The sequence below is a fragment of the Rhabdonatronobacter sediminivivens genome (genome assembly GCF_013415485.1).
Lineage (GTDB): Bacteria > Pseudomonadota > Alphaproteobacteria > Rhodobacterales > Rhodobacteraceae > Rhabdonatronobacter > Rhabdonatronobacter sediminivivens.
In genome coordinates this window covers 1-57,113 of sequence record NZ_JACBXS010000009.1, presented here as the reverse complement: position 1 = coordinate 57,113, position 57,113 = coordinate 1, and the positions used below count along the sequence as shown (strand labels likewise).

47 protein-coding genes, 1 tRNA gene and 1 other annotated feature (1 of these 49 running past the window's edge) are annotated in these 57,113 nt (G+C 67.4%); of the genes, 22 read left to right on the top strand and 26 right to left on the bottom strand.

Annotated features, from left to right (window positions below; translation table 11 throughout):
* Positions 1–1,841, bottom strand: the 5' portion of a protein-coding gene (locus tag HUK65_RS06190; RefSeq protein ID WP_179905282.1) for a response regulator. It extends 406 nt beyond the left edge of the window; the window shows 1,841 of its 2,247 coding nt (coding positions 1–1,841); the start codon lies at positions 1,839–1,841; the stop codon falls past the left edge of the window.
* Positions 1,842–1,925: 84 nt separating this feature from the next.
* The gene (locus HUK65_RS06185; protein WP_179905281.1) at positions 1,926–2,891 is read right to left on the bottom strand and encodes a Gfo/Idh/MocA family protein; all 966 of its coding nucleotides are present in this window, start codon (positions 2,889–2,891) and stop codon (positions 1,926–1,928) included.
* 88 nt (positions 2,892–2,979) lie between these two features.
* On the opposite strand from HUK65_RS06185, the gene HUK65_RS06180 reads away from it, so the two are divergent.
* From HUK65_RS06180 to HUK65_RS06165, 4 genes are all read left to right on the top strand, one after another.
* Positions 2,980–4,422, top strand: coding sequence for an amidase (locus HUK65_RS06180; protein WP_179905280.1), 1,443 nt, complete (start codon positions 2,980–2,982; stop codon positions 4,420–4,422).
* Between the two features lie 153 nt (positions 4,423–4,575).
* Complete coding sequence (gene ihfB / locus HUK65_RS06175) at positions 4,576–4,863, top strand: integration host factor subunit beta (RefSeq protein ID WP_179905279.1); 288 nt, start codon at positions 4,576–4,578, stop codon at positions 4,861–4,863.
* A gap of 7 nt (positions 4,864–4,870) precedes the next feature.
* The gene (locus HUK65_RS06170) at positions 4,871–5,266 is read left to right on the top strand and encodes a lipopolysaccharide assembly protein LapA domain-containing protein (RefSeq protein WP_179905278.1); all 396 of its coding nucleotides are present in this window, start codon (positions 4,871–4,873) and stop codon (positions 5,264–5,266) included.
* 24 nt (positions 5,267–5,290) lie between these two features.
* Positions 5,291–5,965 carry a phosphoribosylanthranilate isomerase gene (locus tag HUK65_RS06165; protein WP_179905277.1) on the top strand — a complete coding sequence of 225 codons (675 nt, stop codon included), beginning with the start codon at positions 5,291–5,293 and terminating at the stop codon, positions 5,963–5,965.
* Between the two features lie 16 nt (positions 5,966–5,981).
* Here the strand turns inward: HUK65_RS06165 and HUK65_RS06160 are convergent, their stop codons facing one another.
* On the bottom strand, positions 5,982–6,758 hold the full coding sequence (locus HUK65_RS06160; protein ID WP_179905276.1) for a DUF4394 domain-containing protein: 777 nt from the start codon (positions 6,756–6,758) through the stop codon (positions 5,982–5,984).
* Between the two features lie 279 nt (positions 6,759–7,037).
* On the opposite strand from HUK65_RS06160, the gene HUK65_RS06155 reads away from it, so the two are divergent.
* The gene (locus tag HUK65_RS06155) at positions 7,038–8,405 is read left to right on the top strand and encodes a class II 3-deoxy-7-phosphoheptulonate synthase (protein ID WP_179905275.1); all 1,368 of its coding nucleotides are present in this window, start codon (positions 7,038–7,040) and stop codon (positions 8,403–8,405) included.
* A gap of 93 nt (positions 8,406–8,498) precedes the next feature.
* On the opposite strand, the gene HUK65_RS06150 is transcribed toward HUK65_RS06155, so the two are convergent.
* Positions 8,499–9,179, bottom strand: a complete 681-nt coding sequence (locus HUK65_RS06150) for a GntR family transcriptional regulator (RefSeq protein WP_179905274.1) — start codon at positions 9,177–9,179, stop codon at positions 8,499–8,501.
* Positions 9,176–9,904 (bottom strand): M48 family metallopeptidase, encoded by a 729-nt coding sequence (locus HUK65_RS06145; protein WP_179905273.1) that lies wholly within the window; start codon positions 9,902–9,904, stop codon positions 9,176–9,178. Before HUK65_RS06145 ends, HUK65_RS06150 begins: the two co-directional genes overlap by 4 nt.
* Before the next feature lie 173 nt (positions 9,905–10,077).
* Here HUK65_RS06145 and HUK65_RS06140 point away from each other — a divergent pair, with 173 nt between their 5' ends.
* The 9 genes from HUK65_RS06140 to HUK65_RS06100 all read left to right on the top strand — a co-directional run bounded on the left by HUK65_RS06140 (position 10,078) and on the right by HUK65_RS06100 (position 19,282).
* The gene (locus tag HUK65_RS06140; RefSeq protein ID WP_179905272.1) at positions 10,078–10,392 is read left to right on the top strand and encodes an FYDLN acid domain-containing protein; all 315 of its coding nucleotides are present in this window, start codon (positions 10,078–10,080) and stop codon (positions 10,390–10,392) included.
* Between the two features lie 103 nt (positions 10,393–10,495).
* A tRNA-Ala gene (locus tag HUK65_RS06135) sits at positions 10,496–10,571 on the top strand.
* Positions 10,572–11,008: 437 nt separating this feature from the next.
* Positions 11,009–12,574: an ABC transporter substrate-binding protein gene (locus HUK65_RS06130; protein ID WP_179905271.1), complete on the top strand. Its 1,566-nt coding sequence runs from the start codon at positions 11,009–11,011 to the stop codon at positions 12,572–12,574.
* A gap of 91 nt (positions 12,575–12,665) precedes the next feature.
* Positions 12,666–13,637 carry an ABC transporter permease gene (locus HUK65_RS06125; protein WP_179905270.1) on the top strand — a complete coding sequence of 324 codons (972 nt, stop codon included), beginning with the start codon at positions 12,666–12,668 and terminating at the stop codon, positions 13,635–13,637.
* Positions 13,638–13,650: 13 nt separating this feature from the next.
* Positions 13,651–14,601 carry an ABC transporter permease gene (locus tag HUK65_RS06120; RefSeq protein ID WP_179905269.1) on the top strand — a complete coding sequence of 317 codons (951 nt, stop codon included), beginning with the start codon at positions 13,651–13,653 and terminating at the stop codon, positions 14,599–14,601.
* Between the two features lie 5 nt (positions 14,602–14,606).
* Positions 14,607–15,800: an amidohydrolase family protein gene (locus HUK65_RS06115; RefSeq protein WP_179905268.1), complete on the top strand. Its 1,194-nt coding sequence runs from the start codon at positions 14,607–14,609 to the stop codon at positions 15,798–15,800.
* Positions 15,797–17,281 carry a chlorohydrolase family protein gene (locus tag HUK65_RS06110; RefSeq protein ID WP_179905267.1) on the top strand — a complete coding sequence of 495 codons (1,485 nt, stop codon included), beginning with the start codon at positions 15,797–15,799 and terminating at the stop codon, positions 17,279–17,281. The genes HUK65_RS06115 and HUK65_RS06110 overlap by 4 nt, the downstream gene beginning before the upstream one ends.
* Positions 17,274–18,293 carry an ABC transporter ATP-binding protein gene (locus HUK65_RS06105; protein WP_179905266.1) on the top strand — a complete coding sequence of 340 codons (1,020 nt, stop codon included), beginning with the start codon at positions 17,274–17,276 and terminating at the stop codon, positions 18,291–18,293. Before HUK65_RS06110 ends, HUK65_RS06105 begins: the two co-directional genes overlap by 8 nt.
* Positions 18,290–19,282 carry an ABC transporter ATP-binding protein gene (locus tag HUK65_RS06100; protein ID WP_179905265.1) on the top strand — a complete coding sequence of 331 codons (993 nt, stop codon included), beginning with the start codon at positions 18,290–18,292 and terminating at the stop codon, positions 19,280–19,282. The genes HUK65_RS06105 and HUK65_RS06100 overlap by 4 nt, the downstream gene beginning before the upstream one ends.
* 230 nt (positions 19,283–19,512) lie before the next feature.
* On the opposite strand, the gene HUK65_RS06095 is transcribed toward HUK65_RS06100, so the two are convergent.
* Complete coding sequence (locus HUK65_RS06095) at positions 19,513–20,250, bottom strand: aspartate/glutamate racemase family protein (protein WP_179905264.1); 738 nt, start codon at positions 20,248–20,250, stop codon at positions 19,513–19,515.
* Positions 20,247–20,882 (bottom strand): flavin reductase family protein, encoded by a 636-nt coding sequence (locus tag HUK65_RS06090; RefSeq protein ID WP_179905263.1) that lies wholly within the window; start codon positions 20,880–20,882, stop codon positions 20,247–20,249. Before HUK65_RS06090 ends, HUK65_RS06095 begins: the two co-directional genes overlap by 4 nt.
* Before the next feature lie 163 nt (positions 20,883–21,045).
* Between HUK65_RS06090 and HUK65_RS06085 the strand changes: the two genes are divergently transcribed.
* A complete protein-coding gene (locus HUK65_RS06085) occupies positions 21,046–21,726 on the top strand; it encodes a GntR family transcriptional regulator (protein WP_179905262.1) in 681 nt (226 codons plus the stop codon).
* A gap of 54 nt (positions 21,727–21,780) precedes the next feature.
* Here HUK65_RS06085 and HUK65_RS06080 read toward each other — a convergent pair whose 3' ends face one another.
* From HUK65_RS06080 to HUK65_RS06070, 3 genes are all read right to left on the bottom strand, one after another.
* Positions 21,781–22,635, bottom strand: a complete 855-nt coding sequence (locus HUK65_RS06080) for a universal stress protein (protein ID WP_179905261.1) — start codon at positions 22,633–22,635, stop codon at positions 21,781–21,783.
* Positions 22,636–22,648: 13 nt separating this feature from the next.
* Complete coding sequence (locus HUK65_RS06075) at positions 22,649–24,139, bottom strand: SulP family inorganic anion transporter (protein ID WP_179905260.1); 1,491 nt, start codon at positions 24,137–24,139, stop codon at positions 22,649–22,651.
* A gap of 60 nt (positions 24,140–24,199) precedes the next feature.
* Positions 24,200–24,257: a sequence feature (sul1 is cis-regulatory element that is thought to sense ions involved in sulfur or methionine metabolism; They are found in Alphaproteobacteria), on the bottom strand.
* A gap of 127 nt (positions 24,258–24,384) precedes the next feature.
* Entirely contained in the window at positions 24,385–29,622 is a 5,238-nt protein-coding gene (locus HUK65_RS06070; RefSeq protein WP_179905259.1) for a dockerin type I domain-containing protein, read from the bottom strand.
* Between the two features lie 476 nt (positions 29,623–30,098).
* On the opposite strand from HUK65_RS06070, the gene HUK65_RS06065 reads away from it, so the two are divergent.
* Genes HUK65_RS06065 through HUK65_RS06045 form a run of 5 tightly spaced genes read left to right on the top strand, consistent with a single transcriptional unit; the run spans position 30,099 to position 33,301 of the window.
* On the top strand, positions 30,099–30,806 hold the full coding sequence (locus HUK65_RS06065; protein WP_179905258.1) for a hypothetical protein: 708 nt from the start codon (positions 30,099–30,101) through the stop codon (positions 30,804–30,806).
* Positions 30,790–31,245, top strand: coding sequence for a carboxypeptidase regulatory-like domain-containing protein (locus HUK65_RS06060; RefSeq protein ID WP_179905257.1), 456 nt, complete (start codon positions 30,790–30,792; stop codon positions 31,243–31,245). The genes HUK65_RS06065 and HUK65_RS06060 overlap by 17 nt, the downstream gene beginning before the upstream one ends.
* Entirely contained in the window at positions 31,232–31,855 is a 624-nt protein-coding gene (gene cbiM, locus HUK65_RS06055) for a cobalt transporter CbiM (protein ID WP_179905256.1), read from the top strand. The genes HUK65_RS06060 and cbiM overlap by 14 nt, the downstream gene beginning before the upstream one ends.
* Positions 31,848–32,564 (top strand): CbiQ family ECF transporter T component, encoded by a 717-nt coding sequence (locus HUK65_RS06050; RefSeq protein WP_179905255.1) that lies wholly within the window; start codon positions 31,848–31,850, stop codon positions 32,562–32,564. The genes cbiM and HUK65_RS06050 overlap by 8 nt, the downstream gene beginning before the upstream one ends.
* Positions 32,561–33,301, top strand: a complete 741-nt coding sequence (locus tag HUK65_RS06045; protein ID WP_179905254.1) for an energy-coupling factor ABC transporter ATP-binding protein — start codon at positions 32,561–32,563, stop codon at positions 33,299–33,301. The genes HUK65_RS06050 and HUK65_RS06045 overlap by 4 nt, the downstream gene beginning before the upstream one ends.
* On the opposite strand, the gene nikR is transcribed toward HUK65_RS06045, so the two are convergent.
* The 14 genes from nikR to HUK65_RS05975 form a co-directional block, all read right to left on the bottom strand.
* Complete coding sequence (nikR, locus tag HUK65_RS06040) at positions 33,292–33,762, bottom strand: nickel-responsive transcriptional regulator NikR (protein ID WP_179905253.1); 471 nt, start codon at positions 33,760–33,762, stop codon at positions 33,292–33,294. The two genes, HUK65_RS06045 and nikR, sit on opposite strands and share 10 nt — an antisense overlap.
* A 122-nt stretch (positions 33,763–33,884) precedes the next feature.
* Entirely contained in the window at positions 33,885–35,606 is a 1,722-nt protein-coding gene (locus HUK65_RS19090; RefSeq protein WP_179905252.1) for a dockerin type I domain-containing protein, read from the bottom strand.
* Entirely contained in the window at positions 35,555–36,022 is a 468-nt protein-coding gene (locus HUK65_RS06030) for a hypothetical protein (protein ID WP_179905251.1), read from the bottom strand. The genes HUK65_RS19090 and HUK65_RS06030 overlap by 52 nt, the downstream gene beginning before the upstream one ends.
* Before the next feature lie 156 nt (positions 36,023–36,178).
* Positions 36,179–38,359: a dockerin type I domain-containing protein gene (locus HUK65_RS06025; protein ID WP_179905250.1), complete on the bottom strand. Its 2,181-nt coding sequence runs from the start codon at positions 38,357–38,359 to the stop codon at positions 36,179–36,181.
* 163 nt (positions 38,360–38,522) lie between these two features.
* Positions 38,523–40,724 carry a dockerin type I domain-containing protein gene (locus HUK65_RS06020; protein WP_179905249.1) on the bottom strand — a complete coding sequence of 734 codons (2,202 nt, stop codon included), beginning with the start codon at positions 40,722–40,724 and terminating at the stop codon, positions 38,523–38,525.
* Positions 40,725–40,938: 214 nt separating this feature from the next.
* Positions 40,939–43,041, bottom strand: coding sequence for a dockerin type I domain-containing protein (locus HUK65_RS06015; RefSeq protein ID WP_179905248.1), 2,103 nt, complete (start codon positions 43,039–43,041; stop codon positions 40,939–40,941).
* An 84-nt stretch (positions 43,042–43,125) separates the two neighbouring features.
* Entirely contained in the window at positions 43,126–45,318 is a 2,193-nt protein-coding gene (locus tag HUK65_RS06010; protein ID WP_179905247.1) for a dockerin type I domain-containing protein, read from the bottom strand.
* Positions 45,319–45,448: 130 nt separating this feature from the next.
* The gene (locus HUK65_RS06005; protein WP_179905246.1) at positions 45,449–47,713 is read right to left on the bottom strand and encodes a dockerin type I domain-containing protein; all 2,265 of its coding nucleotides are present in this window, start codon (positions 47,711–47,713) and stop codon (positions 45,449–45,451) included.
* Positions 47,714–47,875: 162 nt separating this feature from the next.
* A complete protein-coding gene (locus HUK65_RS06000) occupies positions 47,876–48,835 on the bottom strand; it encodes a methyltetrahydrofolate cobalamin methyltransferase (protein WP_179905245.1) in 960 nt (319 codons plus the stop codon).
* Positions 48,836–48,848: 13 nt separating this feature from the next.
* The gene (locus tag HUK65_RS05995; RefSeq protein WP_179905244.1) at positions 48,849–49,775 is read right to left on the bottom strand and encodes a methylenetetrahydrofolate reductase; all 927 of its coding nucleotides are present in this window, start codon (positions 49,773–49,775) and stop codon (positions 48,849–48,851) included.
* Positions 49,776–49,795: 20 nt separating this feature from the next.
* Positions 49,796–50,092: a virulence factor gene (locus tag HUK65_RS05990; RefSeq protein WP_179905243.1), complete on the bottom strand. Its 297-nt coding sequence runs from the start codon at positions 50,090–50,092 to the stop codon at positions 49,796–49,798.
* Positions 50,093–50,196: 104 nt separating this feature from the next.
* A complete protein-coding gene (locus HUK65_RS05985) occupies positions 50,197–50,865 on the bottom strand; it encodes an orotate phosphoribosyltransferase (protein ID WP_179905242.1) in 669 nt (222 codons plus the stop codon).
* Between the two features lie 104 nt (positions 50,866–50,969).
* Positions 50,970–52,031, bottom strand: coding sequence for a dihydroorotase (gene pyrC, locus HUK65_RS05980; RefSeq protein WP_179905241.1), 1,062 nt, complete (start codon positions 52,029–52,031; stop codon positions 50,970–50,972).
* Positions 52,032–52,092: 61 nt separating this feature from the next.
* Positions 52,093–53,028: a phosphoadenosine phosphosulfate reductase gene (locus HUK65_RS05975; protein WP_179905240.1), complete on the bottom strand. Its 936-nt coding sequence runs from the start codon at positions 53,026–53,028 to the stop codon at positions 52,093–52,095.
* A gap of 330 nt (positions 53,029–53,358) precedes the next feature.
* On the opposite strand from HUK65_RS05975, the gene HUK65_RS05970 reads away from it, so the two are divergent.
* The gene (locus HUK65_RS05970) at positions 53,359–54,303 is read left to right on the top strand and encodes a hypothetical protein (RefSeq protein ID WP_179905239.1); all 945 of its coding nucleotides are present in this window, start codon (positions 53,359–53,361) and stop codon (positions 54,301–54,303) included.
* 178 nt (positions 54,304–54,481) lie between these two features.
* Here the strand turns inward: HUK65_RS05970 and HUK65_RS18990 are convergent, their stop codons facing one another.
* Positions 54,482–54,610 carry a hypothetical protein gene (locus HUK65_RS18990; protein ID WP_268839286.1) on the bottom strand — a complete coding sequence of 43 codons (129 nt, stop codon included), beginning with the start codon at positions 54,608–54,610 and terminating at the stop codon, positions 54,482–54,484.
* Positions 54,611–54,718: 108 nt separating this feature from the next.
* Positions 54,719–55,369 carry a 5'-methylthioadenosine/S-adenosylhomocysteine nucleosidase gene (locus tag HUK65_RS05965; protein ID WP_179905238.1) on the bottom strand — a complete coding sequence of 217 codons (651 nt, stop codon included), beginning with the start codon at positions 55,367–55,369 and terminating at the stop codon, positions 54,719–54,721.
* A gap of 180 nt (positions 55,370–55,549) precedes the next feature.
* On the opposite strand from HUK65_RS05965, the gene HUK65_RS05960 reads away from it, so the two are divergent.
* Positions 55,550–56,920, top strand: coding sequence for an MATE family efflux transporter (locus HUK65_RS05960; protein WP_179905237.1), 1,371 nt, complete (start codon positions 55,550–55,552; stop codon positions 56,918–56,920).
* The last annotated feature ends 193 nt before the right edge of the window (positions 56,921–57,113 follow it).

The following is a 57,113-nucleotide window of genomic DNA, read 5'->3' as shown; positions in this document are numbered from 1 at the left end:
CGTGCCGGAGGGGTGGCGGCGGGCGGCTTTGGCTTGCGCCGCCGGGCGGGTGCGGTTCCTGTCGCCTTGGCGCGCGTCTTTGCGGGGGGCGCGGGGGCCGCCGTCACGCTGCGCAAAGTCTCGATCAATTCCCGCCGGAGAACCGGCTTGCGGATCACCGCAGCAAACAGCTCGGCGCGGGTGGGCGCATCGATTGCCGCGGGGTCAGTACAGAGCAGCAGCGCCGGCGCATCGCAGTTCTGCGCGCGCAGGCTTCGGGTCAGGTCGATGCCACTGGTATCGGCCAGATCCTGCGCGGTCAGGATCAGGTCAAACCGTGTGCCACCGGCCAGCGCGGCCTCTGCCTCGGCCCCGGTGCGGCAGACGGTGACATCCCGGGCATGCTGCGACAGCTGGCGCTCCAGCACCGTTCGGTTGATCTGCTGATCCTCGACCAGCAGGATATGGCCCAGTTTCAGCGGCTTCAGATCGGCCAGGGGGGTGTCATCGACCGTTGGCAGCACCACCCGAAAGCCGAAGCAGGAGCCCTTGCCGGGGGTCGAGTCCACCCACATCTCGCCCTCCATCAGCGTGATCAGGCGTCTGGTGATCGCCAGGCCCAGGCCGGTGCCCTCGAACCGGCGGTTGCTGGCGTCATCCACCTGGTTGAACTCTCCAAAGATTGCGGCATGGTGTTCGGGCGCGATGCCGATGCCGGTGTCTTCGACGGTGATGTGCAGCTGCATCGCGCCGTCATCGGTGGCCATGCCGACGACGCGGATCAGCACATGGCCCTGTTCCGTGAACTTGACCGCATTGCCCAGCAGATTGGTCAGCACCTGCCGCATCCGCCCCGGATCGGCCAGGAAACAGGTGGGCAGGAACAGGTCATAATCCAGGATCAGGTCGATCCCGCGGCGCCGCGCATCGGGCTGCAGCATGGTCAGCACATCATGGATGCAGCGTTCCAGGTCAAACTGCTCAGGCGCCAGGCTCAGTTTGCCGGCATCGATCTTGGAATAGTCCAGCACGTCATTGATGATCGCCAGCAGCGCCTCGCCCGAGGAGCGGATGGTTTCGGCATAAAGCTTCTGATCCTCGCCCAGTTCGGTCCCGCAGAGCAGATCGGCCATGCCCACCACACCATTCATGGGGGTGCGGATTTCATGGCTCATGTTCGCCAGAAAGGCGGATTTGGCGCGGTTGGCAACCTCGGCCCGGTGGCGGGCCTCCTGCAGTTCGGCCTCATGCTGCAGGGTGGTGGTGATGTTGCGGCCCAGGGTGACGATATCGCCGTTGCGCGCGCGCCGTTCGATCAGCCGCACGCTGATGCCGCGGGTGAAATGCAGAATGGTTTCCGGAATGGGATCGGCGTCCCAGCGCGCCTCCATCATGGCGATCCAGGCGTCGGGGTCTTCGGAGCCGATATCAACCACGCCTTCGGTGGCGCAGGCCTGCAGGATGCGGCGGATGCTGACGCCGGGGGCGATCGCATCGATCCGTTCAAACGGGCGCAGATAGGCCCGGTTGGCCACCACCAGCCGCTGGTCGGCGCTGAAGATGGCGAAACCGTCCCCGATGGCATCGATCCCGCTGCGCAGCCGTTCCTCAACCAGGTCGATGGTTTCGGTGGCGGCTTCCAGCGACTGGCAGACGGCGGCCTTTTCCTGTTCCAGCCGGTCGGCCAGCATCCGCGCGTGATCGATGGCCGAGCGCTGGGCGATGACCTGATCCGACAATTCATGCGCGTGGCGTTCCAGCATGGTGTTGATCGCGCGCAGCTCTGCCTCCTTGCGGATCAGGCGCTTTTCGGCGCGCAGGCGCGCGCGGCGTTCGATCAGCAATCTGTCCGCAATCCCCATTGAAGGGCGATCCCCTGTCCGGTCCGGTCGGTGGGCCGGAGTATGCGGCAGAAGGATGAATCGCTGTTTAAGGCGCGCGCCGTGCTATCCGCCCGCCGCAAGGATTGCATCGATCATGGCCTGGTTCCCGCGTGAAAACTCCAGCGGGCAGTTGAACGGGGTTTCCCCGGCGATGGCGGCGCCAAAGGCTTCGATCATCAGGGCATACTGGTCGATGGTGTTGAACCGCATGACATGGTCCACCCCGTCGGCACTGTGCCAGGTGACGCGGGTGTCACCAAAGACCCGGCCGTTGAACGGCGCCGAAAGCGCGATCCAGCCATCAGTGCCGTGAAACACCATGTGCTGGCGGCGGTGCTGGCGCATCCCGCAGTAAAAGGACAGGGTGAAGCCCGGAAAATCCGCCCAGACCCGGGCAAAGACATCGACCCCGCCGTCAAGGCGCAGATCGGCGCGCAGGCGTTCGGGCTCGGCCCCGGTGGCAAGGCGGGTGGTGATGCAGGGATAGACGCCGACATCGCGCAGCCCCCCGCCGCCCATGGCCGCGTGCGCGCGGATGTTGCCCGGGTCGGTATTGTGATAGGTGAAGCAGCCCTCGACATGTTCCAGCCGGCCGATGGCGCCGTCCTCCAGCAGGCGGCGGACATGGGCCCATTGGGGGTGATGGGTGACCATGAAGGCCTCGGCCAGTTGCAACCCGCTGGCATCGCGCGCGTCGATCAGCCGGTCGATCTGCGCAGCCTCCAGTGCGATGGGCTTTTCGCACAGGACATGCTTGCCCGCGGCGATGGCGCGCAGCGTCCAGTCCACATGCAGGTGGTTGGGCAGGGGGATGTAGACGGCATCCACCTGCGGGTCGGCCAGAAGGGCGTCATAATCGTCATGCACCCGAAGCCCCGGCACCAGCGCCTGAAACGGCGCGGCGCGGGCAGGGGTCGATGTGGCCAGTGCGACCAGCCTGGCGCCCCGCGCGGCGTGGATGGCGGGGGCCAGGTCCGTGCGGGCGATCCGCGCCGCCCCCAGGATGCCCCAGCGGATCAGGTCGGACATGCTGCACCTCCCCCCTTGTGATGCGTGGTCTTGCCGGGCCGGGGCGTCCGGCGCATAGTGCCGCCGTTGCAGCATGGGAGGGGTGGCAATGCAAGAGGTTCTGGCCGGGGATGCCCTGGAGCAGGCGGCCCTGATCGCCGGTGAACGGATCAGCGCCGAGGCGTTGATGCAGGCGACGCTGGAGCGTATCGGGGCGCTGAACCCGAGGGTGAATGCCATTGTGTCCCTGCGCCCGGCCGAGGACCTGCTGGCCGAGGCCCGCGCCGCCGATGCCGCCCTGCGCGCAGGCCAGCGCAAGGGCTGGATGCATGGTCTGCCGCTGGCGATCAAGGATCTGGAGGATGCGGCGGGGCTGCCCACGTCCAAGGGCTCGCCGCTGCTGGCGGGGCAGGTGGCGGCGGCGGACAGCCTGATGGTGGCGCGGATGCGCGCTGCGGGTGCCATCATCATCGGCAAGACCAACACGCCGGAATTCGGCCTGGGCAGCCACACGTTCAACCCGGTTCACGGCGCCACCGGCAATGCCTGGGATCCAGCGCGCAGCGCGGGCGGGTCTTCGGGCGGAGCGGCGGTGGCGCTGGCGCTGGGGATGCTGCCGGTGGCCGACGGGTCCGACATGATGGGCAGCCTGCGCAACCCCGCCGGGTGGAACCATGTCTATGGCATGCGCCCCAGCTGGGGTCGCGTCCCCGATGGCCCGGGCGAGGAAAGCTTCCTGCATCCGCTCTCGACCAACGGCCCCATGGCGCGCAGCCCGCGCGATCTGGCCGCCCTGCTTGAGGTCCAGTCCGGCCCGCACCCGGCCATGCCCTATGGCCTGCCGAAAGAGCGGTTTCTGAACCGCATCGCCACCCCCGTGGCCGGGCGCCGGATTGCCTGGCTGGGGGACTGGGGCGGCGCCTATCCGATGGATCCCGGCATCCTGGACACCTGCGCCGCCGCGATGGAGCTTTGGCCGCAGACGGGCGTGCGGGTGGACGCCGTGGCCCCGCCCTTTGACCCGGCGCTGCTGTGGCGGTCCTGGTGCGTGCTGCGCGGCTTTGCCGTGGCCGGGCGGCTGGGGCCGCTTTACGATGCCCCCGAAAAACGCGCCCAACTCAAGCCCGCCGCCATCTGGGAGGTCGAATCCGGCCGCAGCTACAGCACCGAGGACATCCGCGCCGCCGGGCTGATCCGGTCGCATTGGTATGCCCGCGCGGCCGAGCTGTTGTCCGACTATGACGCTTTTGCGCTGCCCTCGGCGCAGCTCTGGCCCTTTGACAGGGGTGTGGTCCACCCGCAGGCCATCGGCGCGCGGGCCACGGACACCTATCACCGCTGGATGGAGGTGGTGGTGCCCGCCAGCCTGATCGGTCTGCCGGCGATCAGCCTGCCGGCGGGGTTCGGCGCGCAGGGGCTGCCGATCGGGGTGCAGATCGTCGGACGGCATGGCGATGACGCGGGCCTGCTGCAACTGGCCCAGGCCTGGCACCCCATGCGCCCCGCCGCCGATGCCGTGCCCGCGCTGCTGCAGCCTCTGGCCGGGGGATAGTCGGGGGGCTAGTCGGGGCTTGAGCGTTCCCGTTGCGCCGCGGTTGCAGGTGCCTGGCCGCGGGCAAGACGGTTTCCTGTTTGTGCCGACAGAAAATCCGCCTATAGTCGCGCCGGACGCAAATACATAAGAAACGTCACGGGGGGCCGCGGAATGATCCGTTCCGAACTGATCCAGAAGATCGCCGAAGAAAACCCGCATCTGTTCCAGCGCGACGTGGAGCGGATCGTCAACACCATATTCGAGGAAATCACCGAAGCCCTGGCACGGGGGCAGCGCGTGGAGTTGCGTGGGTTCGGTGCGTTTTCGGTCAAGCACCGGGACGCGCGCATCGGTCGCAATCCGCGCACCGGGGAATCGGTGGACGTTGAAGCCAAGACCGTGCCATTCTTCAAGACCGGCAAGCTGCTGCGCAACCGGTTGAACGGCAAGGAGGACTGAGCCGCCCATGATGTACATCCGTTACGCGTTCCTGGGGCTGATGCTTGCCGTCTTCGTGACGGTGGCGCTGGCCAACCGTGACATGACCACGCTTGAATTGCTGCCGGAAACGCTGGCCGCCTTTTTCGGCTTCAACATGGCTCTGACGCTGCCGCTGTTCGTGGTGATCGGTGCCTCACTGGTGGTGGGTCTGTTGCTCGGCTTTGTCTGGGAATGGTTGCGCGAACGCGGCTACCGGGCCGAGGCCGCGCGGGCGCGCAATGAATGCGACGCACTGCGCAGCGAACTGGGCCGGGTGCGCAAGGCCGCACCGGAAACCCAGAAGGACGATGTTCTGGCCATTGTCGAATCCGGTGAGGCCAAGGCACGCCAGACCAGTGTTCCAGCCATCGAGGCTCGCTGAACCAGCGGGGTAGGGGCGCCAGCCATGCGGGTAAAGATCTGCGGCCTGACCAGTGCGGAACAGGTTCACACTGCCGTGGCGGCGGGGGCGGATTACGTGGGCTTCGTGTTCTTCCCGCGCTCACCCCGCGCCCTGTCGATCCGTGCCGCCCGCGCGGCGGCACTGGCCGCACCCCCGGGGGTGGCCAAGGTGGCGCTGACAGTCGATGCCGAAGACGCGTTGCTCGATGCCATCCTGGCCGAGGTTCCGATCGACATCCTGCAATTGCACGGCGCCGAGACACCGGCCCGGGTGCAGGCCGTCAAGGCGCAGAGCGGTCTTGCCGTGATGAAGGCCGTGGGTCTGGCCGAGGCCGCGGACCTGGCTGAACTGGACCGCCAGATGCGGGTGGCCGATCAGGTGCTGGTGGATGCCAAGCCCCCGCGCGGGGCCGCACGCCCGGGCGGCAACGCCGTGGCCTTTGACTGGCGCCTGATCGCCGGGCGGCGCTGGCCGGTGCCCTGGCTTCTGGCGGGCGGACTGACGCCCGAAAATGTGGCCGAGGCGATCCGCCTGACCGGTGCGCGGCAGGTCGATGTGTCCTCGGGGGTGGAAGACGCGCCGGGCCACAAGGACCCGGCGCGCATCACTGCATTCATCGAGGCTGCGCACCGCGCGACCCGTGCCGGGGTGCCGCCGTCGTTGTCGGCGTCCCCCTGAGCGGCGCGGGCGCGGCTCAGTCGTCGGAGCCGGGCATCACGGCGATGTCACGCAGGGCAATATCCAGGGCTTCGATCTCCCAGGAATCCAGAATGCTTGCCGCCTCCAGATCCACCGTGTGGAACATCCCGTTCGCATAAAGCCACGCGGTATCGTTGCCGTCGCTGTCAGTCACCACATCAAAGCCGATGGGGCCGTCGAACATCACGCCCAGATCGCCCGTGACCTCCATCACGCCGTCATTCGGCGCGGTCTGACGCAGCAGGGCGCCGCGCGACACGTCGATGTTGAACATGCGCGTCTCCTCGGCGCCGTCCACAACATTCGTATAGGCTGTGCCGCCGACCATCGGCGCGCCATCGGTGCCGTCATCGAAGTGCAACTCGCCGTCCACGGTCACCTCGCCGCTGGACAGGTTGACGCGGTGGTTGACCGTCCCTGCCATGAAGCGCAGCGCGTCCGGAACGGGGTTGATGTCGACGATCACCGGCGTATCCGCGTCGAACTCAAGCGGGGTGTCCATTGTCACCACTTCCTCGACCATGCCCGTCTGCACGTCGATGTTGACCACCGTGAAATCCTCGGTCACGGCGATGATCCGGCCGGTTGCCGGACGATAGTCCAGCCCCAGGAGGCGACCGTCCACATCGATGTCGCGCATGCCCACCACTTGCGCTGCTGTCAGGTCGATTTCGACCAGGGTGCGGTCACCGGCAAGGCCGAATGCGGTATCGGACAGTGCGGGACCGGCGATCAGTGCGGCAATGGCGCCAGGCAGAGCATACGTTCTCATGGTTCTTCCCTGTACTTTGGACAGCCCCTGGCGGCGCAGGAGCTTGAAGAACGTGTCCCGGAGCGACAAGGTTGCAGACGCGCCATGACTTGTCCGTGATCACGGGACCGGCGCGGGGACGCAGGAGTGCGGCCAGCAACAAACGGGCGTGCGGGCGGCAAAGCAGTTTGCACCGGCACGCCTGACCCGATATAGCAGGGTCCGCAGAGCGCGCGCCGGATGGCGTGCGGGCGATGCGATCGCAATCACCGCAAGCGAACAGAAGTGCCGGAGAATGACATGACCAGCGACTGGACGAAATCTGAGTGGAGAGCCAAGCCACGGGTCCAGATGCCGGAGTATCCGGACGCGGCCGCGCTGGCGGCGGTAGAGGCGCAGCTGTCGAAATACCCGCCGCTGGTCTTTGCCGGCGAGGTCCGCGCCCTGAAGCGCAAGCTGGGCGCCGCCGCGCGGGGCGAGGCGTTCCTGCTGCAGGGCGGCGATTGCGCCGAAAGCTTTGCCGAGTTCGATGCCGACAGCATCCGGGACACGTTCAAGGTGCTGTTGCAGATGGCGGTGGTGCTGACCTTTGGCGCGCGGGTGCCGGTGGTCAAGGTGGGGCGGATGGCCGGGCAGTTCGCCAAGCCGCGCTCGGCGCCCATGGAGGCCGTGGGCGGGCAGGAACTGCCCAGCTATCGCGGTGATATCATCAACGGCTTTGACTTCACGCCCGCGGCCCGTGTGCCGGACCCGGCGCGGATGCTGCAGGCCTACACGCAGGCGGCGGCCTCGCTCAACCTCTTGCGGGCGTTTTCCACCGGCGGCTTTGCCGATGTGCACCGCGTCCATTCCTGGACCCTGGGCTTCACCGAGGGCGAGAAGGCCGAGCGCTATCGCGAGCTGTCCAACCGGATCTCGGACGCGCTGGATTTCATGGCCGCCGCCGGGATCACCGGCCAGACCAGCCATGAAATCCGCACCGTGGATTTCTACACCAGCCATGAGGCCCTGCTGCTGGAATATGAAGAGGCCCTGTGCCGGATCGATTCCACCAGCGGCCTGCCGGTGGCCGGGTCCGGGCATATGCTGTGGATCGGCGACCGGACGCGGCAGCCGGACGGGGCGCATGTGTCCTTCGCGCGCGGAGTCCAGAACCCGGTGGGGCTGAAATGCGGCCCCTCGATGGAGGTCAGCGACCTCAAGCGCTTGCTGGAGCGGCTGAACCCCGGCAACGAGGCCGGGCGGCTGACGCTGATCGCGCGCTTCGGCGCGGGCAAGGTGGGCGATCACCTGCCGCGCCTGATCCGGGCTGTGCAGGAGGAAGGCGCGGATGTGCTGTGGGTCTGCGACCCCATGCATGGCAACACCATCAAATCGGCCAGCGGCTACAAGACCCGGCCCTTTGATTCGGTCCTGCGCGAGGTGCGCGAGTTCTTTGCCATCCACAATGCCGAGGGCACCATCCCCGGCGGCGTGCATTTCGAGATGACGGGCAAGGATGTGACCGAATGCACAGGCGGGGTGCGGGCGATCACGGATGAGGACCTGTCGGACCGCTATCACACGGCCTGCGACCCGCGCCTGAACGCCAGCCAGTCGCTGGAACTGGCGTTTCTGGTGGCCGAGGAGCTTTCGGGGCGGCGCGCCCAGATGGCTGCGGCGGTCTGAGGCGGCCAGTGTTGCAGGGCGCGCCCGTCGCGCCCCGCCCACCCACCCTGCGCGCCGGGCGCGCCCGCGCCCTTGCCCGGCGTGGGGGGCGCCTCATTCGGTCGCGGTCATGCTGAGCATGTGCCGCAGCCCCTGGGTCACATCGGTGCGCAGGGCCAGACGCAGGGCGGGTTCGTCCCCGGCCTTGAGCGCGGCGATGATCATGCGGTGATGCGGCGGCGCGCCGTTGCGGCGCAGCCGCGCATAAAGCGCGCGCATGGTCGGGCCCAGTTGCAGCCAGACGGTTTCGACCATTGCCAGCATCGCGGGGCTTTGGGCGCGCAGGTAGAAGGCGCGGTGGAATTCCAGGTTGGTGCGGATATAGGCCACCGGGTCCCGGCGCATGGCCGCTTCAAGGTTGGCGGCGTTGATGCTTTCCATCCGCTCGATCAGCGCGATATGGACGCGCGGGAGCGCACGGCTGGCCAGTTCGGGTTCCAGCAGCGCGCGGATGGCGGCCAGTTCCTCGATCCGTTCGCCGCTGAGCGCAGGGGTGGTCACCCGCCCCGAGGCCGAGAGCGTCAGCGCCCCTTCGGCGACCAGACGGCGCAGGGCCTCGCGCGCGGGGGTCATGGAAACACCGAATGTCTTGCCGATGCCGCGCAGGGTCAGGGCCTTGCCCGGCATCAGTTCGCCATGCATGACCTGGGCGCGCAGGCTGCGATAGACCCGGTCATGGGCAACGACGGCCAGTGACGGATCGGTGCTGCGCGGGTTGCGGCTGGGCGGGATCATGCGCGGGCCTGTGCCGCGTCAGGGGGCGTGAAGTCGAAGCGGTGCAGGCCGTGACCGTTCCGGCGCAGCCAGTCCCGGGGGTGCTGATAGCCGGGGTAAAGCCGTTCCACATGGGCCCAGAAGGCGCGGGAGTGGTTCATCTCGGCCAGATGGGCCACTTCATGGGCGGCAACGTAATCCAGCACCGCGGGCGGGGCCATGACCAGCCGCCAGGAAAACATCAACCGCGCCGCGCTGCTGCATGATCCCCAGCGCGAGCGGGTGTCGCGCAGGACAATGGCGCCGTGGGGGCGGCCCAGCCTGGTGGCATGGCGCGCGCAGGCGGCGGCCAGGTCTGCCTGCGCCTGCATCTTCAGCCAGGCCGCCAGCCGTGGTCCGCTGCGCCGCCCCGAAGGGTCGGCGGGCAGGATCAGGGCATCGGCAGCCGCCTCGATGCCGCGCTGCGGGCCGGTTGTCAGCGTCAGCAACTGCCCCCGCACCGGCAGCCGTGCCCCCGGCGCCACCTGCACCCGCTCTGGCAGGCGCGCCAGCGTGCTGCGCAGCCAGGGCTCCTTTTCGCGCAGGAACGCCAGCGCGATCGCATCGTCAAGCCGGGTCGGGATGGACAGGGTCACGTGGCCTTCGGGGTGCGACACCCGCAGCGACATGCGCCGCGCCTGTGCGCGCCGCCGGACATCGACCTCCAGCGGCGGATCGCCCGGAAGAACTGCGCGTGTCAGCACCATCGCCCCTGTGCTCCGTGTTGCGTGCCCCACCATATCGTGATTGTCCTGCGGCGCAAAAGCCGCATTCTGCGCGGCAGGGGCCCGTGCAGGTGGGAAAAACAGGTTTACACGCTGAATCACATGTGGCACGGCAGCGCAATTCGCACATGGCGTCCAGAATCAAGGGGGTTACCATGCCCAAGGAAGAATGGGGTGTGAAGCGTGTCTGCCCGGTGACCGGCAAACGCTTCTATGACCTGAACCGCACTCCGATCGTCAGCCCCTATACGGGCGAAACGGTCACGATCGATGCATCCGGCGGCAAGACCATGGCCGGGCCGGCGGTCACGCCGCCAAAGGCCAAGACCAAGGAGGCCGTCAGCGATGACGACATTCTGGTCGATGATGATGATACGGTGGATGTGGATGACGATCTGCTGGATGATGATGAAGATGACTCGGTCGCCTTCGATGATCTGGCCGATGTCGCCAGCGACAATGACGACTGAAGCATCGGTCTGATCTGCCGGGAAATCCTCGGGAAGTGCATTTTTGGGCTTGCGATGCCCGCGGGCTTTTCGTAGAGAGCGGCATCGGCAGAGACCGCAAAGTGGGGCCATAGCTCAGTTGGGAGAGCGCTTGAATGGCATTCAAGAGGTCGGCGGTTCGATTCCGCCTGGCTCCACCAAATAAAACAAAGGCTTAGCAGAAAAACAGCCCCGCCAGTGCGGGGCTTTTTCATGCCCGGAAGGGGTCAGGGCAGTGCTCTGCGCCCCCTTTGCGCGACCCCGTGCAGGCCGCCTGGATGTCAGGTCAGAGTGCCCGGAGAAGTCCGGCGGCGCGGGTGGTCCTTGCCCCCAGGGCAGCGGTTTCGGGCGGTCATCTGATCTTTGGCATGATGGGTGCTGCTGAACGGCGCGCCATTTGCGCAAATTCCTGGCAGAATCGATCTGGACTCCCTCTGTTGCAGGTTTCGCCAACAAAATCGTTGACAATAATTTTGTTGATTGTCACCGTTCATATGTCGGGATCACCGGCGCAGGTGCGTGGCAGGAACCGCCAGGCGCGTCGCAACCACCGGGCCAGATGCCATCAGGTCCGGCCGCAACAGGAAAGGTATGGGTTATGAAAACCTTGAAAAAATCACTGCTAGGCGGGGTCGCGCTGGGGCTCCTGGCGACCTCGGCTTCGGCTGAAGTGCTGCGCTGGGGCGCGGCGCGGGATATCGTATCGCTGGATTCGTATTCCTATGGTGATTCCTTCACCATCGGCTTTCTGGATCACGTCTATGACGGTCTGGTGCGCTACGACCCCGATTTCAACATCGTGCCTGCGCTGGCCACGGACTGGGAAATCGTGGATGACACCACCTGGCGCTTTACCCTGCGTGAGGGCGTGACCTTCCACAATGGCGCGCCCTTCACCGCCGAGGATGTCGCCGCGTCGCTGGCCCGGGTCAGCCACCCCAATTCCCCTCTGCGCGGCAACCTGCCGGCGTTCCAGTCGGCCGAGGTGATCGACGATCACACCATCGAAATGACCGTTGACGCCGGCTATCCGCTGCTGCTGAACGATCTGACCAACATCCATATCTTCAACGCCCAATGGCTGATCGACAATGACGCGATGGAGCCCACCGATGTCGGCGCCGGGGTCGAAGGGTATCCGACCTTCAACGCCAATGGCACCGGCCCGTTCAGCGTGGTCGAATGGGTGCCCGACAGCAATGTGACGCTGGTGGTCAACGAGGACTGGTGGGATGAGGCGCAGCACAATCTGACCGGGATCGAATTCACGCCCATCAGCTCGGCCGCGACGCGGGTGGCGGCGCTTCTGTCCGGCAGCATCGATTTCACCGAAAACGCCCCGCTGCAGGATCTGATGCGGCTGGAGGCTGCGCCAGGGGTAAACCCGGTGGTCACGCAGGATCTGCGCACGGTGATGTTCGGCTTCAACCGGCGCGAGACGCTGTCGAACGGGCAGGAGAACATGTTCAACGACCTGCGCGTGCGCCAGGCCTTTGCCCATTCCATCGATGCCGAATCCATCCGTGACGTGATCATGCAAGGCAATTCGCGGGTCACCGGCGCGCTGGTTGCCCCCGACATCCCCGGCTATACCGAAGAGATGGATCAGCCCTACGCCTTTGATCCTGACGCCGCCGCCGCCCTGCTGGAGGAGGCCGGCGCCACGGGCTTCAGCTTCACCCTCAACTGCATGAACAACGGTTATGTGAACGAGGAAGAGCTGTGCAACGCGTTGATCCCCATGCTCAACCGCGCCGGGTTCGATGCTTCGCTGGATATTGCCGAACGCGCCCAGCAGACGCCGAAACGGACATCGGGTTCGGCGGATGTCTGGAGCTTCGGCTGGGCGAACCTGCCGATGCTGGACAGCTATTCGATCCTGATCCAGGTGCTGCACAGCAACGAAGGCAACTCCGGGGTGTTCAACTGGGGTGCCTGGTCCTATCCTGAGATCGACGCGCTGATCCAGTCGGCCGCGACCGAGCTGGACTATGACACGCGGATCGGCATGCAGACCGAGGCGCTGCAGATTGCCAGGGATGAGCTGATCTTTGCGCCGCTGCATGAACAGCCCATGGCCTGGGCGGCGTCGGACCGGGTGGTCGATGTGCTGCAGCAAGGCGACAACAAGCCGCGCCACTGGATGACCCGCGTGGCCGAGTAAACAGGCCAAGCCGCCGCGGCCTGCCCGCGGCGGCCCGCCGATATCCTGCCCGGGTTCTGGCCGGGCAGGCCCCCCCAGCCGGAGCCACCCCATGCTTGCCTTTCTGATCAAACGCATCGGCAGCGCCATCCTGGTGATGCTGGCCGTGGCCTTCCTGGCCTTTCTGATCTTCGCGGTCGCGGGCGACCCTGTCGAAATGATGGTCAACGAACAGGCCACCCAGGCCGACCGGGACGCGCTGCGCGAACGCCTGGGTCTGGATCAGCCCTTTCTGGTTCAGTATTTCACCTTTGTGATCAATGCCGCGCAGGGTGAATTCGGCATTTCCTACCAGACCCAGCGCGATGTGATGTCGCTGATCGCCAGCCGCCTTCCGGCCACGCTGGAGCTGGTGTTCATTGCCTCCATGCTGTCGCTGATCGTGGGCATCCCGCTGGGGGTGATCACCGCCATTCACCGGGGCAAGTGGTTTTCCGAAGGGCTGCAGTTTCTCAGTATCTTTGGCGTGTCGCTGCCCAGTTTCGTGATCGCCATCCTGCTGATCCTGGTGTTTTCGGTCTGGCTGGGCTGGGCGCCGGGTTTCGGGCGGGGGGAGACCGTGGCCCTTGGCTGGTGGACCACCGGGTTGCTGACGCCTTCGGGGCGCAATGCCATCATCCTGCCCGCCATCGCGCTGGCGCTCTATGAAATCACGCTGGTGATGCGGATCGTGCGGGCCGAGATGCTGGAGGTGTTGCGCTCGGATTTCGTGAAATTTGCCCGCGCCCGGGGTGTGCCGCGCCGGATCATCCATTACCGCCACGCGCTGCGCAACTGCCTGATGCCGGTGGCCACGCTCACGGCGATGAATTTCGGCACGCTGATCGCCTTTGCGCTGGTCACCGAAACGGTATTCCAGTGGCCGGGCATGGGGCTGCTGTTCATCCAGGCGGTGCTGAACCTCGATTTCCCCATCATGGCCGCGTATCTGGTCATCATCTCTGCCATTTTCGTCACCCTGAACACGCTGGTCGATATCATCTATGCGGTGATCGACCCGCGCCTGCGTCAGGAAAAGGTCTGAAGGAGGCTGCACGATGACCCTGCAAGCGGATCAACAGACCCCTGTGGCAAAGCCCTCGCAGCTGGCGCGGATGCGCGACAGCGATCTGTGGCATTCCTTCGTCACGCATCGGGGCGCGGTGGTGGGGGCCTGCCTGCTGGTGTTCCTGATCGTCACGGCCTTTGCTGCGCCGCTGATCGCGCCACAAAACGTCTATGACTCGGCCGAGCTGCAACTGATGAACGCCCGCATCCCGCCAATCTGGCAGGAGGGCGGGCGCTGGCCGTTCGTTCTGGGCACGGACATTCAGGGGCGCGATGTGCTCTCAGGCATCCTCTATGGCTCGCGCACGTCGATCCTGATCGCGGTCTTCGCGGTGGTGTTCTCGCTGGCAATCGGGGTGATCGTGGGGCTGGCGGCGGGGTTCTTCGGCGGGATCATCGACAATGTGCTGATGCGCTTCGCCGATGTGCTGCTGTCCATTCCCACGATCCTGCTGGCCATCCTGGCCAGTGCGGTGGCCATGGGCATGTTGCCGCCGGAATGGCGGGCATTGGGGGCCGCCGGGGTGATTGTCTTTGCCATCACGCTCAGCAACTGGGTCCAGTATGCGCGGATCGTGCGCGCGCAGACCAGCGTGGAGCGGCGCAAGGAATATGTCGAAGCCGCGCGCCTGTTGCGGGTCAGCCCGCGCCGGATCATGCTGCGCCATATCCTGCCCAATACCATGACCCCGGTTCTGGTGGCGGCCACGCTCAGCTTCGGCATGGCCATCCTGGCCGAGGCCACCCTGTCCTTTCTGGGCGTGGGGATGCCCGCCAGCCTGCCCAGCCTGGGCACGCTGATCCGCATCGGCAACAACTACCTGTTCTCCGGGCAGTGGTGGATCGTGCTGTTCCCGGTGCTGCAACTGTCGCTGCTGGTGGTCTCCATCAATCTGGTAGGTGACTGGCTGCGCGATGCCCTGAACCCGAAACTGAGGTGATACCCTTGAGTGATCTTCTGCTGCGCAACCTGCGCCCCATGGGCGGCCCCGCCTGCGATCTGCTGATCCGCGGCGGCACCATCGCCGAACTGGCCCCGGGGCTGGACGCCCCCGGCGTGCCGGTCGAGGATGCCCGCGGCGCCATCGCCTGGCCCGGGTTCATCGAGGCCCATACCCATCTGGACAAGACCGTCTGGGGCATGGACTGGTATGCCGACCGCAAGGGCGGGCCGCTGCAGAACCTGATCGACAACGAACGCAATGACCGCAACCGGATCGGGCTGGAGGTGCACCGCCAGTCCATGCGCCATGCGCTGCATCTGGTGGCCAGCGGGACCAGGATCATCCGCAGCCATGTGGATGTGGACACCGACCATGGGCGCAGCCTGTTCGACGGGCTGCAGGCCACCCGCGCGGCGCTGGCGGGGATGATCGAGATCGAAATCGTGGCCTTTCCGCAATCGGGGCTGATGGTGCGCCCCGGCACGCTGGACCTGATGGACACGGTGCTGGCGTCCGGCGCCGATATCGTCGGCGGGCTGGACCCCTGCGCCATCGACCGGGACCCGAAGGGGCAACTGGATGCGCTGTTTGCGCTGGCCGAAAAACACGGCAAGCCCATCGATATCCACCTGCACGAACCCGGTGAGATGGGCGCGTTTTCCATGGAGATGATCCTGGAGCGCACCCGCGCCCATGCCATGCAGGGGCAGGTGGCGATCAGCCATGCCTTCTGCCTGGGCAGCCTGCCTGAAAGCCGCGCAGCCGCGCTGATGGCCGATCTGGCCCGCGAAGGGGTGGCGGTGATGACCACGGGCTCACCCTCGGCCAGTGTGCCGGCGCTGCGGGCGCTGCGCGCGGCGGGCGTGCGGGTTGGCGCGGGCTGTGACGGTATCCGCGATACCTGGGGGCCGTGGGGCCTGCCCGACATGCTGCACCGCGCGCAGATCCTGGGCATGAAAAACGGCTTTCGCACCGATGCCGAACTGGAGGTGCTGCTGGATGTGATCGGCCCGGGCGGGGCAGGGGCCATCGGGCGCAAGGGGCATGGGCTGGACCCCGGCGCGCCCGGCGATCTGGTGTTGCTGGCGGGCTCCTGCCCGGCCGAGGCGCTGACCCTTTGCGCCCCGCGCCCGCTGGTGGTCAAGGGCGGCGCCGTGGTGGCGCGGAACGGCGCGCCGTTGCGGGACATCCCATGACCGATGGGCTGGACATCCTGCGCCTGGGCGCCCGCCCCGAAGGCCCCACCGCGCTGACCGCCGACTGGGTGCTGGCCTGGCGCAACGGCGGCCACTGCCTGCTGCGCGGCGCCGAGGTGGTGATCGACGGCGCCCGCATCATCAACGCCGTCCCCGCCGGGCGGGGCGAGGCCATGCGCCGCATCGACTTCGGCCACGCGCTGATCAGCCCCGGGTTCATCGACCTTGATGCGCTGTCGGACCTCGACACCACCATCCTGGGTGTGGACAACCACCCCGCCTGGGCCAAGGGCCGCGTCTGGCCCGAAAGCTATGTCCAGCGCGGCCCCTATGAGATGTATTCGCCCGAGGAACTGGCCTTTCAGAAGCGCTTCGCCTTTGCCGAACTCTTGCGCAACGGGATCACCACGGCCGCGCCGATCGCCTCGCTCTTTTACCGCGAATGGGGGGAAACGGTGGCCGAATTCGACGCCGCCGCCGAAGCTGCGGCCGAGCTGGGCCTGCGTGTCTATCTTGGCCCGGCCTATCGCGCCGGGGGCATGGTCCTGACCGCCCCGGGCCGGATGGAGCCACGCTTTGACGCGGCGCGCGGCATGGACGGGCTGGCCGATGCGGTGCGTTTTGTGGAAACCCATGACATGACCCATGGCGGGCTGATCCGGGGTCTGCTGGCGCCGGACCGGGTGGAAACCTGCACCGCCGCGCTGCTTCAGCGCACCATGACCGAGGCCGAGCGACTGGACTGCCCCGTCCGCCTGCACTGCGCGCAAGGGGCGATGGAGGTGGACACCGTGCAGGCGCTGCACGGCACCACCGCGCCGCGCTGGCTGGCCGAACTGGGTGTGCTCTCGCCGCGCCTGCTGGCGCCGCACGCCACCAGGGCCGATGCGGGCGATCTGGCGCTCTATGCCGAACATGGGGTGCATATCGTGCATTGTCCGCTGGTCTCGGCGCGGGGCGGGGGCACGCTGGATGTGCGGGCCGCGCGCGCGCAGGGGATCAACGTGGCCATGGGCACCGATACCGCACCGCCGGACATGCTGCTGAACCTTGCCGTGGGGCAGATGGTGGGGCGGATCGTCACCGGCGACCCCGGCGCGCTGAGCGCTGCAGAGATGTTCGATCTGGCCACCACCAGCGGCGCCCGCGCGCTGGGGCGCAATGACCTGGGACGGCTGGAACCCGGCGCCTGCGCCGATATCGCCGTGTTCGATCTGGATCAGGGCATCACCCCGACCATCGACCCGGTGCAATCGCTGGTGCTGGGCGCCAGCGGGCGCGTCACCCGCGCGGTGTTCGTGGACGGGCGCCTGTCCATGCGCGACGGCGCCGTGGCGGGGCTTGATGACACCGCCCGCGCACAGGCGCAGGGTCAATTCGACCGGCTGGTCGCCCGCTACCCGGACCGGACCTGGGACCACCCGCCGGTGACCGACATCTTTCCGCCCAGCTTTCCCATGGAGGACCTGCGCGATGCCTGACACTGCCCCTGCCGAAGCCGTGGCCACCGCGTCACCGACCGCTGAGCCGGTCCTGAGCGTGCGCAACCTCAGCGTCTCCTTTCCCGGGCGGCGCGGGGTGCTCAAGGCGCTTGATGACATCAGCTTCGATCTGGCCCCGGGTGAGATCCTGGGCATGGTCGGCGAATCCGGGGCGGGCAAGTCCATGACCGGCCTGGCCGTCCAGCGCCTGCTGGAACCCCCGGGCCATATCTCGGGCGGCGAGGTGCATTTGCTGGGGGCGCGCATTGACCAACTGCCGGAATCGCAGATGGAACGCCTGCGCGGCAAGCAGATCGGCGCCATCTTCCAGGATCCGCTGACCAGCCTCAACCCGCTGTTCACCGTGGGCCACCAGATCGCCGAAACCATCCGCGTGCATCTGGGCGCCTCCCGGCGCGAGGCAATGGACCAGGCGCGCGACCTTTTGCGCCGGGTCGGCATCCCATCGCCCGATGAACGAGTGAACCACTACCCGCACCAGTTTTCCGGCGGGATGCGCCAGCGGGTGGTGATCGCATTGGCGTTGGCGGCGCAGCCGCGGCTGATCATCGCCGATGAGCCGACCACCGCGCTGGATGTGTCGATCCAGGCGCAGATCATGTCACTCCTGCGCCGCCTGTGCGATGAAACCGGCGTGGCGATGCTGCTGGTGACCCATGACATGGGCGTGATCGCCCAGACCGCCGACCGGATCGCAGTGATGTATGCGGGGCGGCTGATCGAACTTGCCCCGGTGCAGGAGGTCCTGCGCCAGCCCCGCCACCCCTATACCCGCGGGCTGATCGGGGCGATCCCGGCGCTGCGCAAGCGGGTTCCGCGCCTGACCCAGATCGATGGTTCCATGCCGCGGCTGGATGCAATCCCGCCGGGCTGCGCCTTCAACCCCCGCTGCCCCGATGCCGGTCCGCGCTGCCGGGTTGACCGCCCCGAACTGACCGCCACCCCCACGGGCATCGTCGCCTGCTGGATGAATGCCGGAGGTGTGACATGAAACAGGCGCTTGTGGTGCGCAATCTCTCGCGCGTGTTCGATGTCTCGGCCCCGCTGCTCAACCGGATCATCGAACGCAAGCCGCGGACGCTCCTGCGCGCGGTGGATGATATCAGCTTTTCGGTGCCTCTGGGGGGGTGCCTGTCATTGGTGGGCGAATCCGGCTGCGGCAAATCCACGGTCGCGCGGCTGGTGACCGGGCTTTACCGTCCCAGCGCCGGGCAGATCGACTTCAGCCTGGGCGACAGCGGCCATCGGATCCAGGCGCATATGATCTTTCAGGACCCCTATGCCAGCCTGAACCCGCGCTGGCGGGTGCGCGACATCATCGCCGAACCGATCCGCGAGCTGGGCCTGCGCGCGGGCGAGGCCGCGACCCGCGCCCGGGTGGACGAGCTGCTGGGGATCGTCGGCCTGTCGCCCCGCGATGCCGAGAAATTCCCGCATGAGTTCTCGGGCGGGCAGCGCCAGCGCATCTCCATCGCGCGTGCCCTGGCCGGAGAGCCGAAGTTCCTGGTCTGCGATGAACCGACATCCGCGCTGGATGTGTCGGTGCAGGCGCAGATACTGAACCTCATGCGCAGTCTGCAGGATGAGTTCGGCCTGACCTATCTGTTCATCAGCCATGACCTGAGCGTGGTGCGCCACATGTCCGACCGGATCGCCGTCATGTATCTGGGCCGGATTGTGGAAGAGGCCGACACCGAGGCCCTGTTCGACCACCCCCTGCACCCGTATACGCAACTGCTGCTGGAAACGATCCCCGATATCGAGGCCCCGCGCCCCGAGGTTGCCCCCGCCACGGGCGAGGTGCCCAGCCCCCTCAACCCGCCGCCAGGCTGCACCTTTCATCCCCGCTGCCCCCAGGCCGATGACCGCTGCCGGGCCGAGGTGCCGCAGGTGCTCGAGGCCGGCGAAGGCCGCCGCGTGGCCTGCCACCGCGTGGCCGAAATGCTGGAGCGCAACGGCATTCCCGCCCTGTCGGCCTGATCCGTGCGGTGTGGCCGCCGTGCCCGCGCGCCCGCTCGGCGCCATACCGGCAGACATCGCACCGCTGCATCGACAGGTCTGGCCACCTCTCCCTGCAAACATGTTGTGTGGCGCCAACCCCTATCCTGACTGCTGCGCCTGCGCAGCAGTCAGCGCCCGCCGCAGGCGCGCAGGGTGGGCGGGTGGGCGCGGCTCGGGGGCGCTTCTGCATCGGCTTGGGGAATGGGGGCTCAGCCGCTTTCGGAAACCCGCGCTGGTGCCATATCTGCGGATTTCAGGCGTGGATACGCATAGGCGCCGGTCTTGGCGGTGCGGAAGCCGCCACCGACCAGGGCCTCGGCCAGCTTGACCGCCGCCTGCACCCCGTCGATCACCCGGATCTGCAGGCTCTCTTCCAGCGCGCGGCAGAAATCCGACATGCCCGCACAGCCCAGCACTACGGCATCCACCTTGTCCTGATCCCGGGCGCGGGTGACTTCCTCTTTCAGTCGCGCGCGGGACAGGGCGGCATCGGCCTCGAAGGCCAGCACCGGCAGGTCCACGGCGCGCACCCGGCGGCAGGCCCGCCCGGCGCCATAGTCTTCCACCAGATCCTCGATGATAGGCACCGACCGGTCCAGCGAGGTCACGACGCTGAACCGTTTGGAGATCATCATGGCCACCTGCACCGAGGCCTGGCACAGCCCCAGCACCGGCCCGCCTGCGACCTCGCGCGCGGCGGCTAGCCCCACATCGTCGAAACAGGCGATGACATGCGCGTCCATGCCCTCGGCCTCACCCGCGCGGATGGCCTCCAGTAGCGGCGGCACGCAGACGGCTTCGTCGTGGTAGCCTTCGATGCTGACCGGCGTGCCGCTCAATGTCAGCGCCGAGATGCTGCTGCCTGGATGGGCCACCGCACGGGCGCTGCGCGCGATCTGCTGCGTCATGGCGTCGGTGGAATTGGGGTTGATCAGACGCAGCTTCATTCGGCGGCCTTTCGCTTTGACAGGGTTTCACCAAGATCGGGGGGCAGTAATTCGAACTGACGGTCCGAGGCGATGTAATTGTCATCATGCAGCCGCGCGATGGGCTGGTAGTGGCCTGGGTCCACGCTGCGACCGTCAGGGCCCAGGCAGGTGTCATCGGCCCAGAAATGGACCACCTCGCCAAAGACGATGGCGCGGCGCGGGTAGTCGATGATCCGCTCCACCCGGCATTCGAAGGCGCAGGGGCTTTCCACGATCCGCGGTGCCGCCACGGCGGCCCCCGGGGCTGCCGTCAGCCCGGCTAGGGCGATCTCATCCACATCCGGGCCAGGGTCCAGACCGCAGACCAGCATCTGCTGCGCCAGGCGCATGTCCACCATGTTGACCACGAATGCGCCGCTGTCGCGGATGTTGCGCATGCTGTCCTTTTCGGTGCCATCCCGGCGCGGCTGCATGCCCAGCACCAGCAACGCCGGATCATGCGAGAACACGTTGAAAAAGCTCATCGGGGCGGCGTTGTCGCGCCCATCGCGCCCGCATGTGGACACCAGCGCGATGGGGCGGGGACCGACAAACCCGGTGAGGTAGCGGTATCTTTCGCGCGCGCTGATGGCGGTGAAGTCTATGTCCATCCGTGCCGTCCGGTTTCCGTGGCGGGTGCAAGGACCCTCACCAAAGCTATAAACTTCATCAACAACTTTGTCTACAATCTTGCCGCCGATCTGACGCGGGAAGTGACGACATTATTGACTCTGCGCGTTTCTTGGTCTTTGACCGAATGGAAAGGAATTTGCCATGTCGCGCACCACCGCTCAGACCCCCATTGACGAGATCTGCAACCGCCTCTGGCTGGCAATTGCCGAGCGCAAGCTGCGCCCCGGCGCCCGGCTGAAGGAAGAAGAGCTTTGCGCCATCTTCTCGGTCAGTCGCGCCCGGGTGCGCGCGGCGCTGGCGCGGCTGGAAAGCAGCGGACTGGTGACCCTTGTGCCCAATCGCGGCGCCTTTGTTTCGGAACCCACAATCGAGGAGGCCCGCGACATCTTCTTTGCCCGGCGCACCATCGAGGCGCGGCTGGTCGAACGGTTGTGCACCAATGTCACGCCCCAGGCCCTGTCGCGCCTGCGCGCCCATCTGGAGGATGAGCGCGCCGCGCATGCGCGCAATGATACCTCGGCGATCATCCATCTGTCGGGCGGGTTTCACCTGCTGGTGGCCGAGCTTGCCGGCTCGCGGTACCTCTCCGATGTGCTGAACGAGTTGATCTCGCGCACCTCGCTGATCATCGCCATGTACCAGTCCCGCTCTGCCCCGGATTGCGGCCCCGAGGAACATGAAGAGATCATCCGCATGATCGAGGCTGGCGATGCCGAAGGCACCAAACGCGCCATGGACGCCCATCTGCAGCATCTGGAGGATGCGCTGGACCTGCAGGAGGACAAGCCGCGCCAATCCGCGCTGAGCGACATTCTGGCCTGAGCCGCGCGTCCGACCCGGCGTGCCCGTGCCATGGCCGAAGGCCTTGTCAGGCGCTCATCGGGTCAGCACAATCGGCACCTTGCAGGAGCGGATCATCTCGGTCGTGGTTGACCCGATGATCAGACTGCGGATGCGCGAATGGCCATAGGCGCCCATCACCAGCATGTCGAAGGGGGTTTGCTCGACCAGCTTGGCCAGCGCGGTTTCGGGCTGGCCGCTGACGATCCCGGTCTCGGCTTCGATCCCGGCGGCGGCCAGCATGGCTTTCGCATCGGCCAGCCCCTTGCGTGCCGTGTCACTGGCATTGCCGACGGTGATGACACTGACCTGCAGGTCCCGGTAAAGCCGGGTGCGCGCGACATGGTCCACCGCCCGCATGGCCGAGGCCCCGCCATCATAGGCGATCAGCACCCGTTTCATGGGCTTGAAGGCCCGCGCGGCCACAAAGACGGGTTTCGTGCTGGCCCGCACGATCCGTTCCAGGTTCGACCCAAGGTGCCCACGCGCGAAATCCGCCGCCTCGCCGCGTTTGCCGACAAGCACCATCTCGGCCCCGGCTTCCTGTTCGGCGACCGTATCGACGATATCGCCATGGCGCAGGCGGGTGGTGATCTCGGTGATGCCGGCCTGTTCCAGGATGGCGCGCGCGTCTTCCAGGATCGCCCGGCCCCGGTGCAGCACCAGCCGTGCACGCTGTGCGTCCAGTTCGGCCAGTTCCTCCAGCAGGGCGGTGCGTGCGCCCAGCGCGATGGAGCCGGAATAGTCGGCCGTCCCGGCCCCGTCGCGGCGGCCCAGGATGTGAAGCAGCTCGACCGCCCAGCCGGTCTGCTGCGCGGCCCAGGCCGCATGGTCGCACACGCTTTGCGCATAGATCGAGCCATCCACCAGCGCGATGATCTTGTTGGTCATGCCCTGTCCCCCCTCAATGCGCCGTCAGCTTGTCCATCGCGCCCGGCTTGTCATGGACGGCAAGCTTGTCAACGATGGTTTCGGACGCCTTGTTCATGCCCACGATTTCCACCTCGGCGCCGTCGCGGCGGAATTTCAGCACCGCCATGTCCAGCGCCTGCACCGAGGAGATATCCCAGATATGCGCGCCACTCACGTCGATAATGACACGTTCAGGTGCTTCCTTGAAGTCGAAGGCGGCCATGAAATCTTCGACCGAACCATAGAACATCTGCCCTTCGACCCTGTAGGTGCGCACGCGCCCGTCGGGGCTTATGTCAGTCGTGACACGGAACAGCTGCGCGATCTTGCCGGCAAAGAAGATGCCCGAAAGAAGCACGCCGACCAGCACCCCGATGGCAAGGTTGTGCGTATAGATCACTGTCGCCACAGTGGCGATCATCACCACCGAGCTGGACCGCGGATGCGTCCGCAGGTTACCGATGGAGGACCACGAGAATGTGCCGATACTGACCATGATCATCACCGCCACCAGTGCGGGCATAGGGATGATGCTGACCAGATCGCCCAGGCCCACCACCATGATCAACAGGAACACCCCCGCCGCGAACGACGAAAGCCGCCCGCGCCCGCCGGATTTCACGTTGATGATCGATTGCCCGATCATGGCGCACCCCGCCATGCCACCGATGAAGCCGGTCGCGGTGTTGGCAATACCTTGGCCCACGCATTCCTGATTGCGGTTGGAGCTGGTGTCGGTCAGGTCATCGACGATGTTCTGTGTCAGCAGGCTTTCCAGCAGGCCCACGACCGCCACCGCCACCGAATAGGGCAGGATGATCCACAGTGTTTCCAGGTTCAGAGGAATGTCCGGGATCAGGAACACCGGCAGCGTATCGGGCAGCGCGCCCATGTCGCCCACCACCCGCACATCCAGTCCCAGCGCCCAGGCCAGCGCGGTCAGCACCACGATGGTCACCAGCGGCGAGGGCACGGCCCGGGTCAGCAGCGGAAACAGATAGATGATCGCCAGCCCGGCGGCGACCATCAGATAGGTGATCCAGGTGACGCTGCGCGGGTCAAGCTCTGGAAGCTGCGCGATGAAAATCAAAATCGCCAGCGCGTTGACGAACCCCGTCATCACCGATTTCGACACATAGCGCATGACGAAGCTCAGGCCCGTCACTCCGGCGCCGATCTGCAGGAGCCCCGCCAGCACTGTGGCAGCGAGTAGATATTCCAGCCCGTGATCGCGCACCAGCGTGATCATCAGCACCGCGGTCGCCGCCGTCGCGGCCGAGATCATGCCCGGCCTGCCGCCCGTGATCGCGGTGATCACCGCGATCGAGAAACTAGCGTAAAGCCCCACCTTGGGGTCGACCCCGGCGATGATGGAAAAGGCAATCGCCTCGGGGATTAGGGCCAGCGCCACAACCAGCCCCGACAGCAGGTCACCACGGATGTTGCCGGTCCACTGCCGGCGATAAGCGTCAAGAGAGATCATTCATGTCCCGTTCCCGCCCGCATGGTCAGGGACCAGCAGTCCGGGAAGTCTTCTTTTTCATGTTATCCGGCGGATCGGCGGCCGGAAGAGCCACCCGGGAATCGCGCCCGGGTCCAGGGTTCCTGACGGCTGTCTACACGCCGCAGCGCAGAAAGCCAAGCGCCCCGGCGCCCGCGCAAGGTCAGGCGCCGGTCCTTGCGCCAGCCGCGCGCGCCCCCCGCACCGGGGGCGCTTGGTGGCCTGGGTCACATCGGGTCTGTCATGTTGCCCAGCAGGATTGCGGTCATGTCGAGGGGGGTGTCGGCGGGGTGGGTGGCAAGGTTGATGCCGGTGTCGTAGGCGACGGCCTCGCGGGTCATTGCGGGCAGGTCGGTGCGGCTGTCCACGAAGACCCATTCCGGCCCGGTGTCGCTTTGCAGTCCCACGGCGGCGCGCAGGACCTCCAGGGCATCAAGCGCGGTGATGCGGCCATCCTGGTTGACATCTGCGGCGATGAAGTCCATTGGCCCCGGCGCCCCGAAGGACGGCGTCAGGCCGACAGCCATGCGCAGGATCTCCAGGGCATCCAGGGCGGTGAGCGGCGGGACCCCGCGGGTGTGGTCAAGTGCGGCATCGACATGTCCCGCGCCGGGGGCCAGCCCGGCCAGGGTGAATGTGCCCAGCGCATCGCTGAGCGCGTCGATGCTGCTGCCGTCCGGCAGGGTGGCGGTGACCTCGGCCCCGGCCAGCAGAGTGCCGCCGCGGGTGGTGAGGGTGCCGGTCAGGTCGGTCTGCATCGGTGTCAGGAACAGCATGGCCATGTTGTTGTCCATGTCCCCATCGAACACCGCCGAGGACACATCGGCCATGACCGGGCGGGTCATCACCTCCAGCCCCGAAGGCAGGGCGAAATCGAAGCGCAGGCTTTCGCCGGGGGCGATATCGGGCAGGGCGATTTCGCTCACGGCGCTGGTCAGGGGGGCGGCGCCGGGCAGGGCGGGGGCATTCAGCACGGCCTCGGGCGCGGTCAGTTCCAGCCGCCCGGCGCCGCTGGCCATGTCGCCAGCATTGGCCACCGTCACCGTCAGCACCGAGGCCCCGCCCGCCGCCGCCTCCTGCTCCAGCGTGACCGACAGATCGGCGGCACCCGAGACCTCGATCGGGGTGGCGAACATGTCCACCATGGGAACCATCGCATCCGCGTCCGTCCGCGCGTGCAGCCACCAGACACCCGAGGCAAGGGCCGAGAAATCCCAGTCAAAGCTGAGCGCCCCGGCCTCTGATGCGGGGATCACCGTGTCGATCACCTGCAACCCCGAAAGCGCATCGGGGCTGTCCGAAACAAAGATCGAGAGCCCCGACTGCGCCGCATCGCCCAGGTCCATGTCCAGTTCGATCACGCCGGACCGGGTGCCGGGATCGATGCTGACATCGGTGATGGTGGCCTGCGGGCCCTGCAGGATCTCGCTGGCGTCATAGCGGATCTCGCCGCGGCCAGTCTCGTCCGCCAGGCGCAGGTCCCAGGTCCCGGCCACGGGGGCCTGCAGGGCGACATGGCGGCCGATGGGACTGCTAAGGTCATCGACCAGGGCAATATCGCCGGCCTGCCCGGTGCCGGGGCCGAAATCGGCCTCGGTCAGGACGGTGCCATCGGGGGCGATCAGCTCCAGCCGGGCGTCATCGGTGGGGGTGTCCCATTGCGCCGACAGGATCACCAGATCCTGCGCGGGGCCCAGCGCCCAGCTGCCGATGGCGTCGATGCTGTCGGTCCCCAGCCGCTCATAGCGCCCGTCCAGCCAGAAGCGCAGCCCGGCCGAGACCTCGCCATAGAAGGGGACGCTGAAGCTGGTCCAGGCGGCGGCGAAATCGTTGGAATTGTCCCCGTCCGAGGTGAACACCGCCAATCCGTTGCCCGCGCGCGACAGCCCCCCGATCAGCGGGATCGCCTCGGGGAAGGTGGCGCTGGCCCCGACCGAGGCATTGACCAGGATCACCTCCTCGCTGAGCATCTGGGTGGTGAAATTCGCCTGGCCGGTGATCACATCGCCCAGGAAATTCGCCCCCACGCTGGCCGAAAGCGTCGGCCGGGCGAAATCCACCATGACCGACCCGCCAAGGCTGAGAAGCTCGAACTCCAGCACGTCATCGGCATCGACGCCCAGCCAGCGGATCATCGGCTGGGCGATGCGCTCCACCTCGCCGGGCAGCAGATAGCCGACCTCGGTCTTCGCCTCCATCTCCAGGGTGACGCGGGCGCCTTCGATCTTGCCGCCGATATGGCCGCGCAGGGGTGACAGCGGCGTCGGCCCCAGCGACATCAGGATATCGGCGCTGAGCACCGGCCATTCATCGGGGTCCTGCGCGGCCAGCCCCTCGGCCGCCAGCTTGCCGCCCTGCACGAAGATCCCGGTGGTGCCCAGCGGCTTGTTCAGCCCGTCGATGCCGAAGGCGAAGCTGTCGATCGCCGCCGGGTCCCAGCCCGCGCCGACCTCGGCCTCCAGCGTCAGCCCCTTGAACAGCGTCGGCATGGTGCCCTTGAAGGCGCCGCCGAATTCCTTCTCCACCGTATCGAGCGAGAAGCTCATCTCCTCGATGAAGGGGCGGCCCGGGGCGGGGGTGCCGCCCTGCTGGCCCTCATACTTGATCTCGCCGACGATATCCCAGGTCCAGCCATCGCCATCGTGGCCGATGCGCAGGAACTTGTCGCCGCGGGCAAAGAACGACTCCGGGTCGTCCTGGTCTCCGGCCAGATCCAGCGTGAGCTTGCTGGTGGAGCTGTCCGACAGGAAGCTGTATTCCTTCGCCACCGTCTCGCCCCAGGTCAGTTCGGCCTTGCCGCTGAACCAGGCGCTGTCGGTGATCAGGTCATAGTCAATCCCCAGATCCGAAAACTCCAGCCCGAAGGGCGCGCCTTCGGGCAGGGGCAGCGCCAGCGCGTCATCGCTGAACCACCGCCCCGTGCCAAGCGCCGAAAGGCCAAAGGATGGGCCGTCGGCATCGATCCCCAGCGCCAGCAGCCCGCCGCTGGTGTCGAGCGCCTCCAGCACGCCGTCAAACCCCAGATCGGTGCGCAGGGTGATCCCTTCGGGGGCGATGACGATATCCGAGAACACCATCTCGATCAGCCCGCCCACCAGACTGTGCGAGCCTTCGACCGCGTTATCGGTGAAATCGCTCACCGCAAGGGTCCCCATGTCGATGCTGAACCCGCCCTCCATCAGCGGCAGATCGGTGTCGAACTGTTCGGAAAACAGCTTGCCCGAAACGCTCAGGATCCCGTTTTCGACCGAGGCTTCGGCGTCCTCGATGCGGATCAGCCGCTCAAGCCCGGCCTTGTGGCCGATATGGATCACTCCGCCCGGCACCGCCTTGATCGGCCCGCCCGGCCCCTCACGCCCCCAGCCGTTCGAGGCATTGACCACCAACTGCCCGGTGTTCACCACCGACCAGTCAAAGGCCGAGGCCGTGGCCCCGCCAAGGTCATTATTGGCCACCACCGTCACCGCGTAATCGCCCGGCGCCAGATCCGGCGTGGCCGCGACCCGGCCGCTGCGGGGGTCCAGGTCCACGCCTTCGGGCAGGTCGGGGATGGCATAGTCCAGCGGCCCGGCATCGCTGAAATAGCTGTTCAGGTCGATGACCGGGGTTTCCCCCTCCATCGAGGCGAATTCGGTGAAGAGGGTGGAGCCGGGCACCGGCAGCCCTTCGGTCCAGACATTGGTGAAGCCGCGCGGGTTGCTGTCCAGCGTGCCCGGCGCGATATCGGCCAGCATCCGTGCCGCGCCGGTGTTCAGATCCATGACCCAGGGTTCGCGGTTATGGGTCGTATCATTATAGGCAAAGACGATCTTGTCACGGCCCAGCGCGGTGATCTGCTCCATGCCGTTGATGCGGATATCCTCGCTCAGCAGCCGGGTGCCGGACGGGGTGCCGTTGCTGATCCACAGATCGGTGCCCTGATCCGCGCCCATCCATGCCGACATCAGGAACCGCCCGCCCGGAAGGTCGGCGGGAAGGATGGTGAAGGACGTCGCCCCGTCGACGACCATGGTGCTGGAGCGTGCGGTCAGATCGGTGATCCAGATGCCGCGGTCTCCGCCGGTGGTGGTGCTGACATGCATGATGCTTGACGCATCCAGCCATATGGTCCCGCCGATGCTTGTCAGATCCGCGTTGAGCAGCGAGGTGCCCGAGGCCGTGCCGTCGGTGATCCAGAGCGCTTCCTCGCGCGGAAAACGCGTTTCCGCAGCAAAGGCAACGCGTCCGTCGGGCAGGATGCTCATGCCAAGGTTGGTGTATGCCGGGCCGGGGATGCTGTCGTCGTCGGAGGATCCGAACAGCAGATCGGTGCCGCCGATCGTTCCATCCGTGACGAGCAGCCGGTTGGCAGCCCAACCGCTGCCGCGGTCGATCTCATACACGACAGTGCCGGTATAGAGGAGTTTCTCTCCGGGGAGTGCCACCATTGGAAACATGCTGTAGGACGTGACGCCCCAGCCCCCTCCCGACGGCATTTCGAACACAACAGGACCGGGGGCCGGCTGCGTGGTCTGATGCGATTCTGTCCGGGTCACGGTTCCGGCCGGGGTGCCGTCGGTGATGATATTCTGCGCAAAGAATCCCGCAGCCTCGCGGGCCGCCACCTCCACCCGGCCATCGGGCAGGGTCAGATAGGTGATGACCCCGTTGCCTTCCTCGCCCGCGCGGATGTCGCGCAGCATCCTTGTGCCACCGGCGGTGCCATTGGTGATCCACAGCTCGCGCCCATGGATGCCGTCATCGCCGCCGAAAAGCGCCTGCCCGCGCCCCAGAGGGTGAAAGAGCGTGTCTTCGTGGCGGGTGTCGATCGGCGGGGCGCCATCTGCGCTGCCCGGGTTGATATCGGCGACCAGGCGCGTGCCTTCGGGGGTGCCGTTGGTGACCCAGACCTCGCGCCCGTGGACCCCGTCATCGGCGGTGAAGATCACCTGCCCGGGGCGAAGCTGCAGGAAGTCACCGGGGTTTGACGACAGCGCATTGCCGTCGTCATCCACCCCGGGGTTGATATCCTTCAGCAGCACCGTCCCCTCGAACGTCCCGTCCGAGATCCACAGCTCACGCCCGCTGTGGCCCGCTTCGGCATTGCGGCCATCATCGGCGGCAAAGACCACGCGCCCATCGCCCAGCGCGGTCAGGCCCGAAGGCTCACTGCTGCGCCCGCCGCCGATATTGCGCACCATGAAGGTGCCCGATTCCGTCCCGTCGCTGACCCACAGCTCATCGCGCCCGCCGAACAGGTCATCGCGGGCGCGGAACATCACCCGCCCGTCGCCCAGATCGACCATGGATTGCGGGTTGCTGCCGCGAAAGATCGGCAGCGTGTCGTTGTTGGCGTTGATGTCCTTGACCATCCGGGTTCCGCCCGGGGTGCCATCGGTGACCCAGAGTTCGGTTCCCAGGCCCGGGGCGTCGCGCTCGCCGGTGATGTTCGTGTCGATGGCGCTGAAATAGATGCGTGCTGGCATGCTCGTGGTTCCCTGGTCCTGCGGCGCTGCGTGAGGTGCCCCAGACGCCGCGCATCGGGACTGCGGACAGGTTTGCGGCGGGCAGGCCTGTTCCACTGGCCCGATGCGCAGACCTTTCACCGGGGGGCATAGGGCCGCGTCAACACATCCGGTCCGCATCCCGGATGCATATGCCCCGGGGCAGTCGCGCGGAATGATATCGAAACGGCCTGTGGCCTCTGGCTGCGGAAATGAGCACCTTGCTGCCAAGGACGTTACGGATTCGCCAGAGATGCATCCTTGATGCAGATCAAGATCGGCCATCGGCACTTGGTTTGTGTGGCGCTGCAGGATTGTGCGTGTGCCGGATTTTTGGGCAAACGGCTGGAGCGGGCAGAATGTGCAACGGCGCAGCGGCCCGTGCAGCTTGACCGGGATCGCGCGGCCGTAAGAAGACCTTGGCAGAAGTGCTTACACTTGCCGAAGGACGCGCCGCCATGATCCGCCAGATCCTTGTCGCAACCGGGCTTGCCCTGACCCCTTTCGCGGCCATGTCAGGCTCCCTGACCCTGTATGCCAGCGCCGAGGATCTGGCGACCGAAGGTTTCACCGCGCCCAGATTGACCCGTGATGGCTGGGCGCTGGAGTTCACGCGCATCACCGCCCGGTTCGACCAGATCACCGCCTGGCAGACCGATCCCCCCTTCATGGCCGATGGCCCCCGGATTTCCGGCACGCCGCTGCCGCTTGACGGGCCGTTCACCGTGGACCTGGTTGCCGCCGATGCCGACCACCGCGTTGCGCTGGTCACGGTGGAGGCCCCGCCGGGGCATTACAACGCGCTGAGTTGGGCGATGGTCGCCGATGAAGCCATCCCTGCGCTGGTGCTCGAAGGGGTCGCGCGCAAGGATGGCACCGAAGTCGCCTTTTCCCTGCAAACATCCGAAGCGATCGCCCATGCCTGCGGTGAATATCTGGGCGATACGCGCAAGGGGTTTGTCACCGAAGGCGCCGGCGCCGATCTGGAGATCACCCTGCATCTGGATCATCTTTTCGGACGGGCCGACCGCGCGCCCGATGACCCCATGAACCTGGCCGCACCAGGGTTCGAACCCTTTGCCGGGGGTGGGGTGCAGGCGTTCTCGCTTGACGGGCTGCATCTGGGCCATGTGGGCGAAGGGCATTGCCATGACACGCGGCTATAGGCTGGCAGCCTTCGCGCTGTGCCTGGCGGCGCCGGTGCCCGCCCTGTCCCATGCCGCGCTGGTCACGGCTGAAACCGCGACCGCCATCCGGCTGCAGGCGGGGTATGACACGGGCGACCCCATGGCGCATGCGCAGGTGCGCATCTATGCCCCCGATGATCCTGCGCGCCCCTGGGGGCAGGGCGTGACCGACCGCGAGGGCGGGTTCGAGTTCATCCCCGATCCCCTCCCCGGGCGCTGGTCGGTGCAGGTGCGCCAGGCCGGTCACGGCGCCATGGCTTATGTGGAGGTCGGCGCCGCAGGGCCGGTCAGTCTGAGCACCGCCACCAGGCCGGACCGCGTGCAGCAGGCGGTGATGGTGGCTCTGGTGGCCTGGGGCGCGCTGGGCACGGCGCTCTTTGCCCTGCGCAAACGGGGGCGGGGCGATGCATCTTCCTGACGGGATCGTGCCGGTCAGCATGGCGCTGGCGGGCTATGGGGCCAGCGCGGCACTGGCCGGGCTGGCGCTGGCGCGTATCCGCGCCCTGCCGGACCCGCAGGGGCAGGTGCCGCGCGCGGCCATGCTGACGGCGGTGTTCTTTGCGGCATCGCTGGTGGCGGTGCCGGTGCCCCCGGCTTCGGTGCATCTGCTGCTGGCGGGGCTGATGGGGGTGCTGCTGGGCTGGTTTGCCGTGCCCGCGATCCTGGTGGGGCTGTTCCTGCAGGCGGTGCTTTTCGGTCATGGCGGGATCACCACGCTGGGGCTGAACGCCGTGATCCTGGGCCTGCCTGCGCTGATGGCCCATGCGGTGTGGCGGCTGGCGGGGCGGCGCTGGCCGGATCTGGCGGGGTTTGTGGCCGGGGCAGGGGCGGTGCTGGCGGTGCTGGCGCTGTTCGTGGCGATCGTGCTGGCGGGGCTGCCGGTGGCGCTGGACCCGGGGGCAGAGCGGATGGCGCTGGGTGCGTTGGTGCTGGCCCATCTGCCGCTGGCCCTGGCCGAGGGCATGATCGTCCTGGCGGTCCTGCGCCTGTTGCGGCGGATGGAGCCGCGGCTTCTGCCCCATGGCTGAGCGCGCCGAGGCGCTGAACCCGCGCGCACGCCTGGTGGCGGCGCTGCTGCTGGCCTTTGGCATTGCCGCGGTGCAGGGGGGCGCGGTTCTGCCGCTGGTTGCGGCGCTGGCGGGCGGTGTGGTGCTGGCACTGGGGCAGGGGCGGCGGGTGGTGCGGGGCCTGCGCGCCCCGGCGCTGCTGGCGATGGCACTGCTGCTGGTGCTGCCCTTTGCCGCGGGGGGGACGGTTCTGGCCCAGATCGGCCCGCTTGTATTGCGCCAGGAGGGGCTGCAGGCCGCCGTGCTCATGGCCACGCGGCTCCTGTCCATCGTGGCGCTGACCCTGGCACTGCTGGCGCCGCTGTCGCCTGCGCAACTGGTGGCTGGGCTGCGGGGCCTGGGCCTTCCGGGGCTGATCACCGATCTGGCGCTGCTGACCGCCCGCTATCTGGAGGAAACCCGGGCCGAGCTTGCCCGCGCGCAGCTTGCCCGCCGCCTGCGCGGGGGGCGCCCGGGCTGGCGCGCAGTGCCGGATCAGGCCGCGCTGCTGGCCTGCGCGCTGATCCGCGCCCAGACGCGGGCCGAGCGGCTCTGGGCGGCCATGCGCCTGCGCGGTCATGGTGCCGCGCCGATGGCACCCGCCGCCGCCTTGACCACGCGTGACCGGGTGGCCATGACCGGGGCTGCGGGGGCGGCGCTGGCGCTTGTGCTGCTGGACCGGATGCCATGACCCTGCTGGCGCTGGACGCGCTCTCGGTTGGCTGGCCGGGGCGGGCGCCGGTGCTTTCGGGCCTGTCGCTGCAACTGGACCCGGGCGCGCGGGTGGCCCTGATCGGCCCCAATGGTGCGGGGAAATCCAGCCTGTTTCACACCATCGCCGGGGTGCTGGCGCCGCAGGCAGGCGCGCTGCGGCTGCAGGGGCAACCGCTGCTGACGGGGGGCTTTGATCCCCGCATCGCCCTGGTCTTTCAGCAGGCCGAGGATCAGCTCTTCTGCCCCACCCTGGCCGAGGATGTGGCCTTCGGGGCCCGCAACCTGGGCCTGCCGGATGCGCAGGTGCAGGCGCGCTGCGCGCAGGCGCTGGCCGATTGCGGGCTGAGCGGGCTGGAAGATCGCCCCGTGCACCACCTTTCGGGCGGCGAGAAACGCCGCGCCTGTATCGCCGGGGCGCTGGTCATGCGCCCCGAGTTGCTGCTACTGGATGAACCCTCGGGCGGGCTGGACCTGCGCAACCGGCGGCGGCTGATCACGCTGCTGGCGGGGCTGGAGCACGCCATGCTGATTGCCAGCCACGACCTGGAACTGGTGCTGGAACTGTGCCCCCGGGTGGTGCTGATCGATCAGGGCGGTATCCGGGCCGATGGCCCCGCCCGCGCGGTGCTGGGCGATGCCGCGCTGATGGAGGCCCACGGCCAGGAGGTGCCGCCCTCGCTGACCCGCCCGCGCGCATCACCGGTTCAGAAATGATCCTTCACGCGCAGATGCGCATGGGGCGCGGCACCATGGCCGTGGTCATGGCTGGCCTGGCAGGTTTCCACCGGGATCAGGAACAGGTTGCCATGCATCACCCCGCGCTGGCCGAGGACCCCGTCGGCATAGGCCCGCAGCGCCTCCACCGGCCCGCGCAGGATCGCCGTTTCCAGGCAGCTGTCATGATCCAGATGCACATGGCTGGTGGTGATGCTCAGCGCATGATGGGCATGGTGGTGATGCATCAGGCGGCTGGAAAGATCCCGGGTGTGGTGGTCATAGACATAACTCAGCACGCCCATGGCTTCGGCGGTGGGGGGCTCTTCGGGGCGCGCGCGCAGGGCCGTGCGCAGCAGGTCGCGCATGGCTTCCGAGCGTGTGTCATAGCGCCGGTCCTGCACGAAGCGGTCCAGCGCGGCGCAAAGGGTTTCAGGCAGGGTAACGGTCACGCGTTGCATGGGCTGGTCCAATCCGCTGGGCAGGCGAAGTCTGGCACGGCGGGGCGCGGCGCGGCAAGAGAGCATTGCGCCGCGCCGGGTGCAGCACGGGGCCGCGCGCCACCCCGCAGGGGCCGCCAGGGTCAGGCCACCTCGGCCATGTTGCCCAGCAGGATGCCGGTCAGGCCCAGGTCCAGGTCGCTGTCACCGGCGGCGATGGTGATCCCGGTGTCGAACTGGACATTGCTGCGTGACAGGTCCAGCGCCTCCCAGTCAGTGGCGCTGTCGACAAAGACCCAGCGGGGCGCGTTGTCGCTGGCCAGCCCTACGGCGGCGCGCAGCACCTCCAGCGCATCCAGCGCGGTGATCTGCCCGTCGCCATTGACGTCAGCGGCGATGAAATTGAGCGCCTGCGCCGGGCCGAAGCTGGGGTCCAGCCCCACGGCCATGCGCAGCACCTCCAGCGCGTCCATGGCGCTGGGGCGGCCATCGGTGGCGGGGTCATGGTCGCGGCTGGCGGCAAGCTCCCCGGCCAGACCCTTGGCAACGCGCAGGTCGAATGCGCTATCTGGGCCGGTCCGGGTGGTCTGCATTTCCCAGCCGTCTGCTGCGGCGGTGAAAGTGACGTCGACATTGGCCATCGCATTGCCCGCCATATCGCTGACATGGCCCGCAACGGTGAGGTCCAGATCCAGATCGGCCACCTCGGTCGTGCTCGGGCTGCTGACATGTGTAAATTTCAGCATGTGGATATCCGACAAGGTGTCGGTGCCGTCCGGACTGCCCTCGCGCTGGTCGGTGACCACCAGCGTGTCCTGCGGACCGTGGGCGATGTCATAGTCTCTGAACACGCCCGAGAACACCGCCGTGTTCATCCCGCCGCCGCCGAACAGCAGGTCATCCCCCGGCCCGCCGGTCAGGAAGTCGTTGCCCGGCCCGCCGATCAGCGTATCGTTGCCCTCGAACCCGAAAATCGCCGTGCCGACATCGCCCGCCTGCAACTCATCATCCCCGTCCGTACCCAGCAGATCAGCTGCGAAGGGGAGCGCCAGGACATTGGTGACGTAGCCGACAGTCGCAGTGGCGGTCCAGACCCCCACCATGGGCCCATCGGGCAGCGGCACGATGGTGGCATTGCCGTGCAGGAAGCTCATGCCAAGGTCTTCCCAGGCGCGAACCGCGCGCGAAAGCTCGCCCACCGCATTGCCCTCGGCATCGAAGCGCTGGGCCGAGTTGATGCCGACTGACTGGCCCCAGCCCGGATGATTGGCGACCAGTAGCAGGAAGCCGCCATCCGGCATCGCCGCGACATCCACATCCAGGTCGATGCGCCCCAGCGGCAGCAGTGGCTGTTCGTCGTTCAGCGGGTTGCCTTCGGCATCGAAGCGGCGCCAGAAGGTCGCCTGCGCGTGAACCCCGGCTTCCACCCAGGCCACCACGATGCTGCCATCATCCAGCAGTGCGGCGGCGGGGCTGTTCTTGTGCGAGTCATGGCTCTGGGGCACCAGGAAGGGCTCGCCCAGTGGCGCGCCGGTCGCATCGATGATCTGGCCCAGAACGGTGTTGTATTGATCCGGCGCTTCCGGGTGCTGCGGGTTCGCAGCCAGGATTGCCAGGTACTGGCCATCGGTCAGCGGCACCGTATCGCTTACGTGACCGGTACTCCAGTCCATGATCCGGCTGGCTTGGGCTATGGGCTGGCCGGTGGCGATGAAGGGCTGGCTGAAGCTGCTACTGGCGGCACCATACATCGTCATCATGCCGCCGTGGCCAGCCTGCCACGCGACGGCAAAGCCGCCATGGTCCAGTGCAGTCAGCGCGGGCGCGATGTCCTGGGACGCATTGAGGGTGACATTGACCGGCATCCCGGTGTTGGCGTTGATGACCTCGCGCGGTGGCAGGATGCTGAGCGCATCGCTGGTCTGCGCGCCGTTGGCGTCATAAGTCTGGATAGCAGGTGCTGCGTTTCGAAATCAGACCAGGCGATGGCATAGCCGCCATCGGCCAGCCCTACCGCGCCCGGTGGGGCCCAAATCCCCGAATACCAGTGAGAAAACTCGGTCAGAGTTTGCGGATCGCCGATGCGGTTGCCGGCGCTATCAAGGCGCTGCGCGCGGACGCTATGGTCCCAGTCGTCTTCCGGATCGGGCTGGATGCGGTTCTGGTAGACAACCAGCATGCCGCCATCGGCCAAGGGGGTGGCGACGGCGCGGTCCTGGAAGCCGGTCATGTCCGGCTGGACGGCGAAGGCAGGTGCGGAGGGGTGAAGCTGATAGGCCATGGCTGTTCTCCTGGGATCCTTCAGGGCAGTATTCCGCACCGCCGCGCGCTGACCTTGACATGGGTCAAGTGATGCCTACTGCGAGCGCTATCACCCATGAGTACTCGGCGGTTGTGCCGTCCTGTGGTGTCCGCTCTGCGGGCAGGGGGCGCCGCGTTACACCACCTCGGCCATATTCCCCAGCAGGATGCCGGTCAGGGCCAGGTCCAGATCGCTGTCACCGGCGGCGATCTCGATCCCGGTGTCGAACTGCATATTGCTGCGGGTGATCTCCAGCGCCTCCCAGTCGGTGGCGGCATCCACGAACACCCAGCGGGGCGCGTTGTCGCTGGCCAGCCCCACGGCGGCGCGCAGCACCTCCAGCGCGTCCTGCGCGGTGATGGTGCCATCGCCGTTCATGTCGGCGGCGATGAAGGTCTGCGCCTGCGCCGGGCCGAAGCTGGGGTTCAGCCCCACGGCCAGGCGCAGGACCTCCAGCGCGTCCATGGCGGTGGGGCGGCCATCGGTGGCGGGGTCATGGTCGCGCGCGGCCTCCAGCCGGGCGCCAATGCCATTTGCCAGGGAGAAACCGAACATCCCGCCCGCGTCGCTGGTGGCGGTCTGGTCGGGCCAGCCTTCGGCCATCAGGGTCAGGGTGACACCCTCCATCGGCTGGCCCTGTGCGCTGGTCACCTGACCGGACAGGGTGACATCAAGCTCCAGATCGGCCACGGCGACGGTTTCGCGGTCGAACGTGCCCCTTCCGGAAAATTGCAGCAGGGCGATGTTTTCCAGCGTGTCGGTGCCGTCCGGGCTGTCTTCGCGCAGGTCGGTGACGGTCAGTCGGCCATCGGGGCCGCGGGTTATGTCATAATCCGCCGGGCGGCCGGAAAACACCGCCATGTTGGTGCCGCCACCGCCCAGCAGCAGGTCATCCCCCGGGCCGCCGATCAGGAAGTCATCCCCCGGCCCGCCGATCAGCGTGTCATTGCCCTCCAGCCCGTAAAGCGCGGTGCCGGTCGCGCCGGCTTCCAGCACATCGTCGCCGCCGCTGCCCAGCACCTCGGGCCCATAAAGCCTGACGAAGACATCATGATCGCCGCGCTGGGGGCCGTCTTCGGGGCTGTCGCTGACATACCCGTTGAACAGGCCAAAAAGCGGGCCGCCTTCCAGCGCGACGAAATCACCGGGACCGGCAAATCCCGTAATCCCGAAATCGCTGCGGTCCGGATCGCTGCGCACGCTGGCGATTTGCGTGACATCGCCGACCGTGTTGCCCTCGGCATCATAGCGCTGCGCGCGTTGCATATACGCTCGGCCCCCGGCAGGCGGCACAGCCATATGCCAGGAAACCAGCCAGCCTCCATCCTCCATTGGTGTGATCCAGGCGCTTGAAGACGAACCGCCCTCAATCCGCACGGCCGCGTCCAGCGGTGTGCCATCCTCGCCCAGCCGCCGCAGCTTTGCACCGCCGCCTTCGTCTATCCAGGCCGAGGTGTACCAGGTCGCCACCAGGCTTCCATCGGCCAGGGTGGCAATGTCGCTGGCATACTGATTGCCGGGCGTATCGGGATCCAGCAGGACAGGTTCCCCCGCCGGCGTGCCGTCTTCGTTGAACACGCGCACCGCCACGCTGATGCTGTCGCGCTCGGTGTCGTCCGGAGACAGGCGGATCAGCAGCGCGTATTTCCCGTCTTCCAGCATGGCGCCGCCGACCGTGGTGACGCTGGTCTGCCCGGCCGGGGAACTGGCCCAAGGCCCCAGCGCCACCGGCGTGCCGAGAGGGTCTCCGGCAGAATCGAACGTCTGGGTGAAGCTGTTGCTGGCTGAATTCAAGGAGGCCGTTCGTCCGTGCGCCGCAGTCCAGGTAAAGGCGAAGCCACCGGTGTCGAGCGAGGTCAGATCCCAGAACAGTGAACCGGCAGAGGAGGAAGACACCTCAGTATCGGCGGTGACTGTTGTGCCATCCGTCAGGGTATGGACACGCGTTGGCGCGGACAGGGCCCCCTGTTGAACAGGCGCATCCGCCGCATCGAACAGGGCGAAACGCGCCAGCCCGTCATCAAGCCAGCCGATGACGTAACCGCCGCCCTCCAGCCCGGTGACAACCGGGCGCAGGTAATTGTCCACCTCTGCCACAATCCGCTCTGGCCCGACCGGGTTGCCATCGCTGTCATAGCGGCGGGCCATGACCGCATTGTCGCTGAAGGTGCCCATGTTGCTGGTGTCGCGTGTATCGAACCAGACCACGATGGCGCCGCCGTCGGCCAGTTTCGCGCTTTGGGCGCGCCACTGTTCGAATGCGAAATCGTCATGCACCCGTTCCGTCGGGCCGATGGGGAAAAGCTGATAGGTCATGATCTGCTCCTGGTGCGGGGGCGCCTTGCGGGGCGAACCGATGTCAACGAGGCATGATTATCGCATGCAAACACGCCGGGTGGCTTTGCGGCAGGTCAACAACCAACAGGCGGCACGGGCCAAGGGGCGGCACGACGCAGGTTGCACCGTGCCGCGCGGTCGGTCAGGCCACCTCGGCCATGTTGCCCAGCAGGATGCCGGTCATGGCAATGTCCAGGTCGCTGTCCTGGGGGGCGATGCGGATGCCGGTTTCGACCGCGGTGTCGGTGCGGGACAGGCCCAGGCCGTCCCAGTCGGTGTCGGCGTCCATGAACACCCAGCGCGGGCCGGTCTCGCTGGCTATGCCCACGGCAGCGCGCAGCACGTCCAGCGCGTCCGTGGCGGTGATCTGCCCGTCGCCATTGACGTCGGCGGCGATGAAGTTCTGCGCCTGCGCCGGGCCGAAGCTGGGGTCCAGCCCCACGGCCATGCGCAGCACCTCCAGCGCGTCATTTGCCGTGGGGCGGCCGTCCGCATCCGGGTCAAAGGCGCGGTTGGCTGAAAGCGTGCCCGCCAGACCCTTGGCGACGATCATGTCGAACGCGCCATCGGGGCCGGTTTCGGTGGCCGGGGCATCCCAGCCATCTTCGGCCGGGGCGAAGGTGAGGGTCACATCGTCCAGCGCCTCACCCTGCGCGTCGGTGACCGCGCCGCGCAGCGCGATGTCGAGCTCCAGTTCGTCAACTCCGACCGTTTCCAGAGGCACGAAGCGCCCGCTGAATTGCAGCAGGTCAATCCCGGACAGGGTGTTGGTGCCGTCATTCGGCCCCTCGTCGCGCAGGTCGGTGACGATCAGGGTATCCTCGGGCCCGCGCAGGATCTCGTAATCGCGCTGTTCGCCGCCAAATCGCGCCAGATTGGTGCCGCCGCCCCCGATGATGGTGTCATCACCCGGGCCGGGGACAAAGAAGTCATTCCCCGCCCCGCCGATCAGCGTGTCATCGCCGTCAAAGCCAAAGAGCGCACTGCCGATGTCGGTGGCCTCTAGCAGGTCATCCCCGGCGGTGCCAAGGATATCGGGCGCGTGCATGCGGGCGCTGAAGCCGTCATTCAGCACCACGCGCTCTGCGCCTTCGTCATTCGCACCGGCGGTGGCCATGAACTGCAGCCAGCCAGCCTCTCCCATGTCGAAGACCTTGATCGGCGAGCCGAGGATGCGGTTGAAGTGATCCTCCTGAAAGGCGCGCAGCGTGGTTTCCAGCCCGCCGATCGGCTGGCCCTCGGCGTCATAGCGTTGCAGGTAGCGCGCATCGCTGTCGCCAGCCCGCTGGCCCACGATGAAGAAGCCGCCATCCCCGGTCGGATTGACAGTCGTCAGCGGGCGCGAGCTGGACCCGTCAAAGGACCCCTCGCCCGGGGCGACCTGAACCGCCTCGGTCATCGGCGCGCCTTCGCCGTCATAGCGGCGCCAATAGGCGTGCGTGTTCTCGCCCCAGATGGCAAAGGTCCAGGCAATGACAAAGCTGCCATCCTGCAGGGTTTCGACATAGGGAAAATCCCCGCCGTGATTGTCGGCCGAGGCCACGGGAAAGGCTTCACCGCGCGCGCTGCCATCGGCGTTGAAGAGCTGCGCGGCGACATTCAGTTGCGACCCCTCAGCCCCGCCAGGGGTGTTTTCGCCCGCGCGCAGGAGCACCACATAGCCACCATCGGGCAGCGCGGCGGACCCTGCGGGATAGATGCTGTCAGGCACATGGGCCTGGAACGGCAGGCTGACCACCCAGGGCTGGATCTGCGTGGGTTCAGATACCGGCGCGGCCCCGGCATCGAAGACCTGGGTGAACACGGCCCCAGCGCCTGAATACTGGGCCAGCAGCCCTGCATGCTGACCGGTGAAGGTCAGCGCCATGCCGCCATCTTCCAGCGCCGTGAGGGTGTTGCCGCCGCTGCCGGAATAGCTCTCGGGCGAGCGTTCGATCCCGTTGGCAATGAAGGGCGGTCGGCGCGGGGCGCTGACCATATGGCTGCCCGCCAGTGCGCCGCTCTCGTCATAGCTGCGCAGTTCCAGATTGTCCGACCCATCGGGGCGAAAAGCCACCGCAAAGCCCCCGTCGGCCAGCGCCGTCAGCGCTATCGGGTTGCTTTCGGTGGCGGACCAGATGTTGTCGGACAGAAGCTGCGAATGGGTGAAACTGCCCCCGGTATCGAAATGATAGGCGATCAGGTGGTTTTCAAAGGGTTCATCCGGATCAGGGCGAAAGCGCTGGGTGGCGATGGCAACAACGCGGCCATCAGACAGTTGCGCATAGCGCGGTGCGTTGAAATTGCCGGGCTCTCCGGCATGGGGACGGGTGAACGGGGTGGTGGGGAAAAGCTGATAGGTCAACGCCTGCTCCTGTCGCTGTGCATTTCAGGTCTGGTGCCGTCATCAGGGGGACGGCAGAGCATCCCTGGCAGTATCGCAGGCGCGGCAGGTTGGGGCTTTGACACAAATCAAGGATCTGAGAGCCAGGTTTTCCGGCGTCTGGCAGGTGCAGCGCAGCTGCCAGGCGTTGGTGGTCCCGCCGCCTGGCACCGCGTTGATCATCGCGGGTGCGCGGTTATGTGACCTCGGCCATGTTGCCCAGCAGGATGCCGGTCAGGCCCAGGTCCAGATCGCTGTCACCTGCGGCGACGGTGATCCCGGTGTCGAACTGCACATTGCTGCGGGTGATCTCCAGCGCCTCCCAGTCGGTGGCGGCATCCACGAACACCCAGCGGGGCGCGTTGTCGCTGGCCAGCCCCACGGCGGCGCGCAGCACCTCCAGAGCGTCCAGCGCGGTGATGGCGCCATCGCCGTTCATGTCGGCGGCGATGAAATTCAGCGCCTGCGCCGGGCCGAAACTGGGCTCCAGCCCCACGGCCAGGCGCAGCACCTCCAGCGCATCCATGGCGGTGGGGCGGCCATCGGTGGCAGGGTCATGGTCGCGCGCGGCCTCCAGCACGCCCGCGTCGCGCGCCAACAGGCTGAACCCCGCGGGGGGCACGGCGAAGGTCGCGCCTGCGGCATCGGTGAAGTTCAGGCTGACGCCGGCCAGCGTGCTGCCGTCCACGCCCTGCACGCTGACCGCGATATCGCGCAGCAGGATATCGGCCAGGGGTGCGGTTTCATCGGCGAATTCGGCCAGTTCGATATTCACCAGCCGGTCAGTGCCATTGTGATCTTCAGCCGCCTCGCGGGGGCGCAGGTCGGTGGCGGTGACCACCCCGTCCGTGCCCATGCGAAGGGCGTAATCGGCCAGCGCGCCGCTGAACACGGCCGTGTCCATGCCCACGCCGCCATCCAGCCAGTCATCGCCGGGGCCGCTGACCAGAAGGTCGTCGCCATCCAGGCCAAAGACCATGGTGCCAACATCGCGCGCGCTCAGCATGTCATCGCCGTCGGTGCCGAAGATCTGCGGCAGCAGCGTCTGGGTGAAGACGCCGAACTGGCCTGGGCCGGTCAGGCTGTGCCAGGCCAGCGTCACTGCGCCATCGGCATCGGTCTCCAGCGTCAGGGTACCGCCGACTGCGCGGGCGCCGATGGGTTCACCGGCCTCGATCCGCACCGGCGGGGCAAGCGGGTTGAAGTCGCTGTCCAGACGCTGGAACCAGCTGGCGACATCGCCGCGGGCAACGGGCGACCCTTCGCGCGCGGTATCCCAGACCAGCGCGATATCGCCATCGGGCAGGACCAGAGCCGACGCTTCGCGGGCATAGGGTTCGGTCGGTTGGCTGAGGGCACGCGGGCCGCCCAGGGGCTGGCCTTCGGCGTCATAGCGCTGCACGGTCACCGCCCAGCCGCCGATCACCGTGGGGTCGCCGCCCGGTGTGGTGGTCTCAAAACCGACCGGATCATTCCACAGCACGGCAAAACCGCCGTCGGGCAGGGGCAGGACCTCATGCCCCTTGGCGGTGCTCACGGTGCGGTCGGCGAAATCGGCAATCTGGAACGTATCGCCCGCCGGGCGCCCGTCGGCATCCAGCATGCGGCCAAAGAGGGCGTTGTGGCTGTCTTCGACCAGCGCGCGGAAGGATTGCCAGACGATGATGCTGCTGCCGTCTTCGAGCACTGCCGCCGATGGGGTGCCGGTGCGGCCGCCGAAATTTCCGAATGCACTGAGGGTATTGAGGTCCGAGACCGGCAAGGGCGTGCTTGGCGATCCGCCCGCATCGTCGAACCGTTGGTTGAAGATGCCGGTGCGGGTCTCCTGACCGAACCCGCCGCCAAGCTGGCCCGCCCATGTGACCGCGAAGCCGCCGCCGGGCAGGGCATCGACATTCACCCAGCCCGCGGCCCAGGTCTCGCCCAGCGCGTCAAGGGTCACGGGCGCGGAGCGCGGGGTGCCATCGGCGTCGAAGCTGCGCACGAAGTGTTCAAGGACGCTTTCGCGCGGACCCCAGGCAAGCGCGAAACCGCCATCCTCCAGCGCGGCAAGATCGAAGCGTCCGGCGCGGCCCATGACATGGTCGCCCAGAACGAATGGCGCGCCCTGCGGCTGGCTGTCGGCGTCAAGATGCTGGCCATAGTAGCGATAGACGGGCGCATCGTCTTCGAGGGTGCGCCCTTCGAAGACCATCAGGCGGCGCCCATCGGCCAGCGTGATCAGCTGCGGATGCAGCGTCTGCATCTCCTCGGTGTCATGACGGATCGGTTCGGTGCGGGGAATGGGTGTGAATGGCATGGTGAGCACTCTATGCAAACGCTGCGATGCAGGCGGTTGCGGCAAAGTTCAGGGCCCGGGCGCGGTGTCCCGCGCCCGGACGTGTCATACCTCGGCCATGTTGCCCAGCAGGATGCCGGTCAGGCCGAGGTCCAGATCGCTGTCACCGGCGGCGATGGCGATCCCGGTGTCGAACTGCACATTGCTGCGGGTGATCTCCAGCGCCTCCCAGTCGGTGGCGCTGTCGACAAAAACCCAGCGGGGCGCGTTGTCGCTGGCCAGCCCCACGGCGGCGCGCAGCACCTCCAGCGCGTCCTGCGCGGTGATCTGCCCGTCGCCATTGACATCGGCGGCGATGAAGGTCTGCGCCTGCGCGGGGCCGAAGCTGGGGTTCAGCCCCACGGCCATGCGCAGCACCTCCAGCGCGTCCATGGCGGTGGGGCGGCCATCGGTGGCGGGGTCATGGTCGCGCGCGGCCTCCAGCCGGGCGCCAATGCCATTTGCCAGGGAGAAACCGAACATCCCGCCCGCGTCGCTGGTGGCGGTCTGGTCGGGCCAGCCTTCGGCCATCAGGGTCAGGGTGACACCCTCCATCGGCTGGCCCTGTGCGCTGGTCACCTGACCGGACAGGGTGACATCAAGTTCCAGATCGGCCACGGCCACGGTTTCGATTCTGGGGGCGATCCAGCCCGAGAACTGCAGGAAGGCAATGTCTTCCAGCGTGTCGGTGCCATCGGGGCTGTCTTCGCGCAGGTCGGTGACGATCAGGGTGCCGCCGGGGCCACGCGCGATGTCATAATCGCCCTGCTGGCCGGAAAACACCGCCGTGTTCACCCCGCCGCCGCCCTGCAACAGGTCGTCGCCCGGGCCGCCGACAAGGAAATCATCCCCCGGCCCGCCGATCAGCACATCGTCGCCCTGACGGCCGAACAGCGCCATGCCGACCGCGCCGGCCTCCAGCACGTCATCGCCGGCCGTTCCCAGAAGATCAGGCGCGAAGGGGCGCAGGATCACATCCCAGCCAAGCTCACTTGTGCCCGCAGGATGATGGGCCTGCCAGACCCCCAGCATCGGGCCATCCTGCAGGGGGATCAGATCGACCGGGCCACTGAAATAGCCCATTCCCAGATCGTTGCGGGCGCCAGCATCGGATCTGGCATCGGCAAAGGGCACGATCTCGCCCACCTGGTTGCCTTCGGCATCGATGCGCAGGGCCGAACTTCGGGCGCTGGGGTTGCCCACATGGGTCAGGACCAGCATGAAGCCGCCATCCTCCATGGGCACGACCTCCTGATACGCGAAGCGCGCGCCGAGCGATTGCTCCGGGGTCAGGGGTGTGCCCTCGGCATCGAAGCGGCGCCAGTAGGTGCTGCTGTCGGGGCCGAAGGCGCCTGCATCGGACCAGGTCACAACAAAGCTGCCATCGGCCAGGGTATCGACCGCGGGCGCGGCCTTTCGATATACGAGCTGTTCGTTCACCAGAAAGCTGTCGGTGACGGGGGTGCCGTTGGCATCCATGATGCGGGCCAGAATGCCCGGCATGTCGGCGGGGTTGTCGGGATGGTTGTCGCCACCGCGAAACACCACGACATACTGCCCGTCCGCCAGCGGGGCGCTGCTTTCCACCCAGTCCATCCGGTCCTGCGCGAACGAGACTGTCGCCTCCCATGGCGTCACCTGGACCGGGGCGGCAATGGCGGTGCCATTGGCGTCAAAGGTCTGGGTGAAGGCGCTGCGCGCACCGGCAAACTGGTTCTGTTCACCGACATAGGCGCCGTTCCAGGTCAGCGCGAAACCGCCAGTGTCCAGGCTGGTCAGGCTGAGCGAGGCCGGGTCGGCCAGGGGCTGGACATCGACATCCCACCCGAAGAGGGCGCTGGTCACCGTGCGTGTGGGCAGAATGGCCAGATCGGCATTCACCAGCGCGCCATCGGCATCATAGGTGTTGACATGCGCATGATCGCGGGCCGTGCCGTCGCTGCTGAAACCGGCCCAGGCGATGACATAGCCGCCATCGTCCAGCCCGGTGACCACCGGATAGCGCAGCCCCACGCCGGTCTGGTCCTCGATCCGTTCGATCACCTGCAGGCCGCCATCCGGGGCGCCCGCGCTGTCGTATCGCTGCGCGACGATCTCATGATCGGGCCGCCCGTCTTCGGTGTCCGGGGGCAGCCGTTGCGCAAAGACGACAATCATCCCGCCATCGGCCAGGCGGGCGGCCTGCGGGGTGATCTGATCGCCCGCAAGATCGACATGAGCGGCGAAAGGAGCGCCGGATGGAAAAAGATGATAGGTCATGGCCCGACTCCTGGTTGCGAAGACAGGTTAACGACAGTTGAATCGTGCTGACCTTGATGAAGGTCAACTTGCGTCAGCCAATCATGAAATGGTGACCTTGGCGCAGCAGGGGCGTTTCGGAGCCATGCGTCTAGGCAACCTCGGCCATGTTGCCCAGCAGGATGCCGGTCAGGCCAAGGTCCAGATCGCTGTCACCGGCGGCGATGGTGATCCCGGTGTCGAACTGGACATTGCTGCGTGACAGGTCCAGCGCCTCCCAGTCAATGGCGCTGTCGACAAAGACCCAGCGGGGCGCGTTGTCGCTGGCCAGCCCCACGGCGGCGCGCAGCACCTCCAGCGCATCCAGCGCGGTGATGGTGCCATCGCCGTTCATGTCGGCGGCGATGAAATTCAGCGCCTGCGCGGGGCCGAAGCTGGGGTTCAGCCCCACGGCCAGGCGCAGCACCTCCAGCGCGTCGATGGCGCTGGGGCGACCGTCAGCCGCCGGGTCATAGTCGCGGCTGGCCTCCAGCGTGCCGGCGGCGCCCGGTGCGGCCTCCAGCGTGAAGCGGCCCTGGGCATCGGTCTGGGCGGTTGTGGAGGCTTGTTCAGAATCCGCGGGGGTGAAGGTCACGCTGACATTGCCCAGCCCGTCGCCGCCAGGCCGCGTTACCAGCCCTGCAAGCGTGCCCGGTTCGTCCGTGTCCCCGTTGTCGCCTGGATCGCCGTTGTCATCCCCGTTGTCATCACCATTGTTGGGTGTGTCCTCCGGCGTGGGGGCGGCAATCACCTCGACCCCGCCAGAGGCGCGGGCGAATTGCAGAAGCTGGATGTCCTGCAGCCGGTCGGTGCCGTCGTTGGGCCCGTCCGCGCGCAGATCGCTGACAATCACCGTTCCATCCGCGTCAACCTGGATGTCGTAATCGGCCCGCGTGCCGCCGAAGACGGCCATGTTCTGCCCGCCACCGCCGATCAGCACATCATCGCCCGGGCCACCGATGAAGATGTCATCGCCCGGCCCTCCGATCAGCGTGTCATCGCCGTCGAACCCGTAAAGCGCGGTGCCGGTGTCCCCTGCTTCAAGCGTATCATCACCCGCCGAGCCCAGGATATCCGGCGCATGCATCCGCGCGCTGATCCCTTCGGCAAGCTGGATGGTTTCAGGGCCTTCGTCATTGCGCCCCTGGGTGGCAAGAAGCTGCAGCCAGCCCGCATCCCCCATGTCGAAGACCTTGACCGGACTTTGCAGGATGCGCCCGAAGTGCTCTTCATCGCTGGCGCGCAGCGTGGCATCCAGGCCCCCGACGGGCTGACCCTCTGCGTCATAGCGTTGCAGCAAGCGGGTGCTGTCGGCGCCGACACGATGCCCGGTGATGAAGAAGCCGCCATCCTCCGTGGGGCTGACCGTCACCATCTGGCGCGTGAGCGACAGCGCGAAAGAGGCAGCGCCCGGGGCGACCTGCACCGCATCGCCCAGGGGGGTGCCGTCGCCGTCATACCGCCGCCAGAAGGCCTGGTTGGCGCTGCCGCGCTGTTCATTGACCCAGGCAACGACAAAACTTCCGTCCGCCAGCGCGGCGGCATGGGGAATGCTGCCATCATGGTTTTCGGCGCTGGCCACGGCAAAGGGGTCGGACCGGGGGGTGCCATCGGCGTTGAACATCTGGGCGGCAACAATCCGGTTCTGGCCTTCGACGCCGCCCGGGGTGTTCGCGCCCGCACGCAGGATCACCGCATAGCCCCCATCCGCCAGCGGGACCGAGGCATGGACACTGGCGCTGTCGGCCTCAGCATCGGCCCCCGGCGCCCGGACCACCCAGGGGGCAATCTGCAGCGGATCCGTCCGCGGTGTGGCATCGGCGTCGAAAACCTGGGTGAAGCTGGTCCCGGCCCCGTCATACAAGGCGAACACGGACGCGTGCGAGGCAGAGAAGCCGAGCGCAAAGCCGCCATCCTCCAACGCGCTGAGGGCATTGTCACGCCCCCCGGTAATGGTCACGGGCGCCTGTTCCTGCCCGCCTGCGTCAAACACCCGGGGTGGCGCGGTCACCGCATGGTCGCCCCGCGGGGTGCCATCGGCGTCAAAGCTGCGCAGATGCAGAAAATCGGACCCGTCGCGGTTGAAGCTGACCACAAAGCCGCCATCGCGCAGGCCGATGATCTCGGTGCCGCGGGAAAAGGGCGTGCCCGCATCCTGCACCAGCACCTGCGTATCGGTCAGCACGCCCTGCGGATCGAAGCGATGCGCCACCAGCCGGTTGACAACGGGGCCGTCCGGGTCGGGGCGGTATTGCTGGGTGGAGACCGCGATCACGCTGCCATCGGTCAGCTGCGCGTAATCGGGTTCCCGAAAGGCGCCGGGATCATCCGCATGGGGGCGGGTGAAGGCGGTGGCGGGAAACAGCTGGTAGGTCATGGGCACCTCAGGCATGTCAGGGCTGGCGGGGGTCCGTCAGCCCTTTATTGCCGGGGTAGCGCCGCCGGGCAAGCCCGGCGCGCAGGTGTCATGCACCCCTGGTTGCGGCAAGTGCCGGAGGGGCCATGAACGGCCGCTGCCGCGCGCCCGTTTGACGGTGGTTCAGCCCCGCGCGCGGCGCCCGCCGCGGCGCCCGGAACTGGCGGCGCTGGCGGCTTTCGAGGCCTCGGCAAAGCTGGCGCCTTCCTTCACCGCGTCCAGAACCTTGGCCAGGCGGATCCATTCGCCGCCGTTTGCGTCATGGTTCATCAGCAGGTTGGCGGCGCGGATGGCCTCCATCTCCACGGCGCGGACGGGGTTCATGATGGCGCTGGTCATGCCCGCGCCGATGGCCATGGGCAGGAAGGCCGCGTTGATCCCGTGGCGGTTGGGCAGGCCGAAGCTGATATTCGAGGCGCCGCAGGTGGTGTTGACGCCCAGTTCATCGCGCAACCGGCGGACCAGGGCAAAGACCTGTTGCCCGGCGGTGGACATGGCGCCGATGGGCATGACCAGCGGGTCCACCACGATGTCATGCGCGGGGATGCCGAAATCGGCGGCGCGTTCCACGATCTTCTTCGCCACGGCGAAGCGCACATCGGGGTCTTCGGAAATGCCGCTGTCATCGTTCGAGATAGCGACCACCGGCACGTTGTATTTCTTGACCAGCGGCAGGATCGCTTCCAGGCGGTCTTCTTCGCCGGTGACCGAGTTCAGCAGCGGCCGCCCCCTGGTGGCCGCCAGACCGGCTTCAAGCGCGGCCGGGACCGAACTGTCGATGCAGAGCGGCACATCCACCAGCCCCTGCACCAGCTCCAGCATCTTGGTCATCAGGGGCGGTTCGGTTTCGTTGGGGTTGGGGTTGGAGTTGTAGACCACCCCTGCATTGACATCGAGCACCATGGCCCCGCAGGCGACCTGCTCCAGCGCGTCCTTTTCCACGGTCGAAAAATCGCCGGCTTCCAGTTCGGCAGCCAGTTTCTTGCGGCCGGTGGGGTTGATCCGCTCACCGATGACGCAGAACGGCTCGTCAAAGCCGATGGTGACGGTCTTGGTGGCGGATTCGATGACGGTGCGGGTCATGGGGTTCTTTCTGTCAGCTCTGGTTTGCGGGACGCGCGGCGGCGCCGCCATGGTCGATGGCCCAGGTGGCATTGGTCTTGATGCCGCCCAGCGGGAAGAAATGCACACGCTCGATGTTGAACGCGGGGTGCGCGGCCTTGTGCGCGGCCAGATCGGTGACAAGCTCGGTCGGCTCGAACGGCAGCAGCAGCTTGGTGACGTCCTTGGCGCGTTTCTGCAATACCTTGAGCGAGGGGCCGACGCCGCAGGCAATGGCGAACTTGATCAGCGTCTGCAGCTTGGCGGGACCGGCCACGCCGATATGGACGGGCAGGTCGATGCCCTCGGCCGCCAGACGGTCGGCCCAGGCGATGAGGGGTTTGGCCTCGAACGCGAATTGGGTGACGATGGCCATGGGGATGCCGCTCTGGCGGGCGAACTCGGCCTTCCAGCGCAGGGCCTCCATCACCGTGCGGTCGCCGCCCTGGGGGTCGATGTCGCGGTTGCCTTCGGGGTGGCCTGCGACATGCAGCCGGTCAAACCCGTCAAAGAGGCCGGTTTCCAGCAGTTGCATGGAGTTGTCATAGGCGCCATGGGGCTTGGCCACGCCGCCGCCCAGCATCAGCGCCTGGCGCACGCCCGCCTCACCCTGGTAGCGGGCGACCCAGTCGGCCAGGGTGGCGCGGTCCTTGATGATGCGCGCGGGGAAATGGGGCATGGGCTCCATCCCTTCGGCACGCAGGCGCGCGGCGGTGGCGACCATGTCTTCGATGGGCGTGCCTTCGATATGGGCGATGTAGACGCGGGTGTTCGCGGGCAGCAGGTCGCGGAAATCGGCGACCTTTTCGGCGGTGCGGGGCATGACCTCGATGGAGTAGCCATCGAGGAAGGCCTCAACCTGCGGGTTTGCGGCCCCGGCAACCCGGGGGGTCTCCGCGCGACGGAAATTCAGCAATGCCATGACCAGCTCCCGGATACGCCTCACGCCCAGCCTTCGTTTGCAATGAGGGATTTCAACCTGGCGCTGTCATACTCGGCTTCCAGCGCCGCTGCGGTGGCTTTCGCGACATCTTCATCATCGCCAGCGACCTCGACCGGCGGGGCCTTGCGCCATTCGGCCAGATAGGCATCGGCATCCCTGGCGCCGACCTTCATGGCGCAACGGTCGATGGCCTGTTCGAAGCGTTCCGAAAGCGCGATCTTCTGCGCGCGCCGGCCCTTGCCGACGATCACCTGCGCGGGGATGTCGCGCCAGTAGACGATGACCAGTTGTGCCATGGCTGTTTCCTCTGCCCGCTGTCTGGCCGTGTCATAGGACAATCCCGGGCGCGGGGTGCCATGATAGCGACATCGGGTCCGCCGGTTGCGACCAGGGCGGGCTGTCAGGCGGGGGACCAGTCGCGCGGGGCGTTGAGGAAGGTTTCGACGGCATCCAGCGTTGCGGCGTCGAAATCGCCGCCGCGCCGGGCCTCGGCCAGGACATCATGCCAGGTGCAGAGGGCGTGCAGCCGCACCCCGTGTTCGGCCAGCCGCGGTTCAGTTTCCGGAAAGATGCCGTAATAGAAGATCACCGCCGTATGGGCGCAGGTGGCGCCGGTGTCGCGGATGGCATCGACGAAGCTGAGCTTGGAGCCGCCATCAGTGGTCAGATCCTCGACCAGCAGGACGCGCTGGCCGGGGGTCATGGCGCCTTCGATCCGGGCGTTGCGGCCATAGCCCTTGGGCTTCTTGCGCACATAGGTCATGGGCAGGCCCAGCCGTTCGGCCACCAGCGCGGCAAAGGGGATGCCCGCGGTCTCGCCCCCGGCGATATTGTCGAAGGCTTCGAAGCCCGCATCTTCGAGCACCCGGCAGGCGAGGAAATCCATAAGTGTGGAGCGGATGCGCGGGAAGCTGATGAGCTTGCGGCAGTCGATATAGGTGGGGGCTTTCAGCCCGCTGGCCAGGGTGAAGGGCTCGGCCGCGTTGAAATGCACGGCCTGGATGTCCAGCAGCATCCGCGCGGTGAGACGGGCGGTGGTGGCGCGGTCGGGGAAGGTGGCGGGCAGCATGGGCGGTCCTTTTGGGCGGGGGTGCTGGGTGGACAGGGCGCATGCGGGGGTTTCACACCCCCGCACCCCCGTGGAGTATTTGCGGCAAGAAAATGAACATGCGCTCAGGCCTTGTCGGTTGCCGGTTCGGCGACCTGCCAGTGGAGTGGAAATCCCGGATCGAAGAGGGTGACGGGACCGTCGCCGGTCTGGAGCTTTTCGGGCAGGGTGAGGGGGGTGTCGGCGCGGGTGAGGGTGATGCGATCCTCGTTCGCGGGCAGTTGGTAGAAGGCGGGGCCGTGGAGCGAGGTGAAGCCTTCGAGCCGGTCGAGCGCGTCCTCGGCCTCGAACACATGGGCGAGGATGGGGAGCGTATGGGGGGCGGTGAAGCAGCCCGCGCAGCCGCACGCGCTTTCCTTGGCGCCATCCGGGTGCGGCGCGCTGTCGGTGCCCAGGAAGAAGCGCGCATCGCCCGAGGTGGCGGCGGCGCGCAGCGCCAGGCGGTGGGTTTCGCGCTTGGCCACGGGCAGGCAGTAGTAATGGGGCCGGATGCCACCAGCGAGGATATGGTTGCGGTTGATCACCAGATGGTGCGTGGTGATGGTGGCGCCGAGGCCCTCGGGGGCGGAGCGCACGTAATCGGCGGCGTCCGATGTGGTGATATGTTCCATCACCACCCGCAGCCCCGGCGTGGCCTGGCGCAGGGGATCGAGGATGCGGTCGATGAACACCGCCTCGCGGTCGAAGATGTCGATCTCGGGGTCGGTGACCTCGCCATGCACGCAGAGGGGAATGCCGGCCTCGGCCATGGCCTCCAGCACCGGGCGGGTGCGGGTGAAGTCGCGCACGCCCGAGGCCGAATTGGTGGTGGCGCCCGCCGGGTAGAGCTTCACCGCATGGATGATGCCCGCGGCATGGGCGGCGGTGACGTCGGCGGGGTCGGTGTCCTCGGTCAGGTAGAGGGTCATCAGCGGGGTGAACCCGCTGCCCGGGGGCAGGGCGGCGCGGATGCGGTCGCGGTAGGCTTCGGCCTGGGCGCCGGTGACCACGGGCGGCACAAGGTTGGGCATGATGATGGCGCGGGCGAAATCGCGCGCCGATTCGGGGGCCACGGCGCGCAGCATCTCGCCGTCGCGCAGGTGCAGGTGCCAGTCATCGGGACGGCGCAGGGTCAGGGTCGGTGCCATGGCATCGGGGTTACACAATGCCGCCGCGCAAATCCAGATCGCAAATGGGTGTGGCTGCGCTTCAGGCCGGGGCCTTGCAGCGGGCCTCGGCCTGTTCGAGCAAGGTTTTGACACGCTCTGACGGCGCGATGCGCAGCGCCGCGCGGGCGGCCAGCACTGTCAGCCGTGGCCGGCCCAGTGATTCGGTGCGCAGCACGATCCGGGCGACATAGCTGGCCAGGGACTGGCGGCGGCGGAACAGGCGGAAGAAGCTGGCCCGGGTCAGCGCCCCCTGGCAGGCCAGTTCCAGCGCCGGGGTCAGCACATTCATGCGCATGAGTTCGCCCGCCGTATCACGCCCCAGCCAGCGGGTGCGCAGCGCGGTGACATTGGCGCCGTGAAAGAGGCTGGCGTGCATCGCATCCAGACGGCGGGCCGGGTCATAGATCAGGGTCATCTGCGCGGCAGCCTCGATCATGTCCGGGGCGTAGCCGAAGCGCGAGGTGAAATCCAGCCGCCGGGTCTGCGGGAAGCGGGTGTCCCATTCCGCCCGGGCCGTGTCCAGGGTGGCCTGCGGGGCAACGGTCAGCACGGTGGCACCGGGGGCGGCCACCGAATAGCTGGCCGCGGCATAGCCGCAGGGGCCGGTGCCAAAGAACACCACCTGGTCGAAGCCCTCGAAGACCCCGTCATCGATCAGCCGGTCGAAATGGTCCCACACGGCCGGGTCACGAAACCAGCTTTGCCCCCGGGCCACCAGGGTCAGCGAAGACCAGCCGTTCTTTCCGGCGATCTCATAGCCAAGCGGGCGCTGGCGGCCACCTGCGGCGCGGATCTCGGCAGCGATTTCGAAGGTGACCAGAAGCACCTTGTCATTGCCACGGCAGAAGAACGCGGCATGTCGGCGGCCAAGCGGGTCGAAGCTGCCGACCTCCTCGCCCAACTCGTCCAGACGGGCCAGCCATTCGGCCTCGGTCTGGGCCTTGGAGAGGTCGATATCGGTGAATTCCTGGTTCATGGGGCCCCCGCGCCGGTCTGTATTCTGGTCAGACAGGGTGATCGTGCAGGAGCATGTCGGCATCCCGGAGGAAACACGGCAAAATGTAGAAGATTCGTCAAGTGCGCGTGGACAGACTGTTTCCATATGCACCTTCAGGTTGTATTTACTTTTTGTATGCACGTTTTAGGTTCGCGCGCGGTCGCGGGACTGCGCGAATTTCGGCGGGTATGCACATGAAATATCCGCTTGCTAGCCGATTGTGCAGGTTTCATAGTCATGCCGGGCGAAAGAGCAGGGAGAGGCGCGGTGCCGGGAACTTGGATTGCGCGCGCAGTGCTCGCCGGTTGGATGCTTGTTGCACCGCTGGCGGCCATGGCCGATCCTGTTCCGGGGCAGCAGGAGGCGGCCTTTGAGGAGGCGGTCGAACTGTGGCTTGCCGATGCCGAGGCCGATGCCCTGCCGATGCTGTCGGACCTTGCACAGGAGGGGAATGCCGCAGCGCAGCTTCTGCTGGCGCTGATCGACAAGTCGCCTGCACTGCAGGGGCCGTGGCTGTCACAGCTGCCGCGCGCGGAACGGGTAGAGCTGATGCGGATGCCCGGGGGGCTTTCGGGTCGCAGCTGGATGCATGAAGCGGCTGAACAATCGCCGCTTGCGGGATTGTGGCTTCGACTGTGGGCGGCAGATGCGCCGGCCGCGCTGGCCCTGGACTTCGCTGCCGAAGGAGAGGCCCGCGCCGCGCGCGAGGCATTGATATATGCCGCCAAGCGTGAGGCAGGCGGCATGGCCGCGCTGGTCGATCACCCGGACTACCCGCCCGGCCTGCGGTTTCTGGCCTGGCAGGACGGCGCCGCGATTGATGGTGAAGACCTGGCCCCGGGCGATCCGCAGCGGCGCATGATGGGGCTGGAGCTTGCGACCGATGAGGTTGCCGATTGGCTGTCCACAGCCCCCGAAGCGCTGTCGGTGCGCCGGTTCTGCGACAACCGCTGCGCGGCCAGTGCCCGGTCCTGCACCATGGCCGCCGCACAGGCGATGGGCGCCCACAGCATTCTGCTGACCTTTGGCAGCCCGTCGGAACGGTTGATCGATGCGGCGCGCTTTGCCGCCAGTGCGCGGGGCCAGTCGGCGCTGCTGCGTCGCGTGGCGCTGAGCACCGATGCCCGCGGGCGCCGACACCTTCTGGCCGATGCCGAGGCCACGGACCCGTGTTTTGCCGTGCATCTGCAAGAGGCCATCGAACGTTATCGCGCGCCGCTGATCACGTCTCCGCTGCCTCCGGCAACCGACTGAGGCGGCTGCCGGTTGTTCGGTGCATCGGCGGTGTTCCGAGGGCCGAAGATGCGCCCATGCGGCGGCGCTGCAGGTGATGCGGCCCGCGCAGGGTGACAGCGACCGGATCCGGTTTCTTCGGGATTGCGGCGCAGGGTCAGCCTGCGCCGCGGCATCTGCCCGCCAAGGGCCGGGGGCCTCAGCAGGCGGGGAGGGTGCTGCGTTCCATGCGGCGGCTGCGCTTGACCGCGCGATGCCAGGGCAGGGCCTGAGTCTGGGCGGCGCTCTCGCGGGTGACCCAGTCGATCCAGCGCTTGCGAACAGTCATGGCGGCGTCCTTTCTGCGACCCGAAGTTCTTTCGATGTTTCGAAAAATGCCGGGCGTTTGGGGCAGGAACTTGGCGCCGTCGCGGAGAATTCCGGGCGCGGCGCGCGGTCAGATCACGCCGTCGCTCATGGCGCGGGCCAGATGGTCCACGGCCTCGGCCAGATGGGCGTCCACCACATGCAGGTAGTCCGTCCAGTCCGAGATCCCCTCCAGCGGCCGCGCCCCGTCCGAAATGCCGCGCAGCGCGATCAGCGGGACTGAAAACCGCTGGCAGGCGCGCAGGATGGCAAAGGTCTCCATATCCACCATGTCCTGGGCAATCCCGTCATATGCGGCGCCCGAGACGATATTCGCTCCGGTCGACAGGCTGGCCCCGGGAATGCCGGGAATACGCAGGGGCAGGGCGATTTCCGCCGGCAGGTCCAGAAAGGGCGTGACCCCTGCGGCAAAGCCCAGCGGGGTTGCATCCATGTCTCGGTAGGCAACGCGGGTGGCCTGATAGACCGCGCAATGTTCCAGCCGGGCCGAACCGGCCGAACCCAGTGACACCACCAGATCCGGCGCGCGCCCCGCCCCGCGCGCCTGTGCCAGTGTTGCGGCGGCCGCCACCCCGCCCTCGACCGGGCCGACCCCGGTGATGACCGGACGAAACCGGGCGCGCAACTGCGGGCCGTATTCGGGCTCGGCCGCCATCAGGAACAGGACCCGGCGCCCGGCGATATCGGCAAGGGGCGGATCGGTCGGGGCAAGCTGGGACATGGGGTGGCACCTGGCGCGGGTTGAACAGTGACTGTCAGCTGTTGTTGGCCATAGCCGCCACCGGGTCAAGGGTGGGGGTGCGTTGCTCTTCGACCGCCTGCCAGAGGTGCCGTGCTTCGCTTTCCCGCTGCCGGGCCGGATCGCCTTGCCCTGGCGGTTTTACGGGCGTATCGGGGTCTGATGCGCCTGTTTCGTAATCATATTGCCGATGCCAGGCTGGTTCTGGTTCTGGGCCTGCCGCTGGCAGGCAGCCATCTGGCGCAATTTGCGCTGCAGATCACCGATACGGTCATGCTGGGCTGGTATGGCGTCACCGACCTTGCTGCGGGTGTGCTGGGCGCGACGGTGTTCTTCACGCTTTTCATCCTGGGCACCGGGATCGCCAATGCGGTCATGCCCATGGTCGCCACCGCCGCCGCCAGCGATGATGATACCGAGGTTCGCCGCGCCACCCGCATGGGGCTGTGGCTGTCGATCGGCTTTGGCGCGGCGGTGATGCCGCCCCTGTGGTGGTCCGAGGCGATCCTGCTGGCCCTGGCCCAGCCCGCCGATGTGGCTGCCCTGACCCAGGATTACCTGCGCATCCTGGCCTTCGCCATGGTCCCCGCGCTGGTGGTCATGGTGCTGAAATGCTATCTGGCGGCGCTGGAGCGCACGCAGGTGGTGCTGTGGGTGACGGTGGCGGCGGTCTTCGTGAATGTCTTCGTCAACTGGGTGTTCATCTTCGGCAATCTGGGGGCGCCGGAGCTGGGCGTGCGCGGTGCGGCCATTGCCACGATCATCGTGCAGGTGCTCAGCGCGCTGGCGCTGATGGTCTATTGCGCCTGGCTCCCGGCGTTGCGGCGCTACACGCTCTGGGCGCGGTTCTGGCGCCCGGACTGGGTGGCCATGGGGCAGGTCTGGCGGCTTGGCTGGCCCATCGGCATCGCCCTGGTGGCCGAAGCCGGGCTGTTTGCCGCCACGGCGGTGATGATGGGCTGGTTCGGCACCCGCGAACTGGCCGCGCATGGAATCGCGCTGGAAATCACGGCGGCCTTCTTCATGATTCACCTGGGCCTGTCGAACGCTGCGACCGTGGTGGTCGGGCGTGCGCGGGGGCGGGGCGATCAGGCCGCATTGCGGCGTGGAGCGCAGGCGGCGGTGGCGGTGTCGCTGGTCTTTGCGACCCTGACCATGGGGATCTATCTCCTGTTCGGCGAGCTTCTGGTGGGTCTGTTCCTGGCCCCGGACGACCCCGAGCGCGCGGTGATCATTCCCATCGGCGTGTCGCTTCTGGTTGTGGCCGCGCTTTTCCAGCTGGCCGATGCCGCGCAGGTGATGGCCATGGGGCTGCTGCGCGGGGTAAAGGATACCAAGGTGCCCATGTTCATCGCCGCGGGCAGCTACTGGCTGGTCGGGATCAGCGCCAGCTATGTGCTGGGGGTGGTGCTGGGATTCGGCGGGCAGGGCATCTGGTTCGGCCTGGTGATCGGGCTGACCCTGGCGGCGGTGCTGCTGATGGTGCGGTTCTGGCGCGGGGCGGGGCGGGCGGAAACCACCGCCGCCGTCTGATCCCGCGCGTTGCCCCGGCGGTGGGCACTACCTGAAAAGGGGCACTCCCGCCCCCTGCGCCGCCACAGCTGCGCTGTGACGTCACAGGCGTTGGGGCGGGGGGCGGCGGGGGGGGGGGGGCCGGCCCCCCCGGGGGGGGGCCCGGGGGGGGCCCCCCCCCGGGGGGGGGGGCCCCGGGCGCGGGGGGCGGGGC

Excerpts from the sequence above, each read along its gene's own strand:
- HUK65_RS06170 (WP_179905278.1), top strand. The coding sequence starts at position 4,871 with ATGATGTACATCCGTTACGCGTTCCTGGGGCTGATGCTTGCCGTCTTC.
- HUK65_RS06145 (WP_179905273.1), bottom strand. The coding sequence starts at position 9,904 with ATGGTGCTGACACGCGCAGTTCTTCCGGGCGATCCGCCGCTGGAGGTC.
- HUK65_RS05985 (WP_179905242.1), bottom strand. The coding sequence starts at position 50,865 with ATGCTGCCCGCCACCTTCCCCGACCGCGCCACCACCGCCCGTCTCACC.
- HUK65_RS06085 (WP_179905262.1), top strand. The coding sequence starts at position 21,046 with ATGTCGCGCACCACCGCTCAGACCCCCATTGACGAGATCTGCAACCGC.
- HUK65_RS05970 (WP_179905239.1), top strand. The coding sequence starts at position 53,359 with ATGCTTGTTGCACCGCTGGCGGCCATGGCCGATCCTGTTCCGGGGCAG.
- HUK65_RS06010 (WP_179905247.1), bottom strand. The coding sequence starts at position 45,318 with ATGACCTATCATCTTTTTCCATCCGGCGCTCCTTTCGCCGCTCATGTC.
- HUK65_RS05975 (WP_179905240.1), bottom strand. The coding sequence starts at position 53,028 with ATGAACCAGGAATTCACCGATATCGACCTCTCCAAGGCCCAGACCGAG.
- HUK65_RS06105 (WP_179905266.1), top strand. The coding sequence starts at position 17,274 with ATGCCTGACACTGCCCCTGCCGAAGCCGTGGCCACCGCGTCACCGACC.
- HUK65_RS06150 (WP_179905274.1), bottom strand. The coding sequence starts at position 9,179 with ATGATCCCGCCCAGCCGCAACCCGCGCAGCACCGATCCGTCACTGGCC.
- HUK65_RS06030 (WP_179905251.1), bottom strand. The coding sequence starts at position 36,022 with ATGGCCTATCAGCTTCACCCCTCCGCACCTGCCTTCGCCGTCCAGCCG.
- HUK65_RS06060 (WP_179905257.1), top strand. The coding sequence starts at position 30,790 with ATGACACGCGGCTATAGGCTGGCAGCCTTCGCGCTGTGCCTGGCGGCG.
- HUK65_RS06090 (WP_179905263.1), bottom strand. The coding sequence starts at position 20,882 with ATGGACATAGACTTCACCGCCATCAGCGCGCGCGAAAGATACCGCTAC.
- HUK65_RS06070 (WP_179905259.1), bottom strand. The coding sequence starts at position 29,622 with ATGCCAGCACGCATCTATTTCAGCGCCATCGACACGAACATCACCGGC.
- HUK65_RS06025 (WP_179905250.1), bottom strand. The coding sequence starts at position 38,359 with ATGACCTATCAGCTTTTCCCCATCGGCCCGACGGAACGGGTGCATGAC.
- HUK65_RS06050 (WP_179905255.1), top strand. The coding sequence starts at position 31,848 with ATGGCTGAGCGCGCCGAGGCGCTGAACCCGCGCGCACGCCTGGTGGCG.
- HUK65_RS06065 (WP_179905258.1), top strand. The coding sequence starts at position 30,099 with ATGATCCGCCAGATCCTTGTCGCAACCGGGCTTGCCCTGACCCCTTTC.
- HUK65_RS06120 (WP_179905269.1), top strand. The coding sequence starts at position 13,651 with ATGACCCTGCAAGCGGATCAACAGACCCCTGTGGCAAAGCCCTCGCAG.
- nikR (WP_179905253.1), bottom strand. The coding sequence starts at position 33,762 with ATGCAACGCGTGACCGTTACCCTGCCTGAAACCCTTTGCGCCGCGCTG.
- HUK65_RS06165 (WP_179905277.1), top strand. The coding sequence starts at position 5,291 with ATGCGGGTAAAGATCTGCGGCCTGACCAGTGCGGAACAGGTTCACACT.
- HUK65_RS05990 (WP_179905243.1), bottom strand. The coding sequence starts at position 50,092 with ATGGCACAACTGGTCATCGTCTACTGGCGCGACATCCCCGCGCAGGTG.
- HUK65_RS06185 (WP_179905281.1), bottom strand. The coding sequence starts at position 2,891 with ATGTCCGACCTGATCCGCTGGGGCATCCTGGGGGCGGCGCGGATCGCC.
- HUK65_RS06140 (WP_179905272.1), top strand. The coding sequence starts at position 10,078 with ATGCCCAAGGAAGAATGGGGTGTGAAGCGTGTCTGCCCGGTGACCGGC.
- HUK65_RS06110 (WP_179905267.1), top strand. The coding sequence starts at position 15,797 with ATGACCGATGGGCTGGACATCCTGCGCCTGGGCGCCCGCCCCGAAGGC.
- HUK65_RS06045 (WP_179905254.1), top strand. The coding sequence starts at position 32,561 with ATGACCCTGCTGGCGCTGGACGCGCTCTCGGTTGGCTGGCCGGGGCGG.
- HUK65_RS06160 (WP_179905276.1), bottom strand. The coding sequence starts at position 6,758 with ATGAGAACGTATGCTCTGCCTGGCGCCATTGCCGCACTGATCGCCGGT.
- HUK65_RS06125 (WP_179905270.1), top strand. The coding sequence starts at position 12,666 with ATGCTTGCCTTTCTGATCAAACGCATCGGCAGCGCCATCCTGGTGATG.
- HUK65_RS06005 (WP_179905246.1), bottom strand. The coding sequence starts at position 47,713 with ATGACCTACCAGCTGTTTCCCGCCACCGCCTTCACCCGCCCCCATGCG.
- HUK65_RS06155 (WP_179905275.1), top strand. The coding sequence starts at position 7,038 with ATGACCAGCGACTGGACGAAATCTGAGTGGAGAGCCAAGCCACGGGTC.
- HUK65_RS18990 (WP_268839286.1), bottom strand. The coding sequence starts at position 54,610 with ATGACTGTTCGCAAGCGCTGGATCGACTGGGTCACCCGCGAGAGCGCC.
- HUK65_RS06015 (WP_179905248.1), bottom strand. The coding sequence starts at position 43,041 with ATGCCATTCACACCCATTCCCCGCACCGAACCGATCCGTCATGACACC.
- HUK65_RS05960 (WP_179905237.1), top strand. The coding sequence starts at position 55,550 with ATGCGCCTGTTTCGTAATCATATTGCCGATGCCAGGCTGGTTCTGGTT.
- HUK65_RS05995 (WP_179905244.1), bottom strand. The coding sequence starts at position 49,775 with ATGGCATTGCTGAATTTCCGTCGCGCGGAGACCCCCCGGGTTGCCGGG.
- HUK65_RS06075 (WP_179905260.1), bottom strand. The coding sequence starts at position 24,139 with ATGATCTCTCTTGACGCTTATCGCCGGCAGTGGACCGGCAACATCCGT.
- HUK65_RS19090 (WP_179905252.1), bottom strand. The coding sequence starts at position 35,606 with ATGCCGGTCAATGTCACCCTCAATGCGTCCCAGGACATCGCGCCCGCG.
- cbiM (WP_179905256.1), top strand. The coding sequence starts at position 31,232 with ATGCATCTTCCTGACGGGATCGTGCCGGTCAGCATGGCGCTGGCGGGC.
- HUK65_RS05965 (WP_179905238.1), bottom strand. The coding sequence starts at position 55,369 with ATGTCCCAGCTTGCCCCGACCGATCCGCCCCTTGCCGATATCGCCGGG.
- HUK65_RS06180 (WP_179905280.1), top strand. The coding sequence starts at position 2,980 with ATGCAAGAGGTTCTGGCCGGGGATGCCCTGGAGCAGGCGGCCCTGATC.
- HUK65_RS06100 (WP_179905265.1), top strand. The coding sequence starts at position 18,290 with ATGAAACAGGCGCTTGTGGTGCGCAATCTCTCGCGCGTGTTCGATGTC.
- pyrC (WP_179905241.1), bottom strand. The coding sequence starts at position 52,031 with ATGGCACCGACCCTGACCCTGCGCCGTCCCGATGACTGGCACCTGCAC.
- HUK65_RS06080 (WP_179905261.1), bottom strand. The coding sequence starts at position 22,635 with ATGACCAACAAGATCATCGCGCTGGTGGATGGCTCGATCTATGCGCAA.
- HUK65_RS06130 (WP_179905271.1), top strand. The coding sequence starts at position 11,009 with ATGAAAACCTTGAAAAAATCACTGCTAGGCGGGGTCGCGCTGGGGCTC.
- HUK65_RS06095 (WP_179905264.1), bottom strand. The coding sequence starts at position 20,250 with ATGAAGCTGCGTCTGATCAACCCCAATTCCACCGACGCCATGACGCAG.
- ihfB (WP_179905279.1), top strand. The coding sequence starts at position 4,576 with ATGATCCGTTCCGAACTGATCCAGAAGATCGCCGAAGAAAACCCGCAT.
- HUK65_RS06000 (WP_179905245.1), bottom strand. The coding sequence starts at position 48,835 with ATGACCCGCACCGTCATCGAATCCGCCACCAAGACCGTCACCATCGGC.